Raw genomic sequence first — 57,671 nt, 5'->3', positions numbered from 1 at the left:
TCCTCGCCGTGCCGTGCAACTGCTCGAAGTCCGCGCGGAGTCCTCGATCAACCGGGCGTCGCTATGCCGATACTCGCCGGCCCAGCACACCGTCCGGTCCGTACCCAGCTCACATGGACTGTGTGGATCAGAGTGCGCATCCCCAGCCGAGGCATCGGCGAGATCCTTCGCCTTGGTGATTCGCCACCACCCCGCAGAGGGACGACCCTGAAGGGGGGTAGGCTGAGAGAGGCCGTACGGGAGTGTTCTTGGTCACACTTGAATCGCATCCGTGCGGCCTTTCATGCCCTGACCTGTGTCGGTTTTGAGGTGAAAAGCCCACGCAAGTGCGGGGATGCCGGGCCCATAGAATGGCCGTCGTGACCGACAACACTCAGCGCCCCGACAGCGGGCCGAACGGCGCCCCCGAACTGCCGACCCAGTACACGCCGGCCGAGGTAGAGGGGACGCTGTACGAGCGCTGGGTAGAGCGCGGTTACTTCGAGGCTGACGCGAAGAGCGACAAGCCCGCGTACACCATCGTCATCCCGCCGCCGAACGTCACCGGCTCCCTCCACCTGGGCCACGCCTTCGAGCACACGCTGATCGACGCCCTCACCCGCCGCAAGCGCATGCAGGGCTACGAGACGCTGTGGCAGCCCGGCATGGACCACGCCGGCATCGCGACCCAGAACGTCGTCGAGCGGGAGCTCGCCAAGGAAGGCAAGTCCCGCCACGACCTGGGACGTGAGGCGTTCGTCGAGCGGGTCTGGCAGTGGAAGGCCGAGTCCGGCGGTCAGATCGCCGGGCAGATGCGGCGCCTGGGCAACGGCGTCGCATGGAGCCGTGACCGCTTCACCATGGACGAGGGCCTGTCCCGTGCCGTCCAGACCGTCTTCAAGAAGATGTTCGACGACGGCCTGATCTACCGCGCCGAGCGCATCATCAACTGGTGCCCGCGCTGCCTGACGGCGATCTCGGACATCGAGGTCGACTACCAGGACGACGACGGCGAGCTCGTCTCCATCAAGTACGGCGAGGGGGACGACACGGTCGTCGTCGCCACCACGCGTGCGGAGACCATGCTCGGTGACACCGCCGTCGCCGTTCACCCCGACGACGAGCGCTACAAGCACCTCGTCGGCCGGCGCATCGCGCTGCCGCTGACCGGCCGCACGATTCCCGTCGTCGCCGACACCCACGTCGACCCGGAGTTCGGCACCGGTGCCGTCAAGGTCACTCCCGCCCATGACCCCAACGACTTCGCCATCGGCCAGCGGCACGGCCTGGAGTCGCTGACCGTCATGGACGAGCGCGGCGTCATCACCGTCCACGGCCCCTTCGAGGGGCTCGACCGCTTCGAGGCGCGGTCCGCGATCGTCGCCGCACTGCGCGCCGACGGCCGGATCGCCGCCGAGAAGCGGCCGTACGTCCACTCGGTGGGCCACTGCTCGCGCTGCAAGACGACCCTTGAGCCGCGACTGTCCCTGCAGTGGTGGGTGAAGGTCGAGACGCTCGCCAAGGCCGCCGGTGACGCGGTCCGCGACGGCCGGGTGAACATCCACCCCGCCGACCTGTCGCAGCGGTACTTCGACTGGGTCGACAACCTCAACGACTGGTGCATCTCACGGCAGTTGTGGTGGGGCCACCGGATCCCCGTCTGGCACGGCCCGAACGGCGAGACCGTGTGCGTCGGCCCCGACGAGCAGCCGCCGAGCGGCGAGGGCTGGGAGCAGGACACCGACGTCCTCGACACCTGGTTCTCGTCCGGCCTGTGGCCCTTCTCCACGCTGGGCTGGCCCGAGAAGACCGCGGACCTGGCCAAGTTCTATCCGAACTCGGCCATGGTCACCGGCTACGACCTGATGTTCTTCTGGGTCGCCCGGATGATGATGTTCGGCCTGTACGCGATGGACGGCGAGATCCCCTTCCACACCATCGCGTTCCACGGCATGGTCCGTGACGAACACGGCAAGAAGATGTCGAAGTCGTTCGGCAACACGGTCAATCCGCTCGACTGGATGGACAAGTACGGCTCCGACGCCCTGCGGTTCACCCTCGCGAGGGGCGCCAACCCCGGCACCGACGTGCCGATCGGCGAGGACTGGGTCCAGGCGTCCCGGAACTTCGCCAACAAGATCTGGAACGCGACGCGGTTCGCGATGATGAACGGCGCCACGATCGAGGGCGAGCTGCCCCCGGCCGAGCAGCTGTCGGCCACGGACCGCTGGATCCTGTCCCGGCTGAACACCGTCGTGGCCGAGGCGGACGCGTACTACGACGACTACCAGTTCGCGAAGCTCGCCGATGCCCTGTACCACTTCGCGTGGGACGAGGTCTTCGACTGGTACGTCGAGCTGTCCAAGACGACGTTCATGGCCGGCGGCGACGCGGCCAAGGTCTCGGCCCGCGTCCTGGGCGAGGTCCTGGACGTGACGCTGCGCCTGCTGCACCCGATCGTCCCGTTCGTGACGGAGACGCTGTGGACCACGCTCACCGGCCGAGAGTCCGTCGTGATCGCCGACTGGCCGGCGGACAGCGGGTTCCGCGATGCCGCAGCCGAGGCGGAGATCGAGAGCCTCCAGCAGGTGATCACCGAGGTTCGGCGCTTCCGCTCGGACCAGGGGCTGCAGCCCGGCCAGAAGGTCCGGGCACGCCTGGATCTGCCGGGTACGCAGCTCGCTGCCCACGAGGCGGCCATCCGTCAGCTGCTGCGACTGCAGCCGGAGGGTGACGGCTTCAGCGCCACGGCGACCCTCCCGGTCGCCGGTGCCACGGTCGCGCTCGACCTGTCCGGCACGATCGACGTCGCGGCCGAGGGCAAGAGGCTGGCCAAGGACCTTGCCGCGGCCGAGAAGGAGAAGGCCCAGGCGGAGGCCAAGCTCGGTAACGAGGCGTTCCTGGCGAAGGCGCCCGACAACGTGGTGGAGAAGATCCGTACCCGTCTCGCGAAGGCCGAAGGGGACATCGTCCGGCTGCAGGACCAGATCAACAACCTGCCGCCGGCGTAGCAGCGAGAGCAGTTAAGCAAGGCCCGGCCATCTCGATCGTACGCCGCTTCTGGCTCACCCTCCTGCTCACCGAGTCCTACCGCGCAACCGTCGAGTCCGGCAGCGCGCTCGTCTTCACCGACTGGCGGCAGCTGCCGACGACGACGGATGCGCTCCAGGCCGCCGGGTGGACATGGCGGGGGATCGCCTCGTGGCACAAGCCGGTTTCCCGGCCGCAGAAGGGCCGACTCAAGCAGTCGTGCGAGTACATCGTCTGGGGAACCAAGGGGCCCGTAGACGCCAATCGGAACCCCGTCTACCTGCCCGGTCTCTACACGGCGAGTCAGCCGCGGAAGGGTCGCGTGCACATCACGCAGAAGCCGGTGGAGGTGATGCAGGAGCTGGTGAAGATCTGTCCGCCGGGCGGAACGGTCCTTGACCCCTTCACCGGGTCCGGGACGACCGGCGTCGCAGCCCTGCGAGAAGGCCGCCAATTCATAGGTGTCGAACTCTCCAAGCACTACGCCGACATCGCAGAGGAGCGTCTCCAAAATGCTCTGACACAGCACGACTTCGAGCTTGCCGGACCTGAGGAGTGAGAGCGAGAAGTCCCGTCACTGGGGCCAGAACGCAGGAAAGGGCGGTTGCGTCACCAGGTTGGTGTGACGCAACCGCCCTTGACCATGGGGCGAATCAGGAGGTTTCGATGCTCTGCCGGATTAGATCACCCGCCCGATCGAGATCCTCACGCGATCCGATCCGTATCTCGACGCCATCCCGGATGCCTAGGCACCCCAACCCGCGGATATCTCGCGAGAAGCCGTCCTGCATCTCCACCGTGTCGGGGTCCAGCTTCAGATTGACTACGAGCACTCGGTTGCGAGGCTGAACGCGCACCGTGGCGACATTCTTGATCCGCCTGTACGCGATGTAGTGGAGCTGGGTCTCCTTCTGCACGTCGCTGTGCGAGAGGAGAAACTCGTCGAGGTCCGGGTGGCCTCGCTGGTGAGGAAGTCGCCGGGGTGGGCGGTGCCGGGTCCGGCGACCCAAACGTGCTGAAGGACGTTCTCCAGGTCCGACTGGGTCAGGTGGACGTAGTGCTCGGCCATGCGCTCTGAGACATGACCGAGGTAACGGCGGATGTGCGTCAGACTCGCGCCGTGCCGCAGCAGCCGGGTGGCCAGCGTGTGCCGGGCCTGGTGGGCGACGTAGTGACCACCGAGGTCAAGCTCGGCGAGCCAGCTGCGGAAGCCGGTGTGGAACCAGGTGTAGGACAGAGCGCGGCGGCCGTCGGGGTTGAGGATGTCGGTGGGGAACAGGGCCAGGTGAGCTCGCTCGGCAGTAGTGGGCGGCCGGCCGGCGTGCCGGTCGGCGTAGTGGGTCAGAGTCTTTTGGCGGCGTTCTTCGAGCCGGTCCAGGAGATGGTCGGGGATGCGGACGGCCGCGTTCAGGTTGCCGACCTTGGTCTGGTCGTGCCAGAGCAAGGGCAGCCCGCCGTAGCGGCCGATGCAGTCCAGACGGAGCTGGATGACCTCGCTGGCGCGCCGGCCGGTGACAATAATGGTTTCCCACATGTCCCTCAGGCCCCGGTCGTGCGGGTCGTGGCCGTCGGCGAGCTGCTGCAGGTTGGCCTCGTCCGCAAGCGCCCGGGCGACTTCGTCGGGGAAGGGGTTGCGGCTGCGTGGCGTGCCCGGGCCGCCGACCGGCATGGCGGCGATGAAGTCGCGGTCCAGGCCGATCTGGTCGGCGCTGCCGCTGTCCAGCGAGCCGCGCAGCAGGGACCGGCCGTAGTTGAACACCATCCGGCGCGAGTTCTCGGTGACCTTCGCCCTTCTGCCGTCCAGGCGTGCCTGGCCGCGGAACGCCAGGCCGAGACGTTCGCGGTTGCGCAGGTCCGCGGCGAAGCGGTGTGCGTGCTCGCCGCGCAGCACGGTGGGGTCGTGGCCGCCGCCCGGCGCCTCCGCCTCCAAGAACGCGGACAGTTCGGCGCCGGCGCGGCGCACGAAGTCCACCGGCTGGGCGCTGCGCGGGCAGGTGGGCGAGCGCAGCACGTCGGCGATGTGCTCCCACAATAGGTCGCGCAGCCACCGCTGGGTGATGCAGGTCAGGTCGACGTAGCTGGAGCGGTGGGGGAAGCGCACCCCGAAGTGCTCGGTCTCGATGTAGCCGGTGTCCCGGGTGTCGGAGGGGGTGAAGTAGATCTTCCGCAGGGCCTGTTGCATCTCCTGGACCATGCGCCGGTGATAGTCGCGGCGGAAGACGGACGCCTCCAGGCCGGCCAGGGAGTCCACGGCGCGGCGCTGGCACTCGTCCGCGAGTGACTGCACCCACGTCAGGTGCCACACGGTAACGGGCTGCAGGCCATGGACATACATGCCCCACTGAAACTCCGCCCGCAACAGGGGCCGCAGCCCGCGCAGGTTGACCGTTCCGGTGCGGTGCACCGGCAGCTGTGCGCGGCACCAGTCGCGGAAGGCGACTTCGTCCTCGCAGGTCACCGGGACAGGGCGATCACGGCGCTCGTAGGTGGCGAAGAAGTTCTTCGGCGGCTTCGCCCCGCCCGGCCGCCCGGCCCGGATGTAGCCGCGCTCGTGCGCGCCGCACAACCCTAGCGGCGAGGCGGCCAGTTCGTCGCACACGTCCGCGCGGCACTCGCCGTAGCCCGGGAGTGCCGGCTGGTCGACCAGCCACCGCTCGAACTCCGCCTCGCCCCCGCCGGGGTGCCGCTTCAGGTGGCTCAGCCACCGGTTGCGGTGCCGAAAGCACAGCACCAGCTGCAGGCTGAACGCCGGACGCTCGGGGCAGATCCGGCACATCATCGCCTCCGGCATCTCCGTGGCCGGCAGCGGCTGCGCGGTCCGCAAGAACTGAGCCCGGCTTATGCCGCGCCCCTCCGCCTCCTGCCACTGCTCGGCGTGCACCGAGCACATCGCGTAGCGCCGCCAGCGGGGCCGCGCGCAGTCGACGACCGTGCAGCTCCACGGATAGACCGAGTGCGTCGGCGGGATCTTCAGCACCCCGCCGCGCAGCACCGGGTCGAACTCGGGCCCGTTGATCAGCGCGGTGAGCACCTCCAGCCGGTCCCGTCGCGTGCGGGCATCCTGCTGAGGCAGCAGCGACGGCGCCGTCACTTCGCCTCACCCCAGACCGTGCGCAGAGCGGCATCGAAGACCGGGTCGTGGACATCGACGTGGCCGTAGACCTCATCCACCATCGCGGCCGAGGCCCAGCCGCCGGCGTCCCTGGCGATGAGCAGGTTGCCGTCGGCTGCGTCGAGAACCGCTGAAGTAAACGAGTGCCGGAAGGCATGGGGCTTCACGACCCCCAGTCCGGCGCGCTTCCCGGCCCGGCCGAGCATCCGCCGGGCCCCGACCGGCGCCCACGGCTGTCCGGTATCGGCGCCGTGCAGCTGGACCATGAGCATGCCGTGCCCGGCGCCGCGCGGGTACTCGGCGGTGAGGTACTCGAAGTAGGTGTGCACCATCGCGGGGCTGACCCGTTTGATCAGCCCGCCGGTCACGATGCCGTGCTCGACCCGCCAGGGGTGCTTGGTCTTGGCCTCGGCCCGGTTCGGATTGCCGGGCCGGTGGCAGACGTGCAGGTGAGGGGCGCGGCACTCGCCGCAGGCCGCGTTCTCACGCAGGTGCAGGTCGACCAGGTGCAGGCCGCAGAGCTCGCCGATGCGAAGCCCGCCGTCGGCAAGCCAGGTAACCACCAGCCGGTCCCGGGCGGCGTTCACCGTCTCCAGCAGCCTCTCCCGGGCGCCGTCCGGAAGCATCTTCGGGTGCCGGCGGTGCGGCCCCTTCGGCGCCAGCGGGTTTGTAGGCAGCGACGACTTCACATGCCCGAGGAACGAACGGCGCCGGTCCACCCGCGACGGCAGCCGCGACCTATCGAGTCTCTTGCCGAGTTCGTCGTTGATGCCGAGGGAGGACTGATGCAGATAGAAGCCCTTCAGGCAGGCCGCCGCAGTCGACAGCGCGGAGTGGCTGTATGGGCGCTTGCCGACCCGCCACGGCTCGCCGAGCGGCATACGGACCTCCGCGCCGACGATGCCCATGTACCGTTCCAGGTCCCGCAGTTGGACTGCGGTGAAGGCCAGGCACTCCCGCTCCAGCCACCGCAGATGGTCCACCAGCAGATACGCGTACGTCCTCTGCGTTCCCGAACCATCATGCAGACGCAGGAACCGGTCCGCCTCCGTGTGCACCGTCCCCTCGGGCCACACGATCGTCCACGACCGCCGCCCGTCCTTCCGCTCGATCTGCTGGACCCTCAGGTCCCCGACCACAACGTGCCGTGCCACTCGTCCTCCGTACCGACTCCAGAACATGACAGACGTCCCGGACACGGTCGGTAAACAAGCCCGGGACGACCTGGTCACAGTCCCAGACGGACATCACGGGCAGGACTACCTGCGGTCGGTAAACTCGATTACCGCCGGGCTGCCGTTCTCGTCCAGCCCCAGGGTGTCGATTCGCCCCCGGTGCCACGGACCGGTCGTGTACTCCGACGCCAGGAACCGGATGCCGAGCATCTGCTGCAGCCCAGCCTCGACCCGCCGCTGCAGCTCCACCTCCAGCGCCACCGTCGAACCCGACAGCTCGACATCCCGCCCGTCCGCGTCCCGCCGGAACAACATCAGCTCCGCCACCAGCGCCCCCTCCCGCGATCCTTGCACCAAGATCAATCGAGGAAGCCCGCCGACTATTCCTCACTCGGATTGGCACTCTGCGATCCACTCAGCTGCGGGAGTGGCGGAGACCCCCGATCGCACATGCAATTAGGCGGCACCGAAGGGTCGTCCCGTAAATGACCTACCGAATGGTGCGGCTCAGGCCGCCTGCCGGGCGGGCTGCTTGTTCAGCCGGTGAGGGCGAGGTTGTGCAGGCGTGCGATGCCGAGCTTGGCGTGGTCACACCGTCGCCATTCAGGCGGCAGTCGCGGAGGATCTACCAGGCCTTCAGCCGGGCGAGAGTGTGCTCTATACGGACTTCGACCTGCGACATGTGCAGTCCCAGCTCATCCTTGACGCCGTTGGTGCTGGACTTGCTTGACGGTCGCGGAAGATTTTTGATGGTCTGAGCACACCCTGACGGGTGGCGCTCGTTGTTCGGACATGGACGAGATAGCCGATCCTGCTGGGAACGCCGGTGAGGACTGGACGGTCGAGCACCGCTTCCGGACCGTGGTGAAGGTGCTGGACGGTTCGCCGGTGGCGGAGGTGGCCCGCCCGTATGGCACGTCACGACAGTCCCTGCATACCTGGTTGCGGCGCTTCCGCGAGGGCGGACGAGACGGGTCGAAGGACCGGTCCCGCCGGCCGCACAGCTCACCGTCGTGAGTGGGGGGTGTGGGCCGAACCTTCCCCAGCACGAAGCGTGCCCGCCCACTTCCTTGCGGACGGTCTCGACCAGACCGTGAAGTTGTTCGGTTCGCACCTCCGAGCTACCAAGGTGTCTGCCTTCATGCGTCTACAGCCGGAAGTCACCCCCCGGCGAGAAATCCGTTCGATTTACACCTTCCATCAGCGGTTGAGATACGGCCTCAAGGACTGCCCACCGATAGGGTGTTGACGATCTGAGGCATTGACAGGGGTGGATCGTGAGCAAGCTGCACGTGGGGTACGTCCGCAAGGCGATCGAGGACCGTTTCACCGGCCTCATCGATATGTCGGACCAGGCGCGCCTGTCGGAGGCCAATCGCCATCAGGCGCTCCTGAGCCGTGGTCTGGCCGCGCTCGCCGCGCAGATCGAGCACCCGTGCAGTGACCGGATCGCCGCCACACGAGTCTTCGACGGGCAGGACGACCAGGGCCTCGACTCGATCGCCGTGGACTTCGGAACCACGCGCTCTCGGATCTGTCTGGTGCAGGCGAAGTGGAGTGACCAGAACAAAGGTAGCTTCGGCGAGGCCGAGGTGCACAAGATGTTCCACGGTCTGGAGCTGATGCTCGACCGGAACTTCGGCCGGTTCAACCGCCGCTTCCAGCCGTTCGTCCCCGACATCGAGCGGGCCTACGACTCCGGCACTCCGAAGATCACCCTGGTGCTCGCCCTCATGCGCGAGGCGCCGCTCAGCGACGGCGTGCGCGAGCTGATCAAGATGAAGCAGGACGAGCAGAACCAGGTCGTCCGCGACATGGTTGAAGTCAAGGTCCTCGACCTGCGCGACTTCCACCGCGCGACTCTCGGCGATTCCGCCGCACCGAAGATCGACACCAAGGTGCAGTTGGAGTGCTTCGGTCAGGAGTCGAGGCCATACAAGGCGATGTACGGCACCATGACTGTCCCCGACCTCGCCGATCTCTATGAGGAGCACCGGCGCGGCCTCTTCGCCCGGAACATCCGTGACTCCCTCGACGAGAGCGACGTCAACTCCAAGATCAGGGAGACCCTGCGGGAGGAGCCCGAGCACTTCTGGTACTTCAGTAACGGCATCACCATGCTGTGCGAGTCGATCCAGCCGATCGGCCGGGCGCTGCCCGGCAAAGTGGGCAACTTCCAGCTGTCCGGAGTCAGTGTGGTCAACGGCGCGCAGACGGTGAGTGCCATCTACCGGGCCTTCACCGAGGACACGGGCGCGGCGCAGGACGGGCGGGTCCTTGTACGCCTGATCTCCCTGGAGGACTGCCCGCCCGGCTTCGGCGACCAGGTGACCACCACCACGAACACGCAGAACCCGATCGAGGAGCGCGACTTCAAGTCGCTTGACCCCGGCCAGGTCAGACTTCGCGACGACTTCGCTATGCTCCTCAAGCGCAGTTACGTCATTAAGCGCGGCGAGACGGTCCCCGACCCGGCGCACGGCTGCTCCATCACCGAGGCCGCCGAGGCGCTCGCGGCTGTCAGCCCGAACGCCCGGCTCGCAGCCGTGGCTAAGCGTGACGACAACCTCGCCGGGCTGTGGGAGGACCACAACTACCAGGAGACCTTCGGCCCCGAACCGAACGTCTTCAAGGTCTGGCGCAGCGTCGAGCTTCTCCGTGAGGTCCGGGCGCAGCTGCAGTTCCTGCGTGAGGGGCTGGTGTGGCGCGCTGACGCGGCGGCCTTCTACGGTGACCTCCTGGTCACCCACATCGTTTATCGCCGCCTGGACACCCGGGCCATCGAGGATCCGGAGTGTGACTGGGCAACGGAGCTCGCCAAGGTGCCCGACCTGGTCCGTGAGTCCCTGTCCTGGGTGCTCGATGCGATTGACAACGAGTACGGCACGACCAGCCACATCATCGCCGCCGTCCGGAACACGGAACGGATTGAGCGAGTGGTACGTGCGGCTCTGCGCAAGCTCGACTCCGAGGAGAAAGCCCCGGAGCTCAACGATGACTACCAGGTCGCCACGGCCGAGGCCCGAGGGCGGAAGGTGAACGCCGTGACGACCCTTGTCGCCGCCGGCGAGATCGAGGAGGGCACGGTTCTGGAGTTCCGCCCGTACAGCAAGCCGGAGCGCCGCGAGATGACTGAGTGGCTGGCGGCGGATCCGCGGCGGGCCCAGGCGACGTGGAGCAACGAGGTGGGGCGTAACCCCTTGCAGTGGCACGCTGACGACGAGTGGTACTCGCCCAGTGGCCTCGCGCGGAAGATGCGCCGTGAGGCGTCCGGCGTGGACAGCGCGGCGCAGGGCACGATCCGATGGTTCGTGCCGGGGCAGGGGTCGCTGGACGAGCTGGCGCTGGCGGTGCGGCTGCGGGAGGGCAACGAGCCGACGGAGAAGTGAGCGGAGCCAGGGAGTAACGGGCTGGGGCGCCACTGGCCCAGCCCCGTCACCCGCCTCAGCCCAGGCCTTGTCGGTGCTCCCCTGTAGGGTCCGGGGGCACTGACCTGCGCACCCTCCGGCCTGGCGGAACGCGCCTTCGGAGGCGCCCCTGCGGCCGTAGGATCGCAGGTGGCGGATGTGACGGCGCACGCACGGACCGCCCCAGGGCGCAGGCCCTCAGCCGCACCACCGAGCACAGGAAAGTAGCAGCACGTCGATGGAGGAACTGACCTTGGACCTGGACATCCCGCAGCGGCCCGAGGAGGACACAGAGCCTGTCGCGGAGGGCTCCGAGCCTAAGGTCACGACCCTCAAGGAGGGCCAGGTCGTCGACTACATCTCTGGCGAAGCGATCAGGGAGACGGAGAAGGAAAAGGTCCGGCAGCGGATCGCCCGCGCCCTGGTGCACGAGCACGGCATCGACCCCGGCGACATGCAGCGCGACTTTTCCGTCACAGTCAGCGAGGAGGGTGCCAAGCGGAAGCGGAGCAAGAAGGCCGACATCGCGATCTTTGAATCCGGGGCCCCGCACACCACGGCAAACCTCCGGCGGGTGGTGATCTGCAAGCAGGAGCCCAAACGCGGGAAGTACGTCGTTAAGCTCCGCGAGCCCGACCAGGCCCGGAAGGACCTGGAGGAGCTCCAGGAACTGATGGGCAACGAGGACCGCCCGCAGTGCGCGGACGGCATGTGGACTGACGGTGTCGACTTCTTTTTCCTCAAGAAGGTGGTCGGCGACTTCGGCGCCGACTTCGAGGACCGCAGCGACTGGGAGGTTGCCGACGGAACCCTCGGCAGCCGCACCGTCGCCTCGCACCAGCGGCTGCGCCAGGCCGACCCGGAGATGCTTAAGATCGCTTTCCGGCGCTGCCACAACTACATCCACGGCAATGAGGGCATGCCCAAGGACGCCGCCTTCTGGCAGTTCCTCTACCTTCTCTTCGCCAAGATGTACGACGAGAGGGTCAGCCACGGCTCCGTGCACGGCCGGTTCCGCACCGGTCTGAAGGAGATGTTTGACGAGAACGGGCGCGCGGCCATCAGTAAGCGCGTCAAGGAGCTTTTCGAGGACGTCAAGGGCGAGTACAAGGGCGTCTTCAAGCCCACCGACGAGATCACCCTATCCGACCGGGCCCTCGCCTTCATCGTCAGCGAACTCGCTCCGTACGACCTGAGCGGCACGGACGTCGACGCCAAGGGCATTGCCTACCAGGAGCTCGTCGGCACCAACCTGCGCGGCGACCGAGGCCAGTACTTCACCCCGCGCGGCGCGGTCAACCTGATGGTCGAGATGCTCGACCCGAAGGAGGACGAGACCGTCCTCGACCCGACCTGCGGCACCGGCGGCTTCCTCCAGGCCACCCTCAAGCACCTGCACCAAACCTGGAAGAAGGAGGCCGGCACGCTCGGCTTCCCGGATGAGAAGGAGGAGCGGGAGCGGTACGGCGACAAGCTCAAGGAGTACGCGGAGAAGCACCTGTTCGGCTCCGACTTCGACCCGTTTCTGGTGCGCGCGACAACCATGGCGATCATGACCCTGGCGCAAACCACAGGGAATGTCTTCCACATGGACTCGCTCGCCTTCCCGCAGGGACACCTCCCAGGCGTCGAGGCGGCGAAGAAGAAGATCCCGCTCGACAAGCCCACCGTGGACGTACTCCTGACCAACCCGCCCTTCGGTGCGGACATCCCGGTCAGTGACGAGTCGGTGCTCGGCTCGTTCCGCAACGGGATCGCCAGGTCCTGGGGGCGCAACAAGGAAACTGGCGAGGTCGAGGCGAGCACGACCAGCATGCCGTCGAGCATGGCGCCGGAACAGTTGTTCATCCAGCGCGCCATCGAGTGGGTCAAGCCCGGTGGACGGATCGGCATCGTCTTGCCGAACGGCATCCTGTCGAACCCCGGACCGACGGACGAGGCGATCCGCCGCTACATTCTGCGGAACTGCTGGGTCCTCGCGAGCGTCGAGCTGCCGGTGGAGACGTTCATCGTTGACGCCAACGTCAACATCCTCACCACGCTCCTTTTCCTGAAGCGCAAGACCCGGCAGGAGATCCAGAACCACGACCTCGGGACGGAGAAGGCCTACCCCGTCTTCATGGCGGTCGCCGAGAAGGTCGGCTTCGACCGGCGTGGCAACGACCTCTACAAGCGTGAGTCCAACGGGGAGATCGTGGTGGAGACGGAGGTCGTCATGGAGCGGCTCCGTATCCGGGGCAAGGAGGTGACCCGGCCGCTGACCCGCAGCAAGAAGGTCATCGACAACGATCTGCCTGTGATCGCGGAGAAATACCGGAAGTTCCGGGCCGAGTACCCGGTGCCGGGTGTGGATCCGCGTACGGCCGGGTCTGCGGGAACGGAGGCCGGGGCGTGAAGGTCGCCGAGCTGTCCAACCCGGTTAAGTCCGACTGGTTCGCGGACCAGGGGCTTCGGCTCGATGCCTCGCCGTATGTGGCGGGGTCGATGAAGACGAAGAAGCTGCTGGAGCAGTTGCCGAAGACGGAACCGCTGGCGAGGCTGACGGTGGGGCATAACGGCGGCATCTTCAACGGGCCCATGTTCCGGCGGGTCTATCTCACCGACCCCGAACACAGCGTGCCGTTTCTCGGGACGAAGGACATGATGGCGGCTGACTTGACCGGGCTGCCCCGGTTGCGTAAGTCGGACGCGGAGTCGTCGACCTTGTCCTATCTCCAACTCAAGCCCGGGATGACGCTGATCTCGTGCTCGGGATTCAATGCCGGTCGGCGGGCCTACGTCCGGCCCGATATGAGTGACTGCTGGTCATCGCAGGACACCCTCAAGGTCGAACCCGACCCGGAGAAGATCAAGTCCGGGTATCTGTACGCCTTCCTGCTCAGCAAATTCGGCGAGTCGCTCGTGCGAGGGTCGGTGTATGGCTCGGCCGTGAAGCACATCGAGCCTCATCACATCGCGGGGCTGCCGGTGCCGCGATTGGGAATGAAGCTCGAGGGTCAGATCCACGACCTGGTGGAAGAGTGCGCGCGGCTGCGTGCAGAGTTCCAGTCGTCCTCGGTCAGCGCGACGAAAGACCTCTTCACGAGCGTGGGGCTGCCCGATCTGATCGATGTCCGCTGGCATCAGCAGGAGCGGGACCTCGGGTTCGAGGTTCCGAGCGTGGGCTCTGCCTCGCTGCGAGCTTTGAATTTCGCGCCAAGAGCGCAACGGTTGGTCGAGAAGTTGGGTTCCGTGCGTGGCCGATCGCTCGGCTCCATCTGCGAGGGCGGCAGCCTGCGTACGGGCGCCCGGTTCAAGCGGATCGACAGTGATTCAGAGCATGGCATCCGCCTCGTCGGCCAACGTCAGTCGTTCTGGTTGCGCCCCGAAGGACGCTGGATCAGCGAAGCGCACGCTCCTGATGACATTCGGCTCCAGAACGAGACGATTCTGATTGCCGCGCGCGGCACCCTCGGCGAGAACGAGGTGTACAGCCGCTCCATTCTCGTGACTGGGTCATGGCTTAAGCATGCGTACAGTCAGGACTACGTTCGTGTCGTCAGCGGGGACTCTGACGTACCTGGTGCCTACCTGTTCGCCTTCTTCAGGTCTGAGGCAGCATTCCGCGCCCTTCGGTCGTTCAGCGTTGGGGGCAAGCAGCAGGAATACCACCCGAGGTTCCTGCGTGAATTGCCGGTCCCTCTCGCATCCCCCGCTGCCCGCGCCCGCATCGCCGCCACCGTCCGCCACGCCTACAAATGCCGCGACCAAGCCGATGTCCTAGAGGACCGGGCCCTCGCGCTGCTCACCACCGCCATCGAGGAGGCCGTCGGCTGATGGGTGCCAGGATCGTTGCTGTTGGGGAGGCCGTCAACGATGCCGAGCGGAGGGTGATCGCGCACCTGCGTGATCATGCCCCCGACGACTGGACGGTCCTGCACTCCGTCGAGATTCCGTACAACCGGAACGAGCTGTTCGAGGTCGACCTCGTCGTGATCACCGGGCACGCCGTGTACGTCATCGACGTCAAGGGCACCCGGGGCCGCATCGAGGTCGACGGCGGCCGCTGGCAGCCCTCTCACCGGGCGCCGTTCCGCTCCCCGCTGCCGAAGCTCCGCGGGCACGCCAAGCAACTGAAGACCCTCCTGGAGACGGCCCACCGTCCGCTGTCCCGGCTCTACACGGACGCCCTCGTCGTCCTGCCCGCACCCGATGCCCTGCTCGTCGACCGGACGCCCCGTCAGCACGACGCCCGTGACACCGTCACCCTCCCGGACCTGATCGGCCGGCTCGCGGACGTGAGCCGCGTACCCACCTCGACCAACCGCTTCGACACGGACGTCTCGGCGCACCACGAGCTGATTGTGCGCGCGGTGCAGGGTTCGTCCCGGCCGCCGTCGGGCCCTCTGCGGTTCGGCAGCTGGGAAGTGATCGAGCGGCTGAGTGAGACGGGCCCGGAGGAGGGCGACGACGTCCACCACGAGTACCGGGCGAAGAACGCTCTCGCGGTGCAGGGGTCGGGCACGGTCCGGCTCTCCGTCCGCAGGGCCGATCCGTACGCGCCGGAGGCCGAGCGGCTCCAGCAGCAGAAGCGGATCGGCATCGCGTACGAGGCGCTCGGCAAGCTGCCCTCGCACCCGAACATCGTCGGGGTGCGGGATTTCTTCGCCGACGAGGACAAGGACTCCTTCGTCACCGTCTACGACGACGTTCCGGGGCACGCCCTCGCCCTGCACCTGAACGGGGCTGCAGACCCGCTGACCGCCGACGCGAAGCTGCGGACGATCCGTCACATGCTGATGGGCCTGGCCCATGCGCACAGCCGCCTGATCGCGCACCGCGAGCTGAACCCGTCCACCGTGCTGATCGCGCAGGACGGCCGGGCGACGCTGACCGGTTTCGAGTACGCGAAGACCGCGCAGCGCCGCGCCCACACGGTCATGCGGGAGGCGTACCAGGTCGCTGATCGCGCGTATCTGGCGCCCGAGTGCCATGCCGACCCGGCGGCGATGGGCATGAAGTCGGACATCTACGCGGTCGGTGTCATCGCGTTCCAGCTCCTCACCGGCGAGCTGCCGTTCACCTCCGCCACCGAGCAGGCCGACGCGGGAGGGCGTCTCCCTGCGCAGGTCCTCGAAACCGCCGAGGTCCGCGTCGAACTGGCCCACTGGTTGCAGAAGTTGTGCGCGACGGCTCCGGACGACCGGCCGACCGCCGTAGAGGCGCTGCGCCGCCTGGACCTGGTGATGGGAGCACGGAGGGCTCCGGCCCGGCGTATCGGCTCCTCAGCCGCAGTTCCCCCGGCTCCTCCTGCGGCCTCCGCCGGGCAACCCGTGCAGGACGGTCCGCGGGGCCCGGAGTTCTACCGTGATTTGCCGGCCGACCACCAGCTCGGTACGAAGTACCTGGTGCGCCACCGTCTCGGCCGTCCCGGCTCGTTCGGAGTGGCCTACCGGGTGTACGACACGATAAGGAGCGTCGACCGGGCGGTGAAGCTGGTCCTGCGGGACCGGGACTCAGTCCTGGAGCGGCTGCGCCGCGAGGCGGGCGTCCTGGACCGGCTGCAGAACGCCCCGCACCCCAATGTGGTGTCGATGGTGGACGCGGACCGGCTGATGCCGCCGGACGAGTACCCCTACCTGGTTTTCGAGTTCGTCGAAGGCAAGGACGTCGCCGAGGTGATCCGTGGCGGCCGGATGGGCGCGGCGGACGTGCTGCGGCTCGCGATCGACACCGCGCGCGGGCTGCGCCATATCCACGAGCGCGGGGTGTGGCACTGCGACATCAAGCCGAGCAACCTGCTGTGGACCGACGACGGCGTCAAGCTGATCGACTTCGGGATCTCCAAGACCTCCGACTCCTCCGAGGGACACAGCTACACAAGCCCTCGTTACTCCCCGCCGGACCTGGACCAGGTGCCTGCCGATGCCTCCGGCTACACCGACCGCGACCTGTTCGGCCTCGGTGTCACCCTGTACGAGGCGCTGACCGGCGGACAGTACCCGTGGGAGGGCGTTGGGCGGCCCTCGCCCGGTGTGCCGCCGGTGGACCCGCGCACCGCGTACAGCGGGTTCGGTGACCTGGCGCCCGGCTTCGCCGAGATCATGCTGCGCACGATCTCCCCGTACCGGGCGGAGCGCTTCTCCACGGCCGAGGAACTGCTGCGCGCGCTGGAGGCGCTGGAATCCGCGCGCGTCGCCCCCGCACCGCCACCACCGGCTGTGGCCCCGTTGTCTTCGTCCGAGCGGGCCGAGCAGCCCCCGGCGCCATCGTCGGAACCCGGCACCGGGCAGGAGTCGCAGGAGCCCGAGCCGAACACCAACCCGTTCGTGGCCCACCTGCAGACGCTGTACAGCCAGAGCCGCCGCAGCAACCGCGGCACCCGCGGCCTCGACCCGCAGACGATGTCCGTGTACGTCGAGACGGCCCTGGACCGGGAGCTCGTGCCCGCGCTGCGGGAGGGACGGCACGCGCTGGTCGTGGTGACCGGTAACGCGGGTGACGGCAAGACGGCCTTCCTGGAGCGGTTCGAACGCCAGGCGCGCGAGCTCGGCGCCGAGTTCGGGCCCCGCCGGGCCAACGGCAGCGACTTCACCCTGGCCGAGCACCGGTTCCGCACCAACCACGACGGCAGCCAGGACGAGGGCGAGGTCAGCGGCGACGACGTACTGGACGAGTTCTTCGCACCCTTCGCCGGGGCCGACGCCTCGGCGTGGCCGGTCGCGGGGGAAACCCGGTTGATCGCCATCAACGAGGGACGTCTGGTCGACTTCCTCAGCCACCACCACGACCGCTTCCCGCACCTCGCCAAGGTGGCCAACCTCGGCCTGGCGGGCCGGGACACCGGGCAGGCTGTCGCCATCGTCAACCTCAACGCACGTGATGTCGCGGCTCGTTCCCTCGATGCCGACGGCGAACCACAGGACGGCGAATCGCTCTTGGAGCGCATGCTCGACCGGATGACACACGACCGGTTCTGGGAGGACTGTGAGCGCTGCGACCTGGCCGCCACCTGTTATGCCCGGCACAACGCCCAGACTTTCCAGCACCCCGCCGCCGGCCCGCAGGCTGCGCGTCGTCTGCGCCGCCTTTACGAGGTGACCCAGATGCGCGGAAGGCTCCACATCACCCTGCGCGACCTGCGCTCCGCGCTCGCCTACACCCTCACCTCGGGCCGCGACTGCGCCGAGATCCACCAGCTGCACGCGGCCGGTTCCGTTCAGGAGATCCTGGACAGCTTCTACTTCTCCGCCCACCTCGGCGCCCCGGCCACCGCCGACGGCAGTCCGCGCGAGCGGGACCGACTGCTGACCCTGCTGCGCGAGGCCGATGTGGCGGCGGTTCCGCAGCCGCAGCTCGACCGTCGTCTGGACTACGCCGGGCTCCTGGAGGACCGGGCGCTGGTCGCGGTCGACGGGCGCGGCGACCGCGATCGCGTACTGCTGCGCGGCGCGTTCGAGCAGCTCGGCCGGTCGGTCACCGAACGCGTCTCCCAGACCGCTGCCCACCGCCACTACGTGGACGCGGCCCGCCGCCTGCTCTACTTCGAACTCCACGACGAGGACCGTGCGGAGCGGATGCTGTCGTACCCGTCAGTGCTGCACTTCATGGCGCTGTTGTCCCGCGTAACGCAAACGGGCAGCAAGGAGCGGGACCGGATCCTGCGGGCGCTCAACCGTGGTGAGGGACTCGTGGCCCCCGAGCGGATCGGCGATGCCCTCGCGCTGAAGGTGCGCGACGTACCCGGCGGCACCATCCGTACCTTCCGCCGCTTCCCCGCAGAAGGGTTCCGGCTCGAACCAGGTAACGCGGCGGCCTCGCCGTACATCGAGTCGGGGCGCACCTCGCTGCGGCTGAGCTACCGAGATCCGGCTGGCAGCCAGGGCGGCACGGCTGAACTCGACATCCGGCTCGACCTGTTTGAGCTTCTCCAGCGGTTCGAGCGTGGCTACCGGCCGTCTGTGACCGACCTGCAAGGGCAGCAGCTCGCCCTCGCCGTGTTCAAGAACCGGCTGGCGGCCGTGCCGTACCAGGAGATCCTCCTCACCACAAACGGGCACGACCTGCGACGGATCCACCGCACCGAAGACTCCGTCCTGCACATGGAAGAACTGACAGCACGGTCTGGCGACGACAACGGCGGTGCGGACGGCGACGATCCGGCCGGTGCGGGCACCGCGACCGACCCCGTGGCCGGCATCGCAGGGGACGTCGCGAGGGCGGAGGAGACGACATGGCGCTGAGTGGTTCCCTGGGGACGTTCCACCACCCCGGCATCAGCCGGCTCGATTACAAGACACTGGACATGGATCGTGTCCTGACCGGGCTACTCGCCCGCCTGTGGCACCAGGGCATGCCCAGCAAGATCAACCGCTCCAACGAGCTCACAGTCGACGTCTTCGTCAAGCTGTTTCTGGACCACCCGGAAGTCTTCGACGGCTTCGACCGGGAGACCACCACCCGGTGGGTCTCCACCCATCTCCTCGACATGGTTAACCGGGGCAGGACCACCGAGGCGGTGGCCGGCCCCAGGCCGCTGCACGGTCTCACCTACCGGTTCCGCAACAAGCGCAAGTCCCGTCCGTACGGGGCCGACGAGCAGCTGTACGAGATGCTCGCCACCGACGAGGGGGCCTTGGACCAGCTCCGCGACTTCTTCTTCTCGGACGTCGACCGCGCCACCGCGGAAATCACCCCGGGGACGGACACCGACGTGGAGACCCAGGCGCTGCTCCACCTGGTGAAGCAGGCGGGCGGACAAATGCGGGACCGGCCGGACACCACCCGCCCCCGCACCCCCTACCCCGCCCTGTGCGCCGAACCGGCCCGCCAGCTGTGCCAGGACGTCCTGCGGCTGCTCTACCACCAGGACCACATGCCCCGGACCGTCCTCGTGGACTACCTGAAGATCCTCTTCGCCTTTCACCTGGCCCTCTACCACCTGCGGATGATGAAGCTGCTGCCCGCCGCGATCGAGGCCGGATCGGCGCCCGCCACCTGCCGGACCGGGCATCAGGACGCGCGGACGGCGGACCGCTGCCCGCACCGCGTGCGGCTCTTCGTCGACGTCGAGGGTCTGCCCGGCACCCCGGCGGCTGCGCTCGCCGAGCGCAGCGCCGGCATTTGGTACGGGCGGATCACGCGTTTCGTCCAGGCGACCTATCAGATCAAGAAGCTCGACGAGTTCTCCGAGAACCTCGTCAAGAGCCAGAAGCTGTCCCCGCCCGTCGGCAGGAGCTACTTCACCCCGGCCGAGGTCTTGCGGCGGCTCTCCACCCATCCCAAGGAACGCGAGGCGTTCTTCCTTCAGCGCGCCACCCGCGTACGGGACGAGGAGAAGGACCTTCCCCCGGAGCTGAAGCAGATCACCCAGCTCGGGCTCAACGCCTTCGACGAGTACATCGAGATGCTGATGCACTACAAGGGCAGCTACTACCGCAGCTACTTCATCGACTGCCTCGACTCGATGCTGCTCAAGCACCGGCCCGGTGCCCTGCTCGCCCAGCCGCGCGGCAGACGCGACAGCGCCGTCCGGCGATTCGTCCTGGATGCGCGCCTGCTCGAAGTGCTCCTTCAGGTGTCGCTCCTCAGGGAGGGCGACGACGACAGCGGCAATCTGCGTACCGCCCCCATGCGCGTGGACGAGTTCCTCACCCTGCTGCGCGAACGGTACGGAATCCACATCGACCAGCTGCCGGACGGCGACGGCTTCTCCGGCGCCCACCTGGACGACCAGGCCGCACTGCGGGCCAATGCGGCGGCCTTCCTCAGCCGGTTGCGCGAGATCGGCTACTACCAGGACATGTCGGATGCCTATCTGACGCAGACCATCATTCCCCGGTACACCATCGGGGCCGCGACAATGGGGGCGACGGCCTGATGAGCAGCGTCAGCACCAGTACCGGCCTTGCGGAGCCCACCGCTAAGGACCTCCGCGAAGCCCTCGAAGGCGTCCTCGTACCGCGCCTGGCCAAGCTGGTCGGCGAGCGGGGCGCCGGGCACTGCATGCGAGTCACCGAAGTGGAGCCCGAACTGGCGGCCGCGCTGGTACGTCGGCTCCGGGGAGCACTCGGGCCGGCCGCCACAGTCTGCGTACTGGGCACCGCCAACGACCTTGCTCCCGAACAGCCGCACCACGACACCGTCGTCACCAGTACTAAACTGGTCGAGTTCCGCAACCGCACCGAAGGCGACGACGGGAACGGGAACAGCCTGCCCGGACCACTCCTCGTCTTCGTCCCCCCGGGCACCCGGGTCAGCGCCGAGGACTCCTTCGGCATCGCGACGTTCGAGGAAGTACCCCTCGGCGACGCCTACGCCCAGCTGGCCGACCACCTTCTCGACCAGGTACCGGACCGGCTGCGGCCCGGCGTCGACGAGCTGCTCGCCGTACTCCGCGACAGGCCCGGGCACCGGACGGGCGACCGAGCCGTCGCCCTGTACCTGCTGACGCTCCGGACCAACGACTACCGCGACCAGGTCGCGGGGGCCGCCGTCTACCACTTCGGCCTGGTACCCGACTTCGAGCTGTACGCCGACCCGTCGCTCGTCAAGGACCGGGCCGACCGGAACCGCAGGCTGGTCGATAAACTCACCACCTCCAGCCGCTCGGAGCGTCAGCGCGTCCTTGATCTGGGCCTGACCGACGCGGACTTCGCCGGCAGGCTCGCGGGATTCGCCGCCCGATGCGGCCTGGAGGACCCGGTGACATGGACCCGTCGTATCGTCGTCGACCGGGAGAACTGGACGCTCTCCTTCGGGAACTGGCGCGTCGACGAACGGCGCCGCGCCACCGTCTCTATCGAGGTACGCGAACTCGGGCTGCCCGCCGCCGGCGACAACGCCGAGGAGCTGCAGGCCCACCCGGCGCTCGAAGCCATCGTGGGGCAGCCCTACCTGCTCGCCGGGGACAAGGGCGTTCGAGAGCTGACAGCCCGGTTCACCGTCGAACCGTCCCCCCTCAAGGTGGAGGGCCTTGAACGCTTCCGCGTGGAGATCGTCTCGGAGAGCGGCGGGCCGATCGGACGGATCGCCCACGTTGCCAAGGGGACCCGGGCCAAGCCTGATTACAAGACACCACCGCTGAGCCGCCTGAACAAGATCGACTGGGAGGAAGGGTGGCACTACCTCAAAATCACCCCGCTCGACGCCTCCGGTGACGCTCTCGACATCGCCCCTGGTGCGCATGACCTGCCCGGCGGCGAGAGCGAACGCTTCTACGTCGTCCCCGAGGGGGAAACCGAGGAGCCGCCGGAGCGCAGTGCCGGGCGCTATGACGGCATCACCCAGGCGCTGCGCTCACTGCAGTTCGACGCGCTGGCTGCCGGGGACGATCCGGCCCGTGTGAACCTGACGGACGTCCGCTGGAAGACCGCTTCGGCGCGCAGCCCTCTGCGCGTCCTCAACGCCCGGATCCACACGGCGGGAAGCGCAGAGATCCGGCTCTCCCCGCTGCTCGTGCAACTCCAGCAGGACCTACTCGCCCGCCCCCAGGACACCTCCCTGCGCCGGCTCGTACTGCGCCCCGACGGCACCAGCGAGACCCCCGAGGGGAACGAGGAGGACTTGTCCCTCGCCCTGACCGGGCGGGCTGCCGAGGCCTACGACCGCTACCTCGCGACGCGCCACGTCTATTTTGCCGCCCTGTGCGGCCAGGCGGGAGAACTTGCCAATCCTGATCAGCTTCTGGTCAGCGAGGCTGTCGACTTCGAGGTGGTCCGGGATGAACTGGTCGCCTACATCGAGGCGTACGCGGAACTGGTCGAAGCCCAGTCGCTTCAGGCGGAGCGGGCTGGTGACGGCGCCCGGGGCGCCGCGCTGGTGGCGCTGGCCCGCATCCAACAGAGCGACTGCGCTGCCGTCACCCTCACTGACGGTCTCGGCGGGCGCGAGACCGTTCTGCTTGTCTCCCCGACGCACCCCCTTCGCGCACTCTGGCTAGCGACATGGACGGCCTTGGGCCGGGACTGGGCCGCGCGCCTCGCCGGCGAGGACAAGCGCCGGGTCATCGCCGCGCGCGACTCCTTCCTCCAGGCCCTCTCACCCTTGGGTTTCCCGTTCGCTGTCCCGCGCCAGGACGGCCGACTCATGACAGCTGCGGACAACCTCACCCCGTACTGGGCCGCCTACCTGCCCAGCGAGACCGCTGACCCCCGTGGCCTGCTCGGCCGGCTCACCACAGCGCTGCACCTCCCGGCCGCCGGCCCCCGCGCTGCAGGCGGAGCCGGTGCGTTGTCCGGTACGGCGCTCGCCGACCGGATCGAGCGGTACGTACGCCTCCACCCGTACGTCCGCACGCTGGTCATGAATGTCGTCAACGCGGGCCGCGCGGAGATCGTCGCCGATGCCCTCCTCGAACTGCAGCGCCGCACCCCCACCCGGGACCTCACCTACGACATTCGGCTGTGCGTGTCCGACCCGGAAGCCCCCGAGTCCGGTGCGGCGCTGGGTGAACTGATCAGCGCGCAGAGTCAGTTCACCTCCACCGAGGCGGAGGCGTTCCTGCATGCCTCGGAAGGCACCCGGAGCGCGAAACTCGTCTACTCCGTCCGCTCGGTGGAGGAGTTCAGTGAACCCGGAACCGAGTTCGACGCCCATCTGACCGTGCTCATCGACGCTTTCGGCGGGGAACAGCACGGTTCCGTCACGCGCCACGACATCGCGCACGCCCCGGTCCACGGTCTGGTACAGCCGACGTCCTCCACGTACGAGGACAACGAGCAGCAGATCGTGTGGCGGACCATGCCACGCCACGGCATCGCCCTGCCCGCCGAGGACGCGGAGGACCTTGCCACTCTCCTGAGCCGACTGCCCGGACTCCTCGCCGGCGCCGCGGCCAACGTCGCCACCGCGGGACAGGCGCCGCGCCATGTGCCGTGCACCGTCCTTTCCCTCGACAACACCGACCGGGCCCTGCTCTACCAGGCCCACCAGGTCGGCGACTGGGTCGTCACCATCGATAGGACCCTCGGCTTGGAGTACTTCGACCACGCCGGACGACGCGACCGACCCGAGTACGTCATCGACTATGCGCCCTCGCTGGACAGCGGCCTCGGCCACCAGATCATGGTCAGCTCGAACTCGGTCGACGAACTGCGCACCCTGCTCGGACCGACCGCCCAGCAGCACGGGCTCGACGTCGAGCAGCGCCACCTCAACACCTTCTTCGAGCAACTGCGCCTGCTCTCCGGCAACCTCGCCTTCAAGTTGGCCTCCACCGCCCCCACCCAGCGCACCGAAGTACTCGGCCTCGCCCTGGCCCGTCTCTACCTGGACTACCAGGACGCCCTGCACAACCAGATCGTCGTCCCCCTGGACGCCCACCCCGAGCTGTACGCCGAAGTCCGCCGTCAGGCCCGGGAACTCGGCGACGCACTCTCCTTCCAGCGCAGCGACCTCGCCCTGTTTCACCTCGACGCGCGGACCCGGACCATCACCTGCCGCCTCGTCGAGGTCAAGTGTTACACCGCGCTCGACGACATCGGCGCCTATCAGCGCCTCAAGGCCAAGGTCACCCAGCAGCTCGGGCGGAGCCAGACCGTCCTTACCGAGTCCTTCGATCCGGCCCACACCTTCCCGGACCGGGTGGACCGGCCGGTCAAGAACCTGGCTCTCGGCTCCCTGCTCCGCTTCTACCTGGAGCGGGCGGCACGCCACGGGACCATGGGGCACGCCCCCAGGAAGGTGGCTCACGCCCTGCTCGACAGCCTCGACGACGGCTACGCCCTCCACTTCACCCGCAGCGGACTGATCTTCGACCTCGCCCGCGAGGGAACTGACCGCGAACTCGACGACGAGGTGGAGTTTCACCGCATCGGCAGCGATCTGATCACCGAGCTGATCAATGCGATTCCCACTGTTCGGCCGGGCGTACCCGCGCCCACGGACCTAGCCGTTGAGGAGCAGGAGGAGGACGGAGCGGCCACCGCTCCCACCCTGGCACTGTCGCAGTTGGCTGTGCCACGGCTCTCCGACGCCGAGTTCCGGGCACCTGACGTACAGGACGAGCGGGATGCCAAAGATGCCCAGGAGGAAGACCGCGGGCAGGCCGGTGGGGGCAAGGCAGTGACCATCCTCGACACGGACGAGGTCGCGAACGACAACGAGACCACGCCACTCACCGCACCTGAGCGTGCGGGCCGTGAGACAGGTCCGGCCCAGTCCGTGGCAACTTTGACCGTGCCTGGTGCCGATGCGCCGGGGGCGGTCCCGGTGTCTCCTTCTCCGGAAGGAACCTCATCGGCTGCTCCTCCTCCGGGCGGTACCGGAAATCCGCTGTGGACGGGCACCGTCCCTGAAAGTCAGGGCTTCCACGAGTCGCCGACCATCGATGCCGAGCCCACCTCTGTCACACCGGGATCGGCTTCACCAGGGGGCCTCCCCGACATCTTCCTCGGCGTCACTCGCCCCTCCCCGCAACACGGTGTACTCGGCGAAGTAGCCGGCCGGAAAGTCGCGGTCGATCTCGACGAAACCCACACCATCAGCCTCTTCGGCGTACAAGGAGGCGGCAAGAGCTACACCCTGGGCAGCATCATCGAGATGGCCTCGCTGCCCGCCCCGCCGGTCAACGAACTTCCCCGCCCTCTCGCGACCGTGGTGTTCCACTACAGCCGCACCATGGACTACGCACCGGAGTTCACTTCCATGGCGCGCCCAAATGATGACCAGGCGCAGCTCCAGGTCCTGAAGGAGCGCTACGGAGCCGACCCCCAAGCGCTGTCGGACGTGCTGTTGCTCGCCCCCGCCGACCAGGTCGCCGACCGCCGACGGGAATTCCCCGGCATCGACGTCCAGCGGCTCGCCTTCTCCTCCGCCGAACTCCAGGCATCCCACTGGCGCTTCCTCATGGGAGCGGTCGGCAACCAGTCAACGTACATCCGGCAGCTGACCCGCATCATGAAGTCGAACCGCAACAACCTGAACCTCGGCGTCATCCGGCAGGGCGTGGCCGATTCCGATATGCCCGACCACGTCAAGCAACTGGCCCAGGAGCGGCTCAACCTCGCCGAGGACTACATCGACGACAATGCCCGGCTCACCAGCCTCATCCGACCCGGCCGACTGATCATCGTTGACCTCCGCGACGAGTACATCGAGAAGGACGAAGCACTCGGTCTCTTCGTCGTCCTGATGCAGCTGTTCGCCGAGGCGCGCAGCGGGGACGAACACTTCAACAAGCTGGTCGTCTTCGACGAAGCGCACAAGTACATCGACAGCCCGGACCTCGTCGCCGGCCTAGTCGAGACCGTCCGCGAGATGCGGCACAAGGGAATGAGCATCCTGGTCGCCAGCCAGGACCCGCCCTCCGTACCGATCTCTCTGATCGAACTCTCCGACCACGTCATCCTGCACAAGTTCACCTCGCCGGCCTGGTTGAAGCACCTCCAGAAGGCGAACACCGCCTTCGCCAGTTTGCGCTCTGAGCAGATGGCGCAGCTTCAGCCCGGCGAGGCGTACGTGTGGGCGAGTAAGTCCACTGACCCGGCGTTCACTCACGGAGCCGTCCGAATGCGATGCCGTCCTCGGGTGACCCGGCATGGCGGAGGGACGAAGACGGCGACGGGCGGACAGTGAGCTGGCAGCACGTCGCCCAGAGTCGGACTTCGAACGAGCAGCGGGGGGACCTCAGGGTCGATCTGCCCCAGCGGACTGGGCTCTGCCGCCAACGTGGTGCGTTCCGCATGCCAGTCGTGCCACCCTGTTCCGAGAGGTGTGTTGCCGCTGACGGGCACGGTTCGGGTGCCGGAACAGCACCATTGCGACTGCCCTGTCGGAGGGTGACAATGGCGTTCCGCCCGCCCGGAACACCCGCGGGTGTGGCCATGTGCGGCCACAGTGCGGCCGGACGCCTTTGGACCGGATAACACTGGGTGTCACGGCGGAACTGTTCGCATGTGCTCTGATCAGGCAGAACAGCACCGTGTGGCACGAGCCGGAACCAGCCGTCACGAACCCCCGTGGTCTCGTAATGCGTAGGTATCAGGGTTCGAATCCCGAAGGCGGCTCCAGCATAGACCAGGCCCAGATGCCATCTGACCTGGTCTTTTGCGTTGAACTCCTGATGGTTGGTCAGCTTGCGGGCTGGCCGTCGGAGGAGGAGAGCGCAAGGGGTGCTCATCGGGATTCGATACTCCAGGCCTCTGGCCTGGTCTTTTGCGGCGGGTGGCGATTTTGTTGCCGAGTCTTGTGACGGTCGGCTGTCGGTGGCTGGGATTGGTGGTCAAAACGGGCCAGCCGGAGGGTCGCGCACCGGATGCCAGGCGTGAGCAGCAATGCGCGCGGCATCTTCGTCCTGGCTGTGGGCACCCTGGGTGCTGTGGCCGTTTCTGTTGAGTTCCTATAAATGCTCGGCGGGACTTCGGGGCGATGTTGTCGCGCTATACCGCTCCAGCCCGGGCGGTCATCCTCGGCCATGGCCGAGGGGCTGATGGTGAACCGCGAGACGCTGCGGTCCTGGATCCCGGTCGGCGACAAGGCCCAGACGTCATTGGCGCGACGGGGTCGGGCGAGAGGCCAGGGTCGCTGCTCTGTGCCGCCAGGTGGGCGAGCTGGAACCGGAGTGTGAGATCCGAGGTCATGCCGGCGGAGTGGTGGAACTCCGTTGGGCTGTGGCGGTCGGCGTGGCCCGAGGCTGGGAGGGGGTGCTGCGTGGACGCTTCTCGGTTGCGGCGCGCGGTGGAGCCGTGTCTGCCGCCCTGCTTGCATTCAGGTCTGTGGTCGACAGTCGGCAGCGAGCAATAGGCCCAGATATAATAACCTCACCTATACAAACCTGGGGTGCGCTCTGTGGACAAGCCTGCCGAGATGTTCGACCGTGACTTCGAATGGGCTGAGCTGACCCGGTTCGCCGCCCTGCCCGGTCCACGGGCCACGCTCGGTGTGGTCTCCGGCCGCCGACGGCAGGGCAAGACGTTCCTGCTCGACGCGGTCACCCGGGCCAGTGGCGGCTTCATGTTCACCGCCACCGAGACCACCGATGCCGACGCCCTGCGCCAGTTCGGCGAGGCGCTGGCCCGCTACCGCGGCCAGCCCACCCCCTTCCGCTTCACGCACTGGGACGAGGCCGTCACCGAGCTCATGCGCATCGCCGATGTGGGCGGCCCCACCGTGGCGGTCATCGACGAGTTCCCCTTCCTCGCCAAGGCATCCCCTTCCCTGCCGTCGATCATTCAGCGTGCCCTGGATCCTGCCGCGCAGCATACAAACACCCCCGTACGCCTGTTGCTGTGCGGCTCGGCACTGTCCTTCATGGGCAAGCTGCTGTCCGGAAATGCCCCACTGCGTGGTCGTGCAGGCCTCGAACTCGTCGTCCCCACCCTGGACTTCCGCCTCGCGGCCGAGTTCTGGCAGATCGACGACCCGCACACCGCGCTGCTGACCAACGCCATCGTCGGCGGCACACCCGCCTACCGTCGTGAGTTCACCCAGGGCGACACCCCCGCCGGGCCGGACGACTTCGACGCCTGGGTCACCCGGGCCGTGCTCAACCCGGCCCGCCCGCTCTTCCGGGAGGCCCGCTACCTGCTCGCCGAGGAACCCGAACTCCACGACACCGCGCTGTATCACTCTGTACTGGCCGCCATCGCCGCGGGCAACGCCGCACGTGGCGGCATTGCCGACTATCTCGGCCGTAAGTCCACCGATTTGGCCCACCCGCTGAGCGTCCTCCAGGACGTCGGCATGATCACTCACGAAGCGGACGCCTTCCGCCGCAACCGCTCCGCCTACCGCATCGCGGAGCCGCTCGTCACCTTCTACCACGCGGTCATGCGCCCGGCCTGGGGCGACCTGGAACGCCCCGGGCGGGCACCCGCCGTATGGCAGCGCGCCCAGTCCACCTTCCGCAGCAAAGTCGTCGGCCCGCATTTCGAGCAGATCTGCCGCGAGTGGGCCCGCTGGCACGCGTCGCCCGACACCCACGGCGGACAGGCCACGCGAGTCGCCTCTGGCACGGTCAACGACCCCACCGCCAAGACCAGCCATGAAGTCGACGTCGCCGTCCACGGCGAGACTGACAACGGCCGCGAGACGCTGCTTGCCATCGGTGAGGCAAAGTGGAGCGACGTGATGGGGGTCGGCCACCTGGAACGCCTCCGGCGTATCCGCACTCTCCTGACCGCACGGGGCTCGGCCTCCGGGGCGACCCGTCTGCACTGCTACAGCGGCACCGGCTTCACCGACGAATTGCATCACCTTGCGAAGGACGACCGCGCGATCCAACTGATCGACTTGCCCCGTCTCTACGACGGAGAGTGACTGCTGATCTTTAGCTCGGGGGACCTGGTTTGCCGCCTCTATCGGCGCATTGCCGGACTTCTCTGCCGTCGTCGTCTCCTTCGTTGCAGGCATATGGGCTGAAGCAACCAGGCCTTCATTCCTGCGGCATGGCTCCAGGCAGGCGTCAGTGCCAGCGGGCCTGTGGTTCGCCGAGTTGCGCGTCGCGGTCCGGCGATAGCGTGGCGGGCGGGACGTGTTGCGGACAGGTTGGGTGAGTTAATGCGGATGCGGTTCGAAGCGCGGGCCGAAGCGTCGACGATCGTGGCTCAGTTGCGTGGGCTCGCCGAGTGGGCGGGGCGCGAGGGCCGGGTGGTGACGGCCGCAGGACGGTTGCGGATGGTCGATGCCCGTGAGCTGGTGGACGCGCTGGGCACCGGCGACAAGCTTGAGGGGGTGCGCTCCTCGGCCGACCTGCCGTGCCTGGGACTGCTGGTGGAGTGGGCGAAGAAGGCACGGCTGGTCCGGGTGACCAAGGGCCGGTTGTACGCGGTGGCCAAGGCCCGGCCGGCGCTGGCCGACCCGCTTCAGCTGTGGCTGAGCGCCTTCGACGCGTGCTTCGAACTGCGGCAGGCCCTGATCGGGCCGCGCGGCGGCTGGCATGTCGAGTCGATGCTCTTCGACGTCTACGACGAGATGTTGGAGGACGTGCTGAACACGCTCTACAGCCTGCCGTACCCGATGCCCTGGCCGCGGCTGCGCGACTCCGTACACCTGGCCTACCGGGCCCGCTTCCAACTGGACGCCGGCCCGGACCTCCAGCACCGCATGTGGTTCGAGCACGCCGACCGGGACCTGCGCTCGGTACTCGACGCGCTGGTGGACCTGGGAGCGGTCGAGCGTGAGCAGGAGATGGCCGATCCGGTGTTCCTGGAGGCCGATCTCTCCGACCTCGAAGATTCCGGACCTGAACTGCCCGCGGGCATGCCGCAGGAGCTCGGGGAATTGCTGGGAGTCATGGGGACGGCAGCGGATCCGGCGGCGGCGCGGGAGCGTGACCGCCGCCTGCGTGAGGAGCTGACCGCCGGGCCCGTCGAGCTCATCCGTCTCACCGAGCTGGGCACCCGGGCCGTACGACAGCGGCTGCTGGCGGCCGGCCGGGACGCACCTCTGGTCGGTGAGCTGGTCCAGGCGCCGGCGGCCGGCCTGCTGGGGGTGCTGGCCGAGGACTACGACCCGGAGGCCGCCCGTACGGAACTGGCCGGCTGGATGTCGGCCCACGGGGAGCGGGATGCCTCACTGCGGCAACTGACCGACGCCGTGCGGACCATGGCGGGTACGGCCTTCCGTACGCGTGCCCAGACGATGCTCGACGTGCTGGCGGCGGCGCTGCCCGACGGTGAGGGCGAGCGGCTGCTGAGTGTGCTGCGCGGCGACGCCGTACTGGCACCGCTCGCGCTGAGCGCGCTGGCACACCGTGAACTGTTGTCCCCCGCGGACATGGCCGACACCGAACATCTGCTGGTGCTCGCCGAGAGTCTGCTCCAGCTCGTGGAGCTCGCGGGCGGCCGGGACGGCGCTGAGGAGGCGCTGCGTGCCCAGGGTCCCGAGGCCAGGGACGCCGTCGCCGCCGCCGTGGACTCCGCGCACCCGGACCAGGCCGGACTTGAGGAACTCCGGCACCTCGCTGCCCGGGCCTGGCGTACGTCCGCCATTCGCCACGGCGGCCTCCGCGGGCGCGGGCGTGCCACGGGCAGAGGCGGGCGCAAGCGGCGCCGGTGACCGGGTGACACCGATCGGTGCCGCGGGGACGGGGACGAGAACCGCCGGGGTACGGAGTGGGAACCTGGCGGTGCTCGGTGCTGTGCGACTCGGTGACGCGCGTTAACGTCGAGGTCATGGCCGAGGGATGGGACGAGGACGGGCTGCGGGCCGTGCGCGGCGCGCTGCACGGGCCGGACGGGACGGCGCTGCTTGCCGCACTGCGCCGCGGACCCATGAACGAGGTGCTGCAGCTGGCCGGTGACGGTGTGGCTGCTGCCGCTGCTCTGGGTCTACCGGGGGCCACCCAGACGGCGGCCACGTTTCTTGGAGCACTGCGGGAGCGCGGTTTCCGGGGCGATGAGGAACTGGCGGACGTGTTGCGGGTGTCCATAGGGCACGCGGTGAACCCCGTCCCTTGTCCGCTCGCAGTAGATCTGGAGATGCTCGCCGTACTGCTGGAGGGCGACCCGGCCGAGTCCGGTGGTTGGCTCGATCTGTCCACGGGGGAATGCTGGTCGACCTTCACCAATGAGCTGGAAACCGGGTTCGAGAAGGCGGACGATCCCGAGCGATGGCTGTCTGTGCCGACTCTGGGTTCCCGGGACGGCTACCAGGACATGGAGTTGTTCATCGAAAGGCTCGATGACGCCGCCCTTGCCGATCGGCTGCGGACCGCCGTCCGTGGCCGAGGCGCCTTCCGGCGCTTCAAGGATATCCTCGCCCGTGACGAGCGCGCCTGGCGCCTGTTTCACCGGCTCAGCGATGAGCGACAGCTCGGCCGGGCCCGCGCCTGGCTGGCCGAAGAGGGCTATCGTCCAAGGCTCCCGTTCCGCGGCGGCGGATAGGGCGGCCCCGACCGCGCGCGAGGACGGGAGGAACTGCCCGCGCCGCGAGCCGCTGGTCCACATGGCCTGTGCGGGCCTCCGGACGCCCGGTTGAAGATGCTCCGTCCATGCCGCCGAGGGGTCGACCGAGCGGGCAGAGATATAGAGATATGACGGACGCTGCTCCGCCGACAGTCGGCGAAGCAGTGGCCACGGGGGTTGCGGTCAGCGTCGGAAGCCGCGCTTGGGGTCCCGGGCGGGTGGGGTCACCAAACGAGACACGCCCCCCTGCGGCCGGTACTTCAAGCCCCAGGGCCTCCACGCGGACAAAGCCTACGACCATGCCGACCTGCGCAGATGGCTTGGGTGGAAGCGAATCGGAGTATGCATCGCCCGCAAAGGCATCGAGTCCAGTGAACGATTAGGGCGCTGGAGGTGGGTGATCGAGCGCACCATGTCGTGGCTGTCCGGATACCGCAGACTCACCCCCCGCTACGAGCGCAATCCCCGCAACTACCTGGCATTTCTCGGACTCGTCGCAGCCGTGTGCCGTTACGAGAGACTCGTCCGCCTCACCACGTAGGACACGGTCTTATGTCACCGGGTGAGTGTTCAAGAAGAACGTGGGCGCGCGGATGCTGATGTCCGGGACAGCGCCGGGGCCAGCCAGCGGTTGAGGAAGGTGCGTAGCCGGGTTTCGTCCTGCGGTGGCTCGCTGGGGTGCTGCAGGAGCGATGTCAGGAGTCGCATGATGATCTCGGCGAGGCCGTTGAGGTCGTCCTCGTCGATGCCGGCGGCAGCCCAGTCGACGGGGAAGCGCTGCAGCATCTTGGCGCCGTAGGCGATGGTGTCCCCGGTGGTGGCGCCGCGGCCGAAGGCGGTGGTGTCTCCGAGTTGCAGCAGAAGGCTCAGGCGTGGCTCGGTGGGGATGGTCCGTACGCAGAAGACCATGCCTTCGACCACGGCTTCGGCCGGGTCGGGGATCCCTTGCAGGTGCGCGATCATCAGGTCGACGAACGAGTCGGCGCCCTGGGCCGCCACCTCGCCGATGATGTCGCTGATACGGCCGAAGTGGCGGTAGACGGTCTGGCGGGTGACGCCGAGCTCGCCGGCGACATCGGACAGGGTCGTCTTCGTGACGCCGTGCCTGTCGATGCAGCGGGCGGTCGCGTCGATGATGCGCTGCCGGGCCTCCGCGTCCGATGCGGGAGGCCAGCCTCCCCAGCCGTGATGCCCCATGGTCTCAGGATCGCACAGGCTCTGCGGTCCGTCGGGACACGGTCGCGCGGAGTACGGCCACGATGAGCCCGGTTGCGGCTACGGTGCACAGCACGGTGTACCACAGGCTGCCGATCGGCGTGCCCTGCTCGGTGATGCCATTGGCCGCCGCGAAGTAGGCCGGCAATGCGACCAGCCAGAGGATGATGTGGACGCCGAGGAACAGCGCCGGATAGATCCGTGCGAACAGCGGCGACGCCACCGGAGCCCGATCTGTTCGCCGCGCGCGCCAGGCGTCCGCGAGAAGGTAGAGGCCGACGATCCAGACCAGGGCGAGCTCGGCACCGAGGATGGCCTGCTGGATCCCAAGCTGGTCCCCACCGCGGAAGACGTTGCTGGGCACGCCGGCGACCGTCATCGCGAGCGGTGTCAGGGCGCCGGCGACCACGGTGCGCAAGCTGATCTGCCGGCCGGTGAGTGTGCCTCGGCCGTCCTTCGCGCCGACCAGCCGGACGACGAGACAGGTCATCGCGCCGAAGGACACCGAGGCGAACAGGAACATGCTGTTCATCGGGACCGAGGCGAGCGCCGGCTTGTTGATCATCTCGTTGCCGGGGTTCCAGGCCCACCACTTCAGCTGAGGTCCGAGCTGATCGAAGATCTCGTAGAACGCCTGGCAGACGAACGCGACCGCCAGCGAACCGAGAAGCAGCCCACGTCGCGCGAAGACGCCGAGAACGCGGACCACCTCGTAGGCGAGCTGCGACAGTGCCGGATAGAAGGCCACGATGTAGAGCGGCAGCCGGTCGTACATGAACTGCACGGTGAACACGTTGTGGGAGAAAATGAGCCCGACGTGCTCCTCCAGGCCGAACCAGGCCGGGAAGTAGAGCGGCGGCTCGATCACCGCCAGGTAGACGAGCGAGGCGAACCACAGAGAGATGTTGACCGGGTCGCCGTCGCGCCGCCACCGCCGCCACGCATGGACGAGGGCGAACACCGCGCCGCCGATGATGAGCAGCTCAAGGAACGGCATGGTGCCGTTCTCGAGACCGAACGGGTTGCGGAAGTGCACGACGGGATCGGCGTCATGGCAGGAGAAACCGAGCCTTCCAGCGAGGCGCTCGGCCGCTGAGTCGCATGAAAAGCTCATTCCCTGCTCCTCGGGTCAGTCATTGACGAGGTCGGTCTCGGCGTACGGCGAGTTGCCGGCGCGGGTCTGGCCGGTGAAGTCGGTGCCGGGCGGATCCTGCTGGTCGTCGAACCCGCCGGGCACGACTGTGCGTCCGAGCCGCTGACGCACCTTGTAGCGCGCGATGCCGAACCAGAACCGCACATCGGTGGTCATCTCCCTGAGTGACATGTCGAGGTTGAAGACCTGGGCGAACGTCCGCTCGACGTAGGCGTCCTCGCGGCTCGTGGCGTTGATGGCGTTGAAGACCGGCCAGCTGAGGCGCGCGGCCAGCTTGCGGCGCCAGGGAGCGACGACCTCACTCCCGGTCGCGAAGTCATATGCCTGGTCACGGGCCATCGCGAGCATCCAGGGCACGTCGAGTGACTTCTTCTGCCGGGTGAGGAACTCGCGGAAGAAGGCGAGGTCGAGGACGTCGTGGCCGCGCAGCATCTCGGCGAGGATGAGCGCGGAGCGGGCCGCCGAGCTCATCCCCTGGGCGTAGAACGGGTTGAACGCGCAGATCGAGTCACCGACGCAGACCAGCCCGAGCGGGGGCTGGTCGAGCAGGTCGAAGCGGCGCCACTTGTTGCCGGTCGAACGAGTGAGGTGCACCCCGGAGGTCGGAGTGCAGGCACGCGTCGCCTGCCCGAACGACCTGGCCCGCACGCGGTCCACCGCGGCCTCGAAGGTGTTGACCTCGCGCGGCATCCGGATGCCCCACGCCCCCATGCACACGATGGCGCGGTCACCCTCGATCGGGAAGAAGTTGCTGAGGAATTCGTGCTCCTCGGGATGGTCGCCGGCGTCCTGGGTCGGAGTGATGACCAGGTGCTTCCACCACCACGCCGGTGGACGCCGGTCGGCGGGCGGCAGGTCGTACCACCGCGACGTGTAGGTGACCTTGGCGTCGAGGGTCTTCTCCGGCGGCGTCGGCCATCCCGCCGTGCTCAGCCAGTCGGCGACGGAGGAGCCGCGCCCCAGCGCGTCGACGACCAGGTCGGCGGACAGGTGGCCCGAGTCGTCGCCCGCGCGGTACTCGACTCCCTCGACGCGCCCGCGCGCGGTGCCGCCCCCGGTGGAACGAAGTCCGGTGACGGTCACGCCCTCGCGGATCTCGATGGCCGGGAGCTCGCGGACCTTGTCGCGCAGGACCCGCTCGATGAGCACGCGGGAGCTGTAGACCATCGTCATCGACCCGGCCTTGCGCGGGGCCCAGCCGGCGTTCTCGCAGTACGCCGCGTCCATCGACGGCATCAGGCGCATCCCGCCCGCGGCGATCAGTGCCTCCTCGAACCCAGGAAAGATCTCCCCAATCGCGCGACGCCCGGAGTTGAGGAGGAAGTGCGGGTGCTTGCTCTGCGGCACGCCCCGCCGATGCTGCGCGTCCGGCGGGAGCCGGTCCTGTTCCAGGACGATCACCTCGTCGAAATGCCTCGCGAGCACTCCCGCGGCGCACAGCCCCGCCACGCTACCGCCTAGCACCACGGCCGTCTTTCCCCGCATGTCGCCTCCATTCATACATCTAATGACTGAATGTATGGGCGGAGGGGAAGGTAACAGGTACGGTCTGAACACGCCACCCTTCCCGTGAGACGTCGGGGCCGGCGGAATGACCTCCCACGGTCCAGCGGGGGCAATGGCCGGCTGGGACGCCCACGTGGCCTTTGATGCAGGGAGGCTCCCGCCGCTCCGCTTCCGGCCGACATCGTCGAGGTAGAAGAACCGCTTACGGCATCAGCCGCCACCAGCTGTGCGACGGTCACCACTACCGCTGGGCGAAGATCGACCGACCTCCGCTTGCAGAGTTCCCCGTCGAGCTTGAGCGGCGCAACATTCCCAGGTTCTCCGTCGCAGGACTGCCACCGCTGGCCGCGCTGGAGTTCCAGTACCTGCTTCAGATCCGCGCCGACCAGGGCCGCTCGAAGGTGAGCCCCAGTGCCTGGGTCCGCGCGGAGAACACCGTCATCACTGAAGGCGTCACCTCCGTACGACTTGGGTTCAAGGAGTCGTCGCAACACTTCCGTTTTGTGTTGACAGATAGGTGGCTGTTGAGAGTCTCCGAGGGTGTTCTCCGGCCAAGGGGCTTACGGGGGTCTGCTGTTGAGGGCAGCGGCGCCGGCAGCGAGGTCCTCGCGGGTGTGCCTGCTGAGGTCGGTGCCCTTCGGGAAGTGCTGCCGGAGCAGCCCGTTGGTGTTTTCGTTGGTCCCGCGTTGCCAGGGGCTGTGCGGGTCGGCGAAGTAGATCTCCAGACCTGTGTCCATGCGGAGCTGGGCGTGCTGCGCCATCTCCGAACTCTGGTCCCAGGTCAGGGACTTGCGGAGCTGGGCGGGCAGGTCGGCGACCGCTTCCGCAAGGGCATCGCGTACGGTCTCGGCCCCGTGACCGGCCGGCGCGGGGCCGTTCTTGGCCCGTGTGCCGCCGTGGCCGGGCATGGGCGGCAGGTGCAGCAGCATCGAGAACCGGCTGGTGCGCTCCACCGGGGTGCCGATCGCAGAGCTGTTCAGGCCGATGACCAGGTCGCCCTCCCAGCGGCCGGGGACCGCCCGGGCCTCGGCCTCTGCCGGCCGCTGGCTGATCAGTACCTCGTCGGTGACGAACTTCTTCCCCCGGCCGGCGGTGCGGGCCCGGGGAACCCGCAGCGCCCGGCCGGTGCGCAGGCAGGCGACGAGCTCACGTTTCAGCGCTCCGCGGCCCTGAACGTAGAGGGCTTGATAGATCGCCTCGTGCGAGATGCCCATGGACTCATCGTCGGGGAAGTCGGCCCTCAGCCGATGGGAGAGCTGCTGCGGACTCCATGAGGTGGCCCAACGGCGGTCCTGACGCTTCGGCTTGTTGCGTCCCTTCCGCCGGGGCGCCGCAGGTCCCGGCACCGTGGTGCTGTCCGGGTGGCAGAGCTCTCCGGCCAGGCGTTCCTGGACGTATCCGTGCAGCCGCTCGTGCCCGGCCGGCTTGGACAACTTCGGCCGTCGCGCGGCCAGTTCGGCCTTCCATTGCGCGGTCGAGGCACGGTAGGCGAGTTGTCCGTTGCGCGTGGCCACGTTGCGCCGCAGTTCCCGCGAGATCGTCGAAGGCTGCCTTCCCAGCCTGTGGTCGATCGCGCCGTGCACGCTCACGACGAGGACGCCGTCGACCACTTCGGGCTTGACGGAGAACCGGCCCGGCCGGTCTTCCTTCGGGATGTCGCTCACCGTCTCCTCGACTGCGCCTGGGCTGGCCCGGGCAGGGCGTGCGCGGATGATCCTGCCCCACCGCCCAGGCGGAATGCACTCGGGTGCCTGCCGATGCCTGCTGAACGACGTGCCTTTGCCATGTATGCAGGGAGGGTGGGTACTCGCGCACTCGTGTACGGGGAATGAGGGCGAGGCCAGTGGGATTCGATGCCGATGCCGACGGGGACAGCCGTAGGGCCGCGAACGGATACCTGATGCGCGCCGGCTACGCCCTGAGCGGGTGCGACGGCTGCATCGCCGAAGCCCGCTACCGCGCCGTCGCCTTCCTCGAGAAGGCCCAAGCCGACCGTCACCTGCCCGTGCCCGCTCGTGCGAGGGACCTCACCCAGTTGGTGGTCAGCGAGCTGGTCACCAACGCCCGCAAGTACGCTCCCGGCCCTGTCCTGCTGGAACTGTGCATCGGCGTCCGCGCCGTGGACGTCGTCGTGTGGGACAGCGACCCCACCATGCCCGCTGCCCGGGCCGCCGATCCCGACCGGATCGGCCAGCACGGCCTGGAAGTCGTCAAGGCCGTCACCGAAGCCCTGTTCATCGAGCAGGAGCCGGCCGGCAAGCGCATCACGGCCCGCATCGCCCTGTCCGACGGCCCCGGTGGACACGCCACCAGTCGCCACCCCTAGTGGCAGACAGCGCGCTCCCCCTCGGCCCGTCGCCTTGCCATGACGGCCTGTCCCAGACGGCCCACGGGTCCCCAAGGGGGCCCCTTGAGGCCCGGCTGGAGGCGCGCGGTTCAACGAGACCGCGACGCGTCACGCGTGCGCCGACCGGTCTCCGGTTGGCCCCTCGGTCTTCCTCGGCCTGGGCGGACTCCATCTGGGGCCCTTATCGCTGCTTGAGGCCGATTACCTCCCCATCGGACACACAGAAAACCTGTGCTGGCTGGAGTAGACATTGGGCGGTGGTGTGGTTATGGTTTCTCTCGTAGCCCAGAGGGACAGCAGGGCCTGGCAGACACGAACTGCCAGGCAGTAGTACGTAGTTGCAGTGCGCAGGACGGTGCGGTGGTGGAGTTCCAGAGCCAGGGTTGTTGCAGGACGGCGATGGGACTGACGACCGGACCGGGTGGCCCGCAGTGATCAGGGGCCGCCGTGAGCAGTACCGCAGTGGCAGTACTTGTAGGTGCGGTTCGCGGTACTCAGCAGTGAAGTCAGTGAGCGGTACCTCGGTGAAGGCGTCGGCTGCGGGCGCGCGCACCGGGAGGTTCGGCGGTGGGGTTCCAAGCCAGGGCAGACGCAGGACAGGCGACGGGGCTGGCTGCCGAAGAGTGGCGCTGTCACAGGCCGCTGAGCAGGTCGCATCACCAGCAGTACGCAGTGGAGCAGCGCCCAGCAGTGAGGGAATGAACGGAGGAATTGGGCGCCATCAGGATCGCCCGGGCGGCTTGTTGAGTCCGGGTACCGCAGGACATCGATAGTGAGGTGGTCTCCGGTCGAGCAACCGCGATCCCAGCATTCCCGGCAGCGTGTCGGCCGGGTGTGCGGTGACAGAAGGCCGGCGCAGCAACAGGGCCGGCAGATGGTGTAGCAGTTCCTTCGGGCCCTGGCGCCGTACGGCGCCAGGGCCCTCCACGCGTTCCAGAGAGGTCAGATGACAGCAGACGACTCGTACCGCCGTCTCGACGATGATGACTACCCCGCCTACACCATGGGCCGGGCCGCCGAAATGCTCGGCACCACCCAGGGCTTCCTGCGCGCCATCGGCGAAGCCCGCCTCATCACCCCGCTGCGCTCCCAGGGTGGACATCGCCGCTACTCCCGCTACCAACTGCGCATCGCCGCCCGTGCCCGGGAACTCGTCGACCAGGGAACCCCCGTCGAGGCCGCCTGCCGCATCGTCGTCCTCGAGGACCAGCTCGAAGAAGCCCAACGCATCAACGCCGAATACCGCCGCACTGCAACCCGGCACCCGGCCGACGTCTGACCCGCACTCCACGGCCACCGCCGGACCGCACTCTTCCGCCGATATCAAGAATATGAGCGCATGATCGCCGAAGATGCCCAGCCGCCGGTAGGCGGACGGGAGTTCAAGTCCCGCCCCGGCACCCCGCCCGACACCCTGTCTACCCCCTCGTCTGACGCGCGTGCTGACGCGATCGGCCGGCCGGCTGCCGGGCAGGTAGCCGTCGGCCTGGAAGGCGGGGTGCAGCGCGCGGCGGCTGCGCTGAAGCCGCGGATGCGCGGCTGGCTGCACGCCGGCGTGTTCCCCCTCGCGCTGGCCGGCGGGATCGTCCTGATCGCCGTCTCGCGCACGGGCGCGGCAGTGGCGGCCTGCGTGGTGTACGCGGTGTCGGCCTGTCTGCTGTTCGGTACCAGCGCCGTCTACCACCGCGGCACGTGGGGTCCGCGCGGGGAGGCAGTCCTGCGGCGACTGGACCACGCGAACATCTTCCTGATCATCGCCGGCACCTACACCCCGCTGGCGGTACTGCTGCTGCCCGAAGGCCAGCAGAGGGTGCTGCTGCCAGTGGTGTGGGCGGGCGCGCTGGCCGGAATCGCCTTCCGCATCCTGTGGATCGGGGCTCCCCGATGGCTGTACACCCCGTGTTACATCGCGTTGGGCTGGGTGGCCGTCTTCAACCTGCCCGACTTCGCGCGCGCCGGCGGCTCCGCGATCGTCGTACTCGTCATCGCCGGCGGTCTGCTCTACACCGCAGGCGCCGTCGTCTACGGACTCAAGCGCCCCGACCCCTCACCGGCCTGGTTCGGCTTCCACGAGGTCTTCCATGCCCTGACCATCACCGCCTTCACCGCGCACTACACCGCCATCCTCCTCGCAGCCACCTGACGTGTTAAGCAGCGGGCAGAAGTCGGGCCCGGTGGTGAAATTTGACCTGTCCGGGTACCGGGCTCGGCACAGGTCTTCCACGTCCTACTCGGCGAAGTCCTGAGCGCATCGAGCAATGGAGGAGTCGCTGTGACCGTAGGAAGACCGGATGGTAGGCGGGTCTCTCGTCTTCCCCGGGGCGGGGCGATGACGTTGGCGGGGACGTTGGAGGCGGCGGAGGCCGCGGCGCCGGTGGAGTCGCTTGATGTGGTCGCGCGCATGCTCCAGGAGAGCCTCGGGGCCGTGTCGGTGTCGTTCTTGATCACCGACTTCACCGGAAGTTCGGTCGTACGGCTGGGTGCGGCGGGCAGCATCGACACTGATGAACCCGCCCGGCGCATCATGCTGCGGGGCACCCCGTACGACGATGTGATCCGTACCCAGCGGCCGGGCGTGGAGGACGAGGGCGAGGGCGGTCTGGTGCGGATCGTGGCTCCGGTGACCAACCGCGGGGACGCCATCGGGCTCCTCGAACTGTTCTTGCCGGCGGCGCCGGACGCGGAGGTGATGCGGGAGATCGGCGAGACCGCGCACGCGCTGGCGTACCTCGTCATCGCGAACCGGTCCTTCACCGACGTGTACCAGTGGGGACGCCGGACCAAGCCGCTGAGCCTGGCCGCGGAGATCCAGCATCGGTTGCTCCCGGCGTCGCTGGCGTGCGAGGCGGCGCAGTTCGCGGTGGCCGGGGCGCTGGAGCCGGCCGACCACGTGGGAGGTGACACCTTCGACTACGTCATCGACCGGGACACCGTCCAGCTCTCCGTCACCGATGCCATGGGGCACGATGTCGAGGCCGCGCTGCTGGCCACCCTTGCGGTGGGCGCCCTGCGCCGGGCCCGGCGGGCCGGTGCCGATCTCGCCGAGCAGGCCCGCCAGGCCGACCAGGCCATGCGAGAGCACGGCCACAAGGGCTACGTCACCGGCCAGCTCCTGCGTATCAGCCTGCTTGACGGCAGGACCGAGTTCGTCAACGCAGGGCACCCCTGGCCGCTGCGGATGCGGGATGGGCAGGTGCGGGAGATCACTCCGACGGTCGATATGCCGTTCGGCGTCGACGCCCCTCATACCTACCGGGTCCAGTCGCTGGACCTGCGTCCGGGCGACCGGCTGGTGATGCTCACCGACGGCATGCTGGAGCGCAACGCAGGCAGCCTCGATCTGTCCGACCTGATCGTGCGCACTCGCGCGCTGCACCCCCGCGAGGCCGCCCGCACCCTCATCGCGGCGATCGTCGACGCCAACGACGGCCACCTGCAGGACGATGCGACCGTCATGTGCCTGGACTGGCACGGCACCAACCACTTCCAGCGGGACGCTGCAACCGGCGCCGACCTCACTGACGCCTCACGACCGTCAAGGACGGGGCGGACCACTCCCGGGCGATGACCCTGCGGGTGGCGCCGGCCAAGCAGCGGGAGGCCCTTGCTGCGCTTCTGCGGGGCGTTGTGCGTCGGCCCGGCCGACGCACAACGCCGCCGTCAGAAGGTGGGAATGTCGGTGGGGGAGAGGTCGGGGCGGGTGCGATGCCAGAGTGCGGGGTGGCGCCACCGGCCGGAGGCGTCGCGGGCGACGTCGATGCCGACTTCCACCACCAGCTCAGGTTCCACCAGCGTGACATTCAGCGTCTCCTCGGTGCCCCACCCTGCGGAGAAGGACCAGTCTGTCCACGGATGCCCGCGCCGCCCCGGAAGGAGCAGGCCGGCGACCGCAACACCCGCCGTCCGGGCGAGGGTGGTGGGAGGGCCGGCGTACTGAAGGCGTCTCACCGACGGGCGGTAGGCGTCGTCCAGCTTCTTGAAGACCACACCCCCTCCAACCCGACCGACGCTCACGTGGCCACTCGCGCACGACGTCGGTCTCGGTCGTCGACGGACACAGCACCCACGTCGCCGACAGCCGGCGAGCGGCGAACACAGACTCCAACGCAGCCTTGCGCCAGTGCGGCCATCCGGTCGTGTCCGTCCCGGACAGCCGCAACAGATCGAACGCGACGAAGTGGGCCGGCCACTCCTCCGCAGCCCCTCATCCGTCGTCAGATCACCGGCGTGAGTGGCTCCGCGATGCTGGTGGGGGCGGCAAAGCTTCCGGGCGTACGTATTAACAGGGAGGCGTACCTGCGAAGTGCGCTGGCTCGCCACTGCTCCGAGGACGACATCCGGCGAGCGGTAGAGGAGAGCCCCGCTGCGGCGGGCATCACTGTCGAGGTTCTCGACAAGGCGGCCAACGACTCCATCCGCTTCGAAACCGGCAAGGTCAGCGCTCTCTCCGCCGCTGCCGGGCTCCCAGGCATCATCGCCCTTCCCGCCGCTGTGCCCGCCGATGTGGCCCAGTACATCGGCCACATGCTGCGTATCGCGCAGAAACTCGCATACCTCTACAGCTGGCCCGATCTGTTAACCGATGAGGGTGATGACGTCGATGACGCGACCATGGGGGTGCTCACGCTGTTCTTCGGCGTGATGTTCGGTACCCAGTCGGCGAACGCCGCTGTGGGGAAGGTCGCGGGGATGATGTCGGAGCAGGTCGCCAAGAAGCTGCCTCAGAAGGCACCCGCTCAGGGTGTCATCTACCCGATAGCGAAAAAGGGTCGCGGCTTACCTGGGCGTCGAGATGACAAAGCAGTCCTTCGCGAAGACCGTCTCGAAGGCCATCCCTCTCATCGGGGCCGTCGTCTCCGGCGGACTGACTCTTACGACCTACCTTCCGATGGCCAAGAGACTCAAGAGGCACCTCTCCAGCTTGGAGCTGACGAAACCGTCCCTCCGAGTTGTCGATGTGGATGGAGAAGTCGTGGAAGACCACTGACCTTTCGCCACAGCGCACGCTGAACAGCGCGACGCGGACACCACTGTCACCGTGGTGCAGGAATCGCAGGCTTGACGCCGGAAGCGGGCTCCTGGCTGCCGAAGGGGTAGCCGATGCGGCGAGCGCTCTCGTCATCGCCGGGGCGGTGATCTGTTGGCATGAGAGCGTGCTCTGCACCCACCTTGCTGATCACCGCAAGCCGCGAAAACCCGTCGGAGCACCGGACACCTGGGGCGGTGCCAGGGTGACGATCTCCCGGTCGAAGAAATCGTAGAAGCCCTCGCCCCGCTCATAAAGCGCATCGAATCCCGCGTTTGTTTCCCGGATCAGTGAGCGGTCGACGCAACGGTTGGCGCCGGCCGCATTTCCGTCCTCGTCGTAAACGACCTCATACATGGCCGCATTGCCGAGAATCACTACCTCTGGAACCGGGCGATTCCGCTCGATGTTCGAAATATCGCGAGCGTCGAGAACCTTGATGTCATCGCCCAGGTCCACGCGTACGCGCAGGACGAACAACTCCCATTGCACATATGGCGTGATCGGGAATTCCACGACGCGAAGGCGGCGGTGCGTGACACCCATTCGCGACGCCTGACGGAGTTCCTGGGCGTAGTCCTCGCGCCTCTCGTCGGCCAGGGACAGTGCCCTCTCCCAGTCGCCGTCGGCGAAGGCCTCCCAGCTCGGGAAGCCGCGCTCCTTGAAGTGCTGGCCGCGCTCAAGCTTGTTGAGGAAGGGGATCCCGCTGGCGTAGACCCGGCCGAAGTCCGCGTGATAGGTGGGGCGGTCCAGGCGTTCGGAGGCGCCACCAGGGAAGGAGTCAAACACTGGGGATGTCCGGCTTCGCCGCGATGAGCATGTTCCTGGGGATGACCACGAGGCGTTCGTCCGACCCGATCGAGACACCGTCGGGCAGGTTCGTGCCGAGCGACTGGGTGAGGTCCCGGCCGATGACGGCGATGTCGCCATTGGTGAGTTCCCAGATGTCCGGGCAGTCAGGAGTGCCGGTTGTGTTTCCTAACTCCTGAGGTGTTTTCCCCAGTCGCTGTTTGAAACTTGTGTCCGGATCTGCTTCCCATGGCCTGGCCATTTTCCATCGCCCCCTCGAACGGTTGAGATGCTTCACTGTAGCCTGCACCGGGCCTGCCTGGCCATGTGTCAGGCCCGTCCCGTAGGGGTAATGGCGAGGACTGATTCCTCCTTGTCTCATGTCGCTCAAGGGTGGAATGATATTGATCGGAAAGAAAATCAGGTCAACACCTGGCAGGCGATACTTTCCCGCTGTGCGGTTGGAAAATCAGGTGAACGGAAGGGGTGGCTGTGGACCCAGAAGTGGCCTCGCTCGCACAGAGCGCGGGAACCACCTTGGTCACGTTGATGGCGACCGATACTTGGCACCGTGTGCGTGACGGGATCACACAGCTCTGGCGCCGGGCGCAACCCGAGCGCGCCGAGACTGTCGCCGCCGAGTTGGAAGCCGGCCGTGAGGACGTGCTGGCCGCCGTGGCAGCGGACGACCAGGAGACCCTGGACGAACTCCGCCTTCAATGGCAGGAGTTGGTACGGCGGCTGCTCGTTGCCCGGCCCGACGCCGTCGAGGAACTGCGTGCACTGCTGGACCAACTCGATCCCGATGGAACGGCTGCCCGGCAGATCACCCAGCACGCCACCGCGTCCGGTCAGGCCCGGGTCTACCAAGCGGGACGTGACCAGCACATCGCAGAGCGATGACGGGCGGGACGGACGGCCACGCCGAAGACCAGGGGCGTGTCTACCAGTCGTCGGGCGACCAGCACATCAGCGAACACCACCACTACGGCCATGACGGGCCGGAGCCCGGCGGACCGGACTCGGTGCGCCACCCGGCAGTCGGGCGGCGTCCTGTCGTGCTGCGCGACCGCAGCGAGGTGATGGAACGCCTGCGGACGAGCGTCCAGGCCGAGCGCGGCGGCGAGGTCTACGTGCTGTACGGCATGGGCGGCTCGGGCAAGACGGCCGTCGCCTGCGCCCTCTTCCAGGAAGTCACCGGAGAACACGGCCGGGTGGGCCTGTGGGTCAACGCTTCCGACCGTGCCAGCCTGCGCGCCGGCATGCTCGCCGTCGCCGCCGACCGAGGAGCGGGCGACGGCGAACTGCTCGCCGCCCGCAACGGCCTCAGACCGGCCGCCGATCTCGTCTGGCAGCATCTCGACAGTTCCGCCGAACCCTGGCTACTGGTCCTGGACAACACCGACGAGCCGGAGATCCTGCGGGACGGCAGCTGGCTCCGTACCAGCCCGCGCGGCACGGTCCTGGTGACCACACGGCGAGCGGCGGCACGGTGGTGGCCGGGCGCCGAGCTGCAGTACATCGGCGTACTGCCCCGAGAGGACGCCGCGCTCGTGCTGCGCGATCTCGCCCCCCACAGCGGCACGACGGAGCAGGCGGCGCAAGTCGCGGACCGGCTCGGGCGACTGCCCCTCGCCCTCACCCTGGCGGGCGGCTTCCTCTCCCACCAGGTCCTCGACCCCTGGACGATGGACGCCTACGGGGACCAGCTCGACGGAGACGAACGGGTCCAGCTGATCGACCAGGGAGCCGACGCCCTGTCCGAAGCAGACCCCCGACACCTGGTCGGCCTGACCTGGCAGCTGACCCTCGACGCGTTCGAGGTACGCGGGCTGCCCGAAGCAGTCGCCCTGCTCAGACTGCTGTCCCGGTTCGCCGCCGAACCTCTGCCGCTGACTGTGCTCAACCACGCCGACGTCGGCACCGCACTGCCCCGGGCCCGAACCGAGACAGCCCTCAGGGCCCTCCTCGACCAGTCGCTGTCCGAGCTGGTCGACGCCGTCGGCGTGCGCTGCGTACAGAGTCATGGCGTCCTGCTCGACAGCGTCTCGGCGGCGACCCCCGCGGACCTGGTGCCCGCCCTCGACATCACGGCCGTCCGGCTGCTCGACGCGGCCGTGCCCGGCGTACCCGACGCGGGGCCCCACGATCCGCGACTGCGCTTGCTGGTACCTCACGCGCTGGCCCTGCTGAGGCACATCGGCGCCCCGTCCGCTGCCGACGCCCTGGCCGTCGCGACGCGGCTGTCGGTCGCCCTGCACCGGACCGGTGACTACCTCTCCGCCTGGGAGACCGCCCGTAGCGCGGCGGACCTCGCGCAGCGACTCCTCGGCGCGGACCACCGTACGGTCCTGGCCGCCCGCTCCCGGGCAGCTCGGGCACTGTTCCGGCTGGGCAGGTACACCGAAGCCGAAGCGGCGCTCCGCGCAGTCCGGACCACCCAGGAGCGCCTGTTCGGCACCGACGACCCCGACACCACCGACAGCGGCTACGGCCTCCAGCTCGTGCTGGCGAACCTCGGCAGACGCGAAGAATCCGTCGCGCTGCTCCGCGACACCGTCGCCGGGCGCCGCTCGGCGCTGGGCCCGACGCATCCGCTGACCCTGCGGGCCCGCGCCAGTCTGCTGGAGATGCTGCCCGCCGCCGAAGTGGTGAGCGAGGAGGGCGGCACACTGCTCACGCTGCCGTCGGAGTGCGATCGGTTCCTTGGTCCCGACCACACCGTGACACTGGGCGCCGGACACAACCACGCGTGGGCGCTGTACCTTTTGGGCCGCGTCGACGAGGCCGACCGCGAGATCCAGCGGGTCGCCGAGACATACGTACGGCGCTTCGGGCCCGAGTACCCGATCGTCCTCGCCGCCCGGCAACTCCTCTCCCGGACCCGGGCCGCGCTCGGCCACATGGAGGAGGGGATCGGGCTGATGACCGACGTCGTCGAGCGACGCGAACGCGGCCTGGGACCCGAACACCCCTTCACGGTCGCGAGCCGACAACTGCTGGACGCCTACCGGTCAGGGCGATGGCGGCCATAGCGTCCTTCCGGGGGCGGGAGCGGCCCACACGGACGGTGCGCGGGGGTATACGGCATGGGCCCGTTGGGAGTTCCGAGGTAGGGCGCTGTGCGCAGGCCGTACAGGTGACTTTCAGTACGAGGGGGACGAAGAGTGCAGCAGACGCCGCGAGCCCGTCTCCCCTGACCGGCCGATGCCGTGATCGTCGTTTTCCGCCCGGCGCCGCATCATCAAGGCCGCTTGCATGACGTCCGGTTCGTGATCATCCGAGGCCGAGGAGTGCAAGGGGACGTCGAGGGTCGCGGGCGTTGCGGCGGAGGCTCGCCGCGATGTTCTTCGCTCCGGCCGTGCGGAGGGTTCCGATGGCGAGGTTGTATCAGGTGGCCGATGCGCGGGGCGTGTTGCCGGTCCGCAGCCGGGAGGCGTCCTCGGCGAGGGTGGTGTCGCGGACGTGGTGCGCGACACCTCATTCACGGCGACGTATGTCGGGCCCCTCAGCCGAACGAAGAGCGAAATCAAGGCGACCTCGGACACTCCCAACTGAAGATCAACGACTACAAGGCGTAGTTGGCTCACGGGACTTCCGCCAGACCCAAACAGCGCCGCCCTAGCCATGGAGATCTGGGGCCGGTGGCAGCAGCCGGGCCTGCGCCGCACCGGATTTCGTCCAGGAAAGCTGCTTCCAGCGGCTCCTTGCGCCGAGGCGCCTGCATACCGCTCTGCTGTCGTCGGCGAGGCAGGTCGTGTTCCCGCCGAGGCCGCCGTCCAACGGTCAGGCCGTGCCCGCCGGGATGCGCCCGCCAACGCAGTCGCTGCAGCCGCTGTCGTTTCTGGCCGGCAGTCTTATGAGCGGCTCTCCTGGCGTGGCAGGAGAGGGCCGAGTGGGCCGAGGTCGAGGTTGAGGTCTTCGGGGCTCAGGTCGTAGCGCTCGCGCAGTTCGGTCATGCGGTCGTCGAGGATCATGAGTGTCATGCCGATGCGTTCTTCCTGTTCCTCGGTCAGGTTGTTTCTTTCGACTCGGCGGATGGCCTGGCGTTCCATGAGCTGACGTAGTAACTCCACGACAGTGAGCACCAGCCGGACGAGGTCGCGTTCGACGGTGTCCTTGTCCAGGTCGAGGCGCCGGGGCGCGGAGTCCGGAAACGGTGCTGGTGTCGACTGGGTGCCGGGGGCGGGTTCGCTGTGTGGTGTCACGTCAGGATTCCTTCGGTGGCTGCCTCGACCGAGGTGAGCAGGGCGCGCAGTGAGATGCGGACCAATTCCACGTCGGCGATGCAGAGGCTGAGGTCTCCGGTGATGACGACACCGCCGGCCAGGAGCCGGTCGAGGAGGTCCACGAGAGCGACCTCTGCTTGGGGCGGGGGGTCGGTTGTCACGGTGTTGTCCGCACGGTCGCGGGGTCTGTCCGTTCGGTCTGTTCCGGCGGGGGCGGGGCGAAGGAGTACGGGGCCCAGGGGCCGGTGATCTCGACTCGGATGCCGGCCGTGTCGGCGGCGAGTGCCGTAACGCGGTCCTGGAAGGTGCGTGTGTGCTGTCGCGGGATCAGGTAGGCCGCGTTGACGATGTTCTCCCCCGGTGCCGCGGACAGGGTTGCGGGCTGGGGACGGTGGTGGCGTACGTCGGTGGCCCAGTTCTCTTCCGTGAGCGTGCGGTCCACTTGTGCGCCGAGGTCGGCGGCGGCCTGGTGGGCCAGGTCGTGGCCGTCCCGGCTCGCGCGGCGGGCGCGCAGGTACTCGCGGCCGGAGCGTGGCCGGTCCGCTGGGGGCGGGGTGGCGGCCGGGGGGTCGGCGTAGATCTTGACGCCCCATTCGTCGTGGCCCTTCAGGTGGTTCAGGGTGGTGCGGAAGTGGCTGTCGTCGTTGTGCAGGCGTCGCAGCAGGCTGTTGTCGTCGAGGTACACCGTGGCCAGCCGCAAAGGCAGCAGTGCTGTGTGGGAGGCGAGTGCGGCGATCACCTGGTGGTGGGCACGGGCCAGGCGTTCCAGGTCGGTGAGGTCGTCGAGCCGCTGGGCGAGGACCTCTTCGGTGAAGGTGTGGGCGGGTACGTCGCTGACGGCTGCGGCCGTGTGGGTGCCGTGCAGGATCCGTACCGGCAGGCCGTCGACGCCGCGCAGTTCCCGGGCGGCCCGTTCCGCTGCCTCGTTCTGGAGCAGTACGGCGTACGCGTAGACCGTCTCGGTGAGCTCTGCCGGGGGTGGGGGGTGGGGTTCAGAGGTCATCGGGTTCCTTCAACCGGGCGTTGAGCGAGTGGAGTTCGGCGCGAAGGCGTGCGTTCTCGGCGGCGAGCTCCTCTGTACGGGCGAGGTCGGGTGGCGGGGCGGGGCGTGCGGCGCGTGAGGACAGCGTCGGGTCGTGTTCCCACCAGTCGATGCCCATCTCGCGTGCGGTGTCGACGGAGACGATGAGTAACCGGAGCTTGATGGTGAGGAGTTCGATGTCGAGGAGGTTGATTTTGATGTCTCCTGCGATCACGACGCCTTTGTCGAGGACGCGTTCCAGGATGTCGGCCAGATTGCCTGCGCTGCCCGGTTGGGGCGAGAGGGCAGTTGGCCGTCGTGTGAGGGCGTCGGTCACGGGGGGCCTTCCTGGAGTGCAGGACCGTCGGGTGGTGCCGGGCCGTCGGGGCCGCCCAGGTCATCGAAGGGGGCGGGGTGGAACGTGTCGCTGTGCGCGGGAGCGGCGGCCGGATCGCGGGAACTGTCGGGGTCATCGTGGGCTCGGGGTGAGGCGTGGGCTTCCTCCGCGCCGGGGTCGGCCCAGTCCTCGGTGCCGGCGGCCGTGATCTGTTCCAGACGGTCCAGGAGTTCGTCCTCTCGGAGGCCGAACTCCTCCTCGGTGATGCGGCCGGCCAACAGGTCGGCTTCCAGTTCGGCCAGTTCACGGTGGATGGGGGCCGGGTCGGCGTACTGCCGCTCCGCCTCCTGCACCACTTGTTCCAGCACCCAGCCGACCCCGCGCAGCGGAGCCAGTGGCAGGCCGAGCAGGCTGCCCAGCAGGCCCATACGGCGCTCTCCTTCCGGTCAGGGAGGCAGTGGTGGACAGGCGGAGGTACGGCGTCCAGTTCACGCGGTCGCGCGGTCAGACGAAGCTGTAGGGCGGGAGAGGGCCGGTCACCCGCAGTTCCAGCCCGTGCCCGAGGCTCTGGGCGACCTGGTCCACGGACGCGGCGAACGCGTCGGCCCGCCCGCGTTCGATCAGCAGGCTCAGGTTCAGGAAGACCTCGCCCGTCGGATCGCCCGCGGCGGTGCGGTGAGCCAGCGGCTCCAGCCGGTGGGCGATGTCCCGGGCGTGCTCCGCCTGCAGCGCCTGGACCCCGGCCGCGACGACCGTACCGAGGGCCACCTGGTCGTCGTGCGTGCCTGAGCCATCCCGTGTGAGGGCGCTCAGGCGCCGGGCTTCGGGACTGTCCCGCAGGACCTCCCGCACGGCGGTGTCCTCGTCCTGAAGGGCCTTGACGTTGAACTCGACGCGGTCCTCGACCTCGCGGAGCCGGTCGGTGAACAACGACTCCTGGTCCGCCAGGGCGCGGCGTACCGCGCCGTCGTCGGGGGCGAGTGTGCCGAAGCGCAGGGGTATCACGGCACCCGCGGCGCCGAGCATCAGCAGCACTTCCTGATGGGCAATCAGGTCTCTTCGTTTGGCGCGCAGTTGCGCCGGCGCCTCGCTGACGACGGCGGCAACCCGGGCTGCCCGTACCGCCCGCAGGGGCGCGGGTGATGCCCCGATACCGGTGGCACCCTCGACCGGCAGCGGATGGTCCGCGTCCGTGACCGCATAGAGGTAGAGCGGCATCCCTCAGGCCTCCCCGCCCTGCTGTCCCTTGCCGCCCCGTGGCTTGCCGGGTGCGGCGGCGGGAGCCTGCTCGGCGGCAGGAGTCTGTACGGGGGGAGCCTGCTCGTGACCGGCCGCGGGCGGAACCGAGGCGCCGGCCGACTCCTGCCCGGCACGCACCGGCTCCTGCTCCACCACACCGACCTCGCCGGCACTGTGTGCCGCGAGATCGGTCACCGGGGCCGCGGTGCCCGCCGCCGGGACGACAGCGCTCACACCGGACGCCGCCGGAACCACGGATCCCACCACGGTCGTTGCCGCCGGGGCCACAGCCCCGACCACGGTGCCGGCCGTCCGGCCCACCGTGCCGACCACGGTCGGCGCCACGCCCTGGACCAGTCCCCCGACGGTCGGGGTGACGACGCCGACGACGCCACCGACCGTCTGACCGACCGCCCCGAGTGCCTGCCCCACCGTCTGTCCCAGGTTCCCGACGACCGGGACCGCAGTACCGGTACCGGACGGCCAGGCGGTGACGGGCTGCCCCTGCATGACGACAGTGCCGGGAGCGGGCGCTGCCGCGACGCCCGGCGCAACAGCCGCCTGGCCTTCCGGTGCCACAGCCGTGGGCAGGGCCGGTGCGAACAACGCGGGCGCCGGAGTCACCACGGGAGTACCGCGGTTCTCCAGGTCCAGGCGATTGGTCGCCGCCGCGAAACGCAGATACGTGTCGACGCTGGCGATGACGATGCGGATGTCGACGCGCAGGATCTCGATGCCGATCACCGACACCCGGATGAAGACATCGATCACGAGTCCGCGGTCAAGGATCAGGTCGAGGATGTCGTAAAGGCCTCCGTCGGTCTTCTGGGCACGGGGGGCGGCGGTCTGGGCGAGCACGGTCATCGGTGAGGTCCCCTCTCAGAGGTGGGGCGAGGGCGTGCGGAGCGGTCGGCTGCGAGGCGGCCGTCGGTGGAAAGGCTGGCGTGCGGTCGGCGTAGGGCAGCCGGAGCAAGGTCCCGGGCCGGTACACCGGATCCAGGGGGCGAGGGCGTCGCGGACATGGACACCTCGACAGCGGGCGGAGCGTCGTGCACAGGGGGTTGGAGGCTGGCCTCCGCGTCGAACAGAGGGCGGGGACGGACCGCCGTCGCGGCCGTCGCGCGGGCCGCCTCGCACGTCCTCACTGCCGGTCGACCTGACCTCGGGTGTAGCGACGGCTGCGGGCGTAGCCGAGGAGAAGGCCCTCGGCGTCCAGTCTCACCCGGTAGACGGCAAGGACGCTGGTGGAATCGGGGATGCGCTCCAGCTCCACGACCTCGACGTCGACCTGCCAGCCCGTCCCGTCGCGGCTGATGGCCGAGACCGATTCCGGTGTACGGCCCAGAAGTTCGGCGAGTTGGGCGCGCGCGTTGCGCATCGCGCCCACGGCATCCCCGACCACCGGGGTCCCCGCGGCGGGTGGCGCCGGCGCCGAGTGCGGCGCGGGGTCGGGTAAGTCGCTCGTGCTCATAGTTCGTCCGGTCCGTCCCACTGGAAAGTACGTCCGACAGGTCGCGACGTGCTGGCGGGTCTTTCGGGCGTTCTCCGAGCGCGACGTCCGACATACTCCGCTCCACCAAGAGTCATGCACATGATCTCAACACATCTTGACCGCGCAATACCCACAACTTCTCCACATCAAGCACGCGAATTTCCGTAACCCCGACCGCCACACACGACAACCGCATCCACCAGAGGCCCAGCGAAGGACAATCCGGGCCATATCCAGGTGGCAACAGGCAACAGCCCGCCGGCGACGCCCGAAGTCGCCGAAACCCCGACGCGGCTGGGTGTCACCGGGCAGGTCGTTCTCCGACTGCGGTCACACCTGTTCTTGGTAGACCCTGATCTCTGCGGGGTCCAGGTGACGGACGGTCGTCCAGACTTCCTGGCGGGCAAGGTCGTCGGCCCACCGGTCGAGTTCGTCGTCCGTGTCGTGGAAGAACCATGATTCGACATGCCCAAGTGCCTTCAGTCGAGGCACGGGTTCGTACAGAAGTTCGCAGTGCGGCTGTATGTAGTGATCGTGCTCGTCAAGCGTGTCGTTGACCTCGAACTCCCTGACAAAGTCCAGCGTGAACGCTGGCGGGCGTTCGAATGTGTGGGTCCCGTACTGGAAGAGAGGACCGTCGGTATCGGGCGTGTCCGTGGTATCGAAACGTTGCGATCCGAAGCGTATGAACCTGAACCATGCCTCGTCCGAGGCCAGTTGAGCGAAGGACTGTCGCCCGGAGCCCAACTCGCGTCGAAGCCACTCCTCGACCCGGCCTATGGGCAGGCTCCCCGACATCCCCGTCTTTCACGGTCTCGATGGAGTTCGCTGTACTTGCCGGTGATCTTCCCAGCCCGCCACGACCGTTGGCGTCGGCAGTCACTGGGTGCGGATCCCGGGGGCGTTGCCGGACGCTATTGGAACAGGGTCATCTTGGGGAGGAGTTCGCATTGGGTGTGGCTCTTCTGCGGTGAGCTGGTGATGCCGTTGCCGTTCATGGTCGGACGGCGGATCGTCGTGTACCAGGACGCGGCCTTGGAGGCGGCGATGGTGTCGTGGCTGGAGGAGCTCGATCGGCGGGAGGCCCGTTCTGCTTCGCGGTCACGCTGGTGACGGCTTGGACCGCCTTGATGTTGGTCCTGCCGGTCTTGCGGTCGGTGCGCCGGCGCTTGAGCTGTCGGCGCAGCTTCTTCTGGGTGACTTTGACGATCTGCGCATCGCCCGACCAACGACGCCCAATGATCAGGCACTCCGCGACAGACCAGGTGCGCAAACGCACCGTGGGCCCGTTGGTTGGGGCGACCATGAGCCCAACCACGGCAGGTAGGCGGGCGGCTGCGCAGACTGCGTGCCGCCCGTGTGCTCTGGCTGCGCAGCCGTCCACGCGTGTTGCGCAACCACTGCGCATTCGGTGCACAGATGGTTGCGCATTGCTGTGGTCGGGGCTGTGGTCGGGGTCATGGTCGGGTCTACGGAGTTGTGGTTGGGCTCTGCGCAGTCGCCACACAGAGGCGGTGGGCATTGCGCAGCGGCTGCGCAGGCCGTCTACGGGTATGGCTACCAGCTCCAGGCGACCGCGGGGTCGGGGTTCTGGACCGGGTGCCACACGGGCTCAGAGGGGCCCTCGGTGCGCAGGTCTGCCAGCGCCGCGGCCATGACGGGGACGGTCTGCAGGAAGAGGGCCAGCGCCGGGTTGTCGACGGCCGCGTGCAGGGCCCTGATGCGGGTGATGACGCCGGCCGGCCCGGTGCCGTCCAGGACGAACAAGACGCGAGGGAAGAGCGGATAGCGCTGCCGCCATTGCTCCTGCACCGGCATCTGCCCGATGCGCGGTCGGCGCTGTCCCGGGGAAGCGGGGATGTAACTGTGGAGGCGGGCGTAGGAGGTAAGTTTCGCGGCCAGACGTTCCGGGCCCATGGTGGCCCGGTCGACCTCGACGAAAGCCCGCAGCATCGGTCCGTCGCCGCCCTCACAGCCGCGCCGGTAGTACATGAGCGCGTCGGGGATGACGGCCTCGCCGCCCCCGATGGAGTGGTAGACCTCGGGGATCCAGTCCAGCGGCCGGCACAGCTCACCGCGGCGGCGGGCGTGCTCCAGGAAGATCAGCGCGGTCTCGGTCACCGTCAGCGTGTGCCCGACCCGCAGCCGTGCGGCGGTCGGATCAGACACTGTTCTCGGTGGCCGCCGCCCGCGCAACTCCGGCCACTCGCACGCGACCTGCACACCGTAAGGAGTGGGAAACCACACCCGCAGCCGCCCCGCCCTGGGCAGGGTGATCCGATCGATCAGCCCCTCCTCGCGCAACTTGGCCAGCCTGCGCCGAGTCTGCTCGCTGCGCACCTCCGGGGCGATCACCCGCTGCATCTGCTCGGTGGTGGCCATCCGGTACTGCACCAGCACCGCCAACGCCAGCCGATCCCTACTGCCCACATCCACATCCGTCATCGCCGGCCCTCTCTTCAGTACAGGGCGGCACCGTTCTGTACGGCGCCGCGTGTACCGGCCACGACAGCGGCCAACCCCGACCACACCTGCGACCATGAGGGCCCGACCGCGGTCACGATGCGCCAACACCGCCCCCGACCAGGCCGACAACCGCGTCGATATCCCCGCCGACACCGGTCGACCCCATTCCGCACCAGGGCGACGTATCCGCAGGTCACCACGGCCTTGTTGGCGTGGTCGGCAGCCCGACATCCCCCTCTGCACACCCCCACGCCACCCCCGACAAGAAAAGGAAGGGAAGGGCGGGCGGGGCGGGTGGGCGCGCCTCGGGGGATCGGGGCGCGGCGGATCTCTTGCGCGTCGGCGGCAGCCTCCGCGCTTGGCGCGGCACGAACGGCGCACCAGCACTGCCAGGACCTGGGCAGTGGAGCGGGGACGAAGAGGGGATCTCCAGACCCGCTGCCTGAAGGAGCGCGTCGAATTTGAGCCTGCCCTGTCGGCGGGCGAAAGTTCACGTGTCGCCAGCATGACGAGCTCAAGGCGAGAGGTCGGCCAGGAGGATGTCCAGGACGGTCTCCTCCTCGATGCGCACGCCGAGTTCGGCCAGCGCCGCGGCCAGGTCGGAATCCCATGCGGCGGTGGCCGGTGTGCCGGTGAGGGGCGGTGCCAACGATGTGGCGGCGGCCGCGGTGCGGTAGTCGGCGGCGGTGTAGTGCCAGGGCTGCCAGGGGACGCCACGCAGCAGCGCGTCGGCGATGCGCAAGCCGCCCCAGTCGAAGTCACCGTGGTAGCGGAGCGTGGATTCGCGGGAGTGGAGGTGGCGCAGCAAGGTGAGGGCGGCGGCCGAGGGCTGACCCTGGAGACAGACCAGGGGCCGGCAGGCGGGGCCGTGGGTGTCGGCCGCGGTGGCCAGGACGGTCGGGTTCTCGCACACGTACACGACCCCGGGCGCCGTCCTCGGCGGGCTGTGGGTGAGTTGGCGCAGCGTTAGGACGGCCGGTTCGCCCGCGTCGGTCATCCAGTCCAGGGCGGGGGTGCCGCGCAGGCCCAAGGTGAGGACGGTGGAGGAGAGGGCATCTCTGAGCAGGCCGGCCGAGGCCCAGGCCTCGCGGCGCCACTCGGCTCCGTTGCCGTCGGGGAAGCCGGTCAGGGCACGGATGCCAGACAGGACGATGGCGGCGAGCGGAGTTCCGTCGTCGAGCGCGTGAGCGTTTCCGAGAGCCGTGGCGGCGAAGGCGGGCAGAGACACCGCCGGGTCGGCGGGCAAGGCCCGGAGGGCGGTCGTGGCGTCGGTGAGCAGGACCTTCGCCGCTTGCGGGGTGCGGGCGAGGCGGCGTACGAGACCGTCCTTGCGCAACTGCAGGGACCACTCCGCCAGCTCGGGCCGCAGCATGGCCAGCGGGGCGTAGGCGTCCTGCCAGGCGTTCACTTCCTGTTCGCGTATGTCGGCGAGCCGAGGGACGGGGCCGGTGAGGGCGGTCACGGCGGCGGCGAGGCCGTCGGGGCTGATGCCGGAGCGGCGCAGCACGGCATCCACCGCGTCGAGGCGCACGCTCAGTGAGCGTCCGGCGCGTGGGTTGCGGCCCAACAGACGTTCGGCGGCGGCACGTTCGGCGGTGGTGGCGGCGGTCTGGGTGAGCGGTCCGGTAAGGGGTTCGTCCCGCTCCATGCGGCGCCGGACGCGCTCGACCAGCCAGGCCAGGCCGGGGTCGCCGAGCAGGCGGCCGAGGCGGTCGAGGTCGATGCGCGGGCCGGGTTCGTCGGGGGGACCGGGCTGCCCGGGGCGGCTCATGCCCACAGTGGGCCCTGGCCGGTGCCGTCGGCGGGCCCGGGTGCCGCCGCGCCGAACTCAGTGGCCGGGGGAGCCGCCAGGGCGGGGAGGGTCGCCAGGCGGTGGTCCGGTTCATCCCCCCGTAGGCGCTCGGTGCCGTCCCATTCCCAGCGGGTCACCAAGACTGCGGCGATCTCGTCGACGCGGGAGAGCTGGGCGATGGCGATGCCGGGGACTTGTGGGTAACAGGCCCACTCGCGTTCGCTGGTCATCACCACGTCCAGGTCGAAGGCGTGCAGCAGGCCCAGGCACTTGGCCCGCGAGTCGTCGTCCACGCCGGCGAACGCCTCGTCCAGGGTGACCAGGCGCGGGGCGTCGGGGGCGGCCGTGGCGTAGTGCGAGGAGGCGGCGGCGAACAGCGGTACGGACACGGCCAGGACGCGTTCGCCGCCGGAGGCGGGGCCGGTGGCCGGAACCCAGGCGCCCTGCTGGTGGCGCTCGATGCCGAACTCGTGCCAGGACCGGTAATCCAGCGCTGCGGTGAGCACCTCAAGCCAGCTGCCCGCCGCGTCGTCGGACTGCCGGCGGGCGATCTCGGCCTGCAGGAACTCCCCGACCGCCGCCCGGTCCTCGGGTGCCCAAGCGTCCGCGGACTGGCGCAGGCGCTCCCGTGCCTGGGCCAGCCCGGTCGGCGCCTTGCGCGAGGAACGCCACACCAGACGCAGCTTCATGCCGGTGGACGTGGGCCGCTCCAGCAGTTCGGCGTTCATGGCCCGCACTTGCCGCTCGGCGGCGCCGATCAGCTCTTGCAGGGTGCCTGCGACCTCGGTGAGCAGGTGGGTTTCGAGGATCTCGCGTTCGTGCGCGGACAGGATGTGCGCCAGTTCCGTCACCTCAGCGGACAGGGCCGCAGCCAGGTCGGGCACGGTGCGCCGACGGGCCTGGTAGACGATGTCGACGACCATGCCGTCCTCGACCATGCGGGCGGTGGCGGTGTGGCCGCCGCGGGAGAGGGCGTCCTGGAGTTTCTTGTACTCCTCACTGAGCCGTTTCTGGACGCGTTCCCAGGCACCGTCGGAGTCGTCGGTGCCGGACGGGCCCGACAGCTGCGCCTCGATGGAGCGGGCGAGCGCGACGGCCGGGGTGGCCGCCCACGGTTCGCCGTCCAGCGGGGGCACGGCCGTCTCGGGCAGCGCCACGGGCAGCAGTCCGGTGGCCGCGAACCGCTGGAGCGCGGCGATCGCCTCGGCGCGCGAGGCGGCTGCCTCGCCCACATCCTTCTCCAGCTGCTCGATACGGCCCTCCGCATGGCCCACGCGCCGGCCGGCGGCGGTGTGCTCCTCGCGGGAGCGGCGCTGGTCGCGCTCGCACTCGGCCAGGGCCTCTGCCGTGGTGGCCAGGCGCCTCTCCAGCTCTGCGACGGCGGCACCGACGGTGGAGCGCAAGGTGGTGTGCCGTTCGTCGGCGGCGGCCGCCAGGCGGGCCGACTCCTCGGCACGCAGAGCCAGTTCGGCCACCCGCGCGCCAGCCTCTTCGGCTTCCGTGCGCTCGTCGGCCACCGCACGTCCGGCCT

37 protein-coding genes and 6 pseudogenes (1 of these 43 cut by a window edge) are annotated in these 57,671 nt (G+C 68.7%); 21 read left to right on the top strand and 22 right to left on the bottom strand.

Features of this window, described 5'->3' with window-relative positions:
• Positions 1-359 precede the first annotated feature (359 nt).
• Positions 360-2,990: a valine--tRNA ligase gene (locus tag M2283_RS19765; RefSeq protein WP_280877592.1), complete on the top strand. Its 2,631-nt coding sequence runs from the start codon at positions 360-362 to the stop codon at positions 2,988-2,990.
• A 44-nt stretch (positions 2,991-3,034) separates the two neighbouring features.
• A pseudogene (locus tag M2283_RS19760) lies at positions 3,035-3,568 on the top strand (DNA-methyltransferase); the annotation flags it as partial.
• Positions 3,569-3,832: 264 nt separating this feature from the next.
• Here the strand turns inward: M2283_RS19760 and M2283_RS19755 are convergent.
• From M2283_RS19755 to M2283_RS19745, 3 genes and pseudogenes are all read right to left on the bottom strand, one after another.
• On the bottom strand, positions 3,833-6,100 hold the full coding sequence (locus M2283_RS19755; RefSeq protein ID WP_280877591.1) for a tyrosine-type recombinase/integrase: 2,268 nt from the start codon (positions 6,098-6,100) through the stop codon (positions 3,833-3,835).
• Complete coding sequence (locus tag M2283_RS19750) at positions 6,097-7,275, bottom strand: tyrosine-type recombinase/integrase (protein WP_280877590.1); 1,179 nt, start codon at positions 7,273-7,275, stop codon at positions 6,097-6,099. Before M2283_RS19750 ends, M2283_RS19755 begins: the two co-directional genes overlap by 4 nt.
• A 120-nt stretch (positions 7,276-7,395) precedes the next feature.
• Positions 7,396-7,623 (bottom strand): annotated as a pseudogene (locus M2283_RS19745) (DUF5655 domain-containing protein); the annotation flags it as partial.
• A 465-nt stretch (positions 7,624-8,088) separates the two neighbouring features.
• Here M2283_RS19745 and M2283_RS19740 point away from each other — a divergent pair.
• The 11 genes and pseudogenes from M2283_RS19740 to M2283_RS51950 all read left to right on the top strand — a co-directional run.
• Positions 8,089-8,313 carry a helix-turn-helix domain-containing protein gene (locus M2283_RS19740; protein ID WP_280877588.1) on the top strand — a complete coding sequence of 75 codons (225 nt, stop codon included), beginning with the start codon at positions 8,089-8,091 and terminating at the stop codon, positions 8,311-8,313.
• A 260-nt stretch (positions 8,314-8,573) separates the two neighbouring features.
• On the top strand, positions 8,574-10,685 hold the full coding sequence (locus M2283_RS19735) for an AIPR family protein (protein ID WP_280877587.1): 2,112 nt from the start codon (positions 8,574-8,576) through the stop codon (positions 10,683-10,685).
• Positions 10,686-10,941: 256 nt separating this feature from the next.
• Positions 10,942-13,098 (top strand): methylation-associated defense system DNA methyltransferase MAD2, encoded by a 2,157-nt coding sequence (gene mads2, locus M2283_RS19730; protein WP_280877586.1) that lies wholly within the window; start codon positions 10,942-10,944, stop codon positions 13,096-13,098.
• Positions 13,095-14,519 carry a methylation-associated defense system restriction endonuclease subunit S MAD5 gene (mads5, locus tag M2283_RS19725; RefSeq protein ID WP_280877585.1) on the top strand — a complete coding sequence of 475 codons (1,425 nt, stop codon included), beginning with the start codon at positions 13,095-13,097 and terminating at the stop codon, positions 14,517-14,519. Before mads2 ends, mads5 begins: the two co-directional genes overlap by 4 nt.
• Entirely contained in the window at positions 14,519-18,925 is a 4,407-nt protein-coding gene (gene mads6, locus M2283_RS19720; RefSeq protein ID WP_280877584.1) for a methylation-associated defense system protein kinase MAD6, read from the top strand. The genes mads5 and mads6 overlap by 1 nt, the downstream gene beginning before the upstream one ends.
• Positions 18,916-20,562 (top strand): methylation-associated defense system protein MAD7, encoded by a 1,647-nt coding sequence (gene mads7 / locus M2283_RS19715; RefSeq protein WP_280877583.1) that lies wholly within the window; start codon positions 18,916-18,918, stop codon positions 20,560-20,562. The genes mads6 and mads7 overlap by 10 nt, the downstream gene beginning before the upstream one ends.
• A complete protein-coding gene (gene mads8, locus M2283_RS19710) occupies positions 20,562-26,258 on the top strand; it encodes a methylation-associated defense system ATP-binding protein MAD8 (protein WP_280877582.1) in 5,697 nt (1,898 codons plus the stop codon). The genes mads7 and mads8 overlap by 1 nt, the downstream gene beginning before the upstream one ends.
• 1,230 nt (positions 26,259-27,488) lie before the next feature.
• Positions 27,489-28,940, top strand: coding sequence for an AAA family ATPase (locus M2283_RS19705; protein ID WP_280877656.1), 1,452 nt, complete (start codon positions 27,489-27,491; stop codon positions 28,938-28,940).
• Positions 28,941-29,186: 246 nt separating this feature from the next.
• A complete protein-coding gene (locus tag M2283_RS19700) occupies positions 29,187-30,680 on the top strand; it encodes a hypothetical protein (protein WP_280877581.1) in 1,494 nt (497 codons plus the stop codon).
• A 116-nt stretch (positions 30,681-30,796) separates the two neighbouring features.
• On the top strand, positions 30,797-31,507 hold the full coding sequence (locus tag M2283_RS19695; protein ID WP_280877580.1) for a UPF0158 family protein: 711 nt from the start codon (positions 30,797-30,799) through the stop codon (positions 31,505-31,507).
• 68 nt (positions 31,508-31,575) lie between these two features.
• Positions 31,576-32,069, top strand: a pseudogene (locus tag M2283_RS51950) (transposase); the annotation flags it as partial.
• A 29-nt stretch (positions 32,070-32,098) separates the two neighbouring features.
• On the opposite strand, the gene M2283_RS19685 reads toward M2283_RS51950, so the two are convergent.
• From M2283_RS19685 to M2283_RS19670, 4 genes and pseudogenes are all read right to left on the bottom strand, one after another.
• Entirely contained in the window at positions 32,099-32,725 is a 627-nt protein-coding gene (locus tag M2283_RS19685; RefSeq protein ID WP_280877579.1) for a TetR/AcrR family transcriptional regulator, read from the bottom strand.
• A gap of 4 nt (positions 32,726-32,729) precedes the next feature.
• Positions 32,730-33,857 carry a hypothetical protein gene (locus tag M2283_RS19680; RefSeq protein WP_280877578.1) on the bottom strand — a complete coding sequence of 376 codons (1,128 nt, stop codon included), beginning with the start codon at positions 33,855-33,857 and terminating at the stop codon, positions 32,730-32,732.
• Between the two features lie 15 nt (positions 33,858-33,872).
• Positions 33,873-35,381, bottom strand: a complete 1,509-nt coding sequence (locus tag M2283_RS19675; protein ID WP_280877577.1) for an FAD-dependent oxidoreductase — start codon at positions 35,379-35,381, stop codon at positions 33,873-33,875.
• 495 nt (positions 35,382-35,876) lie between these two features.
• A pseudogene (locus M2283_RS19670) lies at positions 35,877-36,973 on the bottom strand (IS30 family transposase); the annotation flags it as partial.
• Between the two features lie 329 nt (positions 36,974-37,302).
• Here M2283_RS19670 and M2283_RS19665 point away from each other — a divergent pair.
• The 4 genes from M2283_RS19665 to M2283_RS19650 all read left to right on the top strand — a co-directional run bounded on the left by M2283_RS19665 (position 37,303) and on the right by M2283_RS19650 (position 41,317).
• Positions 37,303-37,728, top strand: coding sequence for an ATP-binding protein (locus M2283_RS19665; RefSeq protein ID WP_280877655.1), 426 nt, complete (start codon positions 37,303-37,305; stop codon positions 37,726-37,728).
• Between the two features lie 967 nt (positions 37,729-38,695).
• Entirely contained in the window at positions 38,696-39,028 is a 333-nt protein-coding gene (locus M2283_RS19660) for a MerR family transcriptional regulator (protein WP_280877576.1), read from the top strand.
• Positions 39,029-39,088: 60 nt separating this feature from the next.
• Positions 39,089-39,892, top strand: a complete 804-nt coding sequence (gene trhA, locus M2283_RS19655) for a PAQR family membrane homeostasis protein TrhA (protein WP_280877575.1) — start codon at positions 39,089-39,091, stop codon at positions 39,890-39,892.
• Between the two features lie 186 nt (positions 39,893-40,078).
• Entirely contained in the window at positions 40,079-41,317 is a 1,239-nt protein-coding gene (locus M2283_RS19650) for a PP2C family protein-serine/threonine phosphatase (RefSeq protein WP_280877574.1), read from the top strand.
• A 92-nt stretch (positions 41,318-41,409) separates the two neighbouring features.
• Here M2283_RS19650 and M2283_RS19645 read toward each other — a convergent pair whose 3' ends face one another.
• Positions 41,410-41,736, bottom strand: a complete 327-nt coding sequence (locus M2283_RS19645; protein ID WP_280877573.1) for a hypothetical protein — start codon at positions 41,734-41,736, stop codon at positions 41,410-41,412.
• 255 nt (positions 41,737-41,991) lie between these two features.
• Here M2283_RS19645 and M2283_RS19640 point away from each other — a divergent pair.
• Positions 41,992-42,736 (top strand): annotated as a pseudogene (locus M2283_RS19640) (hypothetical protein).
• A gap of 189 nt (positions 42,737-42,925) precedes the next feature.
• Here M2283_RS19640 and M2283_RS19635 read toward each other — a convergent pair.
• Together M2283_RS19635 and M2283_RS19630 are read right to left on the bottom strand one after the other, a co-directional pair.
• Entirely contained in the window at positions 42,926-43,564 is a 639-nt protein-coding gene (locus tag M2283_RS19635; protein ID WP_280877572.1) for a DUF6879 family protein, read from the bottom strand.
• Positions 43,557-43,826, bottom strand: a complete 270-nt coding sequence (locus tag M2283_RS19630) for a hypothetical protein (RefSeq protein ID WP_280877654.1) — start codon at positions 43,824-43,826, stop codon at positions 43,557-43,559. The genes M2283_RS19635 and M2283_RS19630 overlap by 8 nt, the downstream gene beginning before the upstream one ends.
• A 230-nt stretch (positions 43,827-44,056) precedes the next feature.
• Here M2283_RS19630 and M2283_RS19625 point away from each other — a divergent pair, with 230 nt between their 5' ends.
• Both M2283_RS19625 and M2283_RS19620 read left to right on the top strand, forming a co-directional pair.
• Entirely contained in the window at positions 44,057-44,467 is a 411-nt protein-coding gene (locus M2283_RS19625) for a hypothetical protein (protein WP_280877571.1), read from the top strand.
• Complete coding sequence (locus M2283_RS19620; RefSeq protein WP_280877570.1) at positions 44,464-46,599, top strand: tetratricopeptide repeat protein; 2,136 nt, start codon at positions 44,464-44,466, stop codon at positions 46,597-46,599. The genes M2283_RS19625 and M2283_RS19620 overlap by 4 nt, the downstream gene beginning before the upstream one ends.
• Before the next feature lie 822 nt (positions 46,600-47,421).
• Here the strand turns inward: M2283_RS19620 and M2283_RS19610 are convergent.
• From M2283_RS19610 to M2283_RS19570, 9 genes and pseudogenes are all read right to left on the bottom strand, one after another.
• Positions 47,422-47,691 carry a gas vesicle protein K gene (locus M2283_RS19610; protein WP_280877653.1) on the bottom strand — a complete coding sequence of 90 codons (270 nt, stop codon included), beginning with the start codon at positions 47,689-47,691 and terminating at the stop codon, positions 47,422-47,424.
• Positions 47,692-47,768: 77 nt separating this feature from the next.
• Positions 47,769-47,954, bottom strand: a complete 186-nt coding sequence (locus M2283_RS19605) for a gas vesicle protein (RefSeq protein ID WP_280877569.1) — start codon at positions 47,952-47,954, stop codon at positions 47,769-47,771.
• Entirely contained in the window at positions 47,951-48,796 is an 846-nt protein-coding gene (locus M2283_RS19600; RefSeq protein ID WP_280877568.1) for a GvpL/GvpF family gas vesicle protein, read from the bottom strand. Before M2283_RS19600 ends, M2283_RS19605 begins: the two co-directional genes overlap by 4 nt.
• Complete coding sequence (locus M2283_RS19595) at positions 48,786-49,151, bottom strand: gas vesicle protein (RefSeq protein WP_280877567.1); 366 nt, start codon at positions 49,149-49,151, stop codon at positions 48,786-48,788. Before M2283_RS19595 ends, M2283_RS19600 begins: the two co-directional genes overlap by 11 nt.
• Positions 49,148-49,579, bottom strand: coding sequence for a gas vesicle protein GvpG (locus M2283_RS51945; protein ID WP_432423098.1), 432 nt, complete (start codon positions 49,577-49,579; stop codon positions 49,148-49,150). The genes M2283_RS19595 and M2283_RS51945 overlap by 4 nt, the downstream gene beginning before the upstream one ends.
• Before the next feature lie 76 nt (positions 49,580-49,655).
• A complete protein-coding gene (locus M2283_RS19585) occupies positions 49,656-50,369 on the bottom strand; it encodes a GvpL/GvpF family gas vesicle protein (protein WP_280877566.1) in 714 nt (237 codons plus the stop codon).
• Positions 50,370-51,029: 660 nt separating this feature from the next.
• Positions 51,030-51,254: pseudogene (gene gvpJ / locus M2283_RS19580) on the bottom strand (gas vesicle protein GvpJ); the annotation flags it as partial.
• A gap of 277 nt (positions 51,255-51,531) precedes the next feature.
• On the bottom strand, positions 51,532-51,861 hold the full coding sequence (locus M2283_RS19575) for a gas vesicle protein (protein WP_280877565.1): 330 nt from the start codon (positions 51,859-51,861) through the stop codon (positions 51,532-51,534).
• A 351-nt stretch (positions 51,862-52,212) separates the two neighbouring features.
• The gene (locus M2283_RS19570) at positions 52,213-52,680 is read right to left on the bottom strand and encodes a hypothetical protein (protein ID WP_280877564.1); all 468 of its coding nucleotides are present in this window, start codon (positions 52,678-52,680) and stop codon (positions 52,213-52,215) included.
• 156 nt (positions 52,681-52,836) lie between these two features.
• Between M2283_RS19570 and M2283_RS19565 the strand changes: the two genes are divergently transcribed.
• Positions 52,837-52,995: a hypothetical protein gene (locus M2283_RS19565; RefSeq protein WP_280877563.1), complete on the top strand. Its 159-nt coding sequence runs from the start codon at positions 52,837-52,839 to the stop codon at positions 52,993-52,995.
• Positions 52,996-53,439: 444 nt separating this feature from the next.
• On the opposite strand, the gene M2283_RS19560 is transcribed toward M2283_RS19565, so the two are convergent.
• From M2283_RS19560 to M2283_RS19550, 3 genes are all read right to left on the bottom strand, one after another.
• Positions 53,440-54,327: a replication-relaxation family protein gene (locus M2283_RS19560; protein ID WP_280877562.1), complete on the bottom strand. Its 888-nt coding sequence runs from the start codon at positions 54,325-54,327 to the stop codon at positions 53,440-53,442.
• Positions 54,328-54,862: 535 nt separating this feature from the next.
• Positions 54,863-56,119, bottom strand: a complete 1,257-nt coding sequence (locus M2283_RS19555) for a TIGR02679 family protein (protein ID WP_280877561.1) — start codon at positions 56,117-56,119, stop codon at positions 54,863-54,865.
• Positions 56,116-57,671 carry the 3' end of a TIGR02680 family protein gene (locus M2283_RS19550; protein WP_280877560.1) on the bottom strand. It continues 2,596 nt past the right edge of the window, so the window shows 1,556 of its 4,152 coding nt (coding positions 2,597-4,152); its start codon lies off the right edge, out of view; its stop codon occupies positions 56,116-56,118. Before M2283_RS19550 ends, M2283_RS19555 begins: the two co-directional genes overlap by 4 nt.

The organism is Streptomyces pseudovenezuelae (genome assembly GCF_029892565.1).
GTDB classification, from domain to species: Bacteria; Actinomycetota; Actinomycetes; order Streptomycetales; family Streptomycetaceae; genus Streptomyces; species Streptomyces pseudovenezuelae_A.
The sequence above is the reverse complement of the archived record's forward strand: the minus strand, read 5'-3'. Positions and strand labels throughout refer to the sequence as shown.

Excerpts from the sequence above, each read along its gene's own strand:
- M2283_RS19695 (WP_280877580.1), top strand. The coding sequence starts at position 30,797 with ATGGCCGAGGGATGGGACGAGGACGGGCTGCGGGCCGTGCGCGGCGCG.
- M2283_RS19685 (WP_280877579.1), bottom strand. The coding sequence starts at position 32,725 with ATGGGGCATCACGGCTGGGGAGGCTGGCCTCCCGCATCGGACGCGGAG.
- M2283_RS19575 (WP_280877565.1), bottom strand. The coding sequence starts at position 51,861 with ATGAGCACGAGCGACTTACCCGACCCCGCGCCGCACTCGGCGCCGGCG.
- M2283_RS19680 (WP_280877578.1), bottom strand. The coding sequence starts at position 33,857 with ATGAGCTTTTCATGCGACTCAGCGGCCGAGCGCCTCGCTGGAAGGCTC.
- mads7 (WP_280877583.1), top strand. The coding sequence starts at position 18,916 with ATGGCGCTGAGTGGTTCCCTGGGGACGTTCCACCACCCCGGCATCAGC.
- M2283_RS19630 (WP_280877654.1), bottom strand. The coding sequence starts at position 43,826 with ATGGCCAGGCCATGGGAAGCAGATCCGGACACAAGTTTCAAACAGCGA.
- mads6 (WP_280877584.1), top strand. The coding sequence starts at position 14,519 with ATGGGTGCCAGGATCGTTGCTGTTGGGGAGGCCGTCAACGATGCCGAG.
- M2283_RS19600 (WP_280877568.1), bottom strand. The coding sequence starts at position 48,796 with ATGACCTCTGAACCCCACCCCCCACCCCCGGCAGAGCTCACCGAGACG.
- trhA (WP_280877575.1), top strand. The coding sequence starts at position 39,089 with ATGATCGCCGAAGATGCCCAGCCGCCGGTAGGCGGACGGGAGTTCAAG.
- M2283_RS19585 (WP_280877566.1), bottom strand. The coding sequence starts at position 50,369 with ATGCCGCTCTACCTCTATGCGGTCACGGACGCGGACCATCCGCTGCCG.
- M2283_RS19555 (WP_280877561.1), bottom strand. The coding sequence starts at position 56,119 with ATGAGCCGCCCCGGGCAGCCCGGTCCCCCCGACGAACCCGGCCCGCGC.
- M2283_RS19560 (WP_280877562.1), bottom strand. The coding sequence starts at position 54,327 with ATGACGGATGTGGATGTGGGCAGTAGGGATCGGCTGGCGTTGGCGGTG.
- mads8 (WP_280877582.1), top strand. The coding sequence starts at position 20,562 with ATGAGCAGCGTCAGCACCAGTACCGGCCTTGCGGAGCCCACCGCTAAG.
- M2283_RS19570 (WP_280877564.1), bottom strand. The coding sequence starts at position 52,680 with ATGTCGGGGAGCCTGCCCATAGGCCGGGTCGAGGAGTGGCTTCGACGC.
- M2283_RS19665 (WP_280877655.1), top strand. The coding sequence starts at position 37,303 with ATGCGCGCCGGCTACGCCCTGAGCGGGTGCGACGGCTGCATCGCCGAA.
- M2283_RS19620 (WP_280877570.1), top strand. The coding sequence starts at position 44,464 with ATGACGGGCGGGACGGACGGCCACGCCGAAGACCAGGGGCGTGTCTAC.
- M2283_RS19700 (WP_280877581.1), top strand. The coding sequence starts at position 29,187 with ATGCGGTTCGAAGCGCGGGCCGAAGCGTCGACGATCGTGGCTCAGTTG.
- M2283_RS51945 (WP_432423098.1), bottom strand. The coding sequence starts at position 49,579 with ATGGGCCTGCTGGGCAGCCTGCTCGGCCTGCCACTGGCTCCGCTGCGC.
- mads2 (WP_280877586.1), top strand. The coding sequence starts at position 10,942 with ATGGAGGAACTGACCTTGGACCTGGACATCCCGCAGCGGCCCGAGGAG.
- M2283_RS19675 (WP_280877577.1), bottom strand. The coding sequence starts at position 35,381 with ATGCGGGGAAAGACGGCCGTGGTGCTAGGCGGTAGCGTGGCGGGGCTG.
- M2283_RS19705 (WP_280877656.1), top strand. The coding sequence starts at position 27,489 with ATGTTCGACCGTGACTTCGAATGGGCTGAGCTGACCCGGTTCGCCGCC.
- M2283_RS19650 (WP_280877574.1), top strand. The coding sequence starts at position 40,079 with ATGACGTTGGCGGGGACGTTGGAGGCGGCGGAGGCCGCGGCGCCGGTG.
- M2283_RS19660 (WP_280877576.1), top strand. The coding sequence starts at position 38,696 with ATGACAGCAGACGACTCGTACCGCCGTCTCGACGATGATGACTACCCC.
- M2283_RS19740 (WP_280877588.1), top strand. The coding sequence starts at position 8,089 with ATGGACGAGATAGCCGATCCTGCTGGGAACGCCGGTGAGGACTGGACG.